Source organism: Bacillus sp. JCM 19034 (assembly GCF_001310635.1).
In the GTDB taxonomy this organism is placed as follows: domain Bacteria; phylum Bacillota; class Bacilli; order Bacillales; family Bacillaceae_D; genus Halalkalibacter.
In genome coordinates, this window is record NZ_BAXR01000008.1 from 57,672 (window position 1) to 114,651 (window position 56,980).

Below are 56,980 nucleotides of genomic sequence, written 5' to 3' on the forward strand. Positions count from 1 at the left end.
CTGAATAACACGGTAAATAATAAAATCGTAGCTAGTGTAAAAGGGACAAAAATCAGGATTGCTAATTCTCTTGTCACAATAACACTAATTTCTTTCATAGATAGTCCGATTTTGCGAATGCCCCAATATTTTTCTTTTTCTCCCGCTAAAGAGGTCTGCAAGTAAAAATAAAGAATACTCATGGCTGCACTTATAAAAAGCAGACTAAGCATAAAACCAATAAAGAACAAGATCCTCTTTACAAATAACTCGTCAGCATATAATGAAATTTTCGATGCGACATAACGCTCACCTGGTTCTGTCATGATTTGTGATTCTATTTTTTCTGCTACTTCCACCTTCTCTGTCCAGTCCTCCAATTCATAGGCAAACACATGATATTCCGGATAATTGATTGCTTCATAAATCGCATCTGGTATAACATAATATACTGCCCGAAAGCCTGTTATAAGAATCATTCGTTCTTCTAATCCTACGTACTGAAGAGGGTCATCCACATAATCCTGAATGGCATCCGTATTTGGAATTATTCCCTCATTTCCTGCCACAACATAATATTCATTATCGTTAAGTGTTATCGCTTGGTGTGTACCAAGTGCATTGAAATTAGCATTCGACATGAAGCCAATCCTGCGGTCTTCGTCTGTTTTGAACGCAGATTGATACGCATCGAACTCTCCCACTGCTTGCTCAAGGGTTGTCTCTATAAATTCAATATCTTGCTGTACTTTTTCTATAGGATTATCTGGAAGTGAAATATATTGAAAGCTATACGGATATACAGCTTCCGTATTTTCTTCGACACTATAATACGAACTGTACAAAACACTCGTAGTAACAAATACTGCAAGCAGTAAAATACTGAGCAAATAAATGACATGAGCATGTGAATTGCCTTTGGCTTGTAAATTCGATACAAATAACATATTGGTTTTTCTGTAATATGAGGAGCTTTTTTGCAATCTCCGAATCGTAAACCAGGTTCCTTGGGTTAATAGCAAATAAAACGTCATTAACAGACTGATAAACAAAATAATAAAATAAACAATTCCTAAGCTTTCAATGATATCTGGGCTAAATTTGAAAGGTAGTAATAAAACTGCACTCACTAAGATGGATAAAAGGAATCTCCATGGAGTTGGAAGTATTAATTTTTCCTGTGTTATATCTGCTTTTAACAGTTGTAAAGCTTCTTCTTTCTTAATAAATCGTGTCGTTATTTTTGAAACAATGAAAAATAAAACACTAAATAAAATGAATGTCGTTGCAATAGCTTGTACGGGTACATACATTCCAAAGCTATCTGCCTCCAAGATATTTTTAACGACCATTAAAAACAGAGGAGAAACAACTAATCCAACAACAATGGCTGTAATAATTGCAGCAAAAGCAATCAGCATATTTTCTCGGAATACCATTTTCTGCACTTGCTTCGTCGATGCTCCCGAAATGATAAAGACGCCAAGGCTTTTCGTTTTCTTCTTTAAAAAAGCCAGCATCGAATAAATAATAAAAATAAAAAGAAAAAATATAGACAATCATACTACATAAAATCATGGCTATTCCAAGTGAGCTATTCGAATCGATTGCATCCATCATTGGATGAAATGCAGTAATCAAAAAAAAGAAAAAGATTAAAATAGAAAAGACACTGCTCAGAAAATAGGAAATATAGGTCCATTTATCCCGTAATATATTTTGAACGACAATATGATTAAAGCTCATGATATCCACCACCCAGAAATGTCAGTGTATCTACAATTTCTTGATAGAATTGCTTCTTGTGGTCACCTCTCTGTATTTCATTGTAGAGCATCCCGTCTTGCATAAAAATCACTCGCTCAGCAAAACTGGCAACATACGGATCATGTGTGACCATTAATAAAGAGGTTTGAAACGTTTCATGAATGGATTGAAATAGCGTCATCACACTATTTGCTGCTTTAGAGTCCAGATTCCCAGTCGGCTCATCTGCTAATAATAGACTAGCTGATGAATAACTGCTCGTGCTATGGCTACACGTTGCTTCTGTCCCCCTGAAATTTCAAAGGTTCTCTTCTTCATTATTTCTTCAATTCCTAAAAACTCAACGACTTCCGCTAAACGGGATGTCATTTCCTTTGCATTCACTGCATCGAGTGTCAATGGTAATAAAATGTTTTCTTCTACGGTTAATGTGTGAACCAAGTTAAAATCTTGAAAAACAAAACCCAATTCACTACGTCGAAACTTTGCAAGATCTTCATCATTCATTTCATATGGATTTTTTTGGTTAATCGTAATTGAACCATTTGTCGGACGGTCTATCGTTGATATACAATTTAAAAATGTCGTCTTCCCACTTCCAGATGGGCCCATTACAGAGACAAATTCATTACGTTTCAGTTGAAAATCAAATCCTTTTAGTGCTTTATAGTTCACCTCTCCCACATACTCCTTATGGAGTTGTTGAACATTTAAAAGAGTATCTGACATATATACCACTCCTGTCTTTTTCATTATTAACTTTAATATACCGAAGTAGTCCATTCCTTAACATTTAAAAACATGACGGCAAAGTGACAATATTGACACAATCAAAACGCTGCCTCAATCGGCAGCCGTACTAATACTTTTCGAAAGTTCAATGGTGAAAATGGTTTCTTGATGATGAGACGTTAACTCAAACGGATGATCTAGCGTATTCAAAATCCTTTTGACTAAGTATAAACCTATTCCTGTTGCTTCACTTCTTTTCCTTCCTTTTGAACCTGTATAGAACAAATTGAATAAGCGATTGATCTCACTTTTTGGAATGGTTTCCCCTCTGTTATGAATCGATAACTGACCATTCCTGTAATAAATATGAACAGTAGAGTACTTCTCACCATATTTAATTGCATTACTAAGCAGTTGGTAGACAACTACTTTCATCCACTTTCGGTCTGAATAAAGAATAACTTCTTCCGCTATTGTCACCTTGGGAAATAGTTCTTCCTCAATAAAGTAATCTTTTAAATCATTAATAACCTCTTTTATTATTTTCTGTAGTGGCATCGCTTCAATTTTCAAATCAGATAAAATTTGAGTAGAGCGGCTATAAGACAATAGCTGATTTAATGAAAAGCTTATTTTATCGCATTCGGCTTTTACTTTCTGCCATTCCAACGATTTGACATCGTTTATTTGATTCGATTGAACAAGCAATTGCATGACAGAAATCGGCGTCTTCATCTGATGCACCGCATGTGAAATAAGTAGCTGCTGTTCCCGTAAAAAATCTTGATACGTGTCCTGTTCTTTTAAGAGTAAAGAAGAAAACCCCTTTAATTGATTGGCATATGCCTTTTCTATTGGAGAGTGAGGACGATAAACAAGAAAACCAGCTTGGTCCAAATTTTCTTTCTTTAAATGTGTATACATTTTTTACGACGAAGATAGCGAATAACAAGGAGAATAATTAATAATGTGATGGCTAAAAAATTAAAATAGTAATAATGATTTTCAAAACCATCTAATTGTTCAATGATAATAGGCAAGCAGATAAAAGTTATCAGATACAAAAGAATAAAGCTGAGATGATCCTTTATAAATAACTTCATTTGTCTTTCTCCATTAATTGGTAGCCAATTCCCCGAATCGTTTTTAGCTCTAAGGAGGATTGGACATTTTCTAATTTTTTTCGCAATCTTTTGATATTCACTGTGAGTGTATTTTCTTCTACAAATCCTTCTTCATCCCATATAACAGAAAGCAACTGCTGTCTTGTGACTACATTTGGAAAAGCCTCAAAAAACATATTACAAAGCTGGAGCTCTTTAACCGTCAATACTTCCTCCTGTCTCGGGGTAGATAAACGTACTGTGTCCAAATTTAAGATAGTATTACCAATTTGTAATATGCGTCGTTCTGCGTTTTTTGCATACTCTCCATAGGTACGTCGAATTTGCCCATTGATTTTAGCTAATACTACATCCATTACAAAAGGCTTAGTGATAAAATCATCTGCACCATTTTCAATACCATATATCTGGTCTAGTTCGCTCATTCGAGCAGACAGAATCATAATTGGACATGTGGATATCTGCCTTATTTTTCTTGACCAGTAATATCCATCAAAGTAAGGAAGATTTATATCCATAATAACTAAATGCGGTTCTGTTTCTTGAAAAACATCCAGAACTCTTTTAAAATCTTCTATTGTGTGACACTCATATCCGTATTTTGTAAGACGATTTTTTAATGTATCAGTAATACTTATTTCATCCTCCACAATTAATATTCTATACATAAAATCCCCCGCCTCATTATTCTCAAATATAAACATCGTATTTTCTTAGAAAAAAAGCGAATACCTTCTAGCTTATTACCAAGAAAGTTGATAATCAATAGTTGTTGGTCTTTGTGTGTCTCCAGGCCTTGTTCGTTCGAATAGCATTCATCATTGGTTGAATGGTTTGCATATCTTCTTGAGTAGTCTTTTTTAATACTTGTGGAGTAATGATCTCATTCGGGTTATCCTCGATATAGCCTAGAGATTATATCTAACTAAACAAAAAACAATCCTCCTGAAAGGAAGGTTATATTTGTATAGACATTCTTTGGTCGCTAATTTCTATTCCCAGATTGAAATTGCACACTTCACTTATAGTTTTCTTGCTTTGATTACAAAAGTTACAGGTAGCATTTTTGCCTTTTCAGCGAAATCGCTGGCACGTGTTTGTATTATCTCCTCATCAGATTGCTCAATCAATTCTTCAATAACAAAACCTGATTTTGCTAGCGCATTCACATAGGTTGATAATTTACGATCCGATAAAGTTAGAGCACCTTGATCAAGAGATACCGAGTACCAAGATTCATCGAAATAAGACTTTTTAAAAGCAAGGATATCATTTTCTAAAGAGACACATTTGTGTATAGGGTGAGACCAACTGAAAATAAATACGCCGTCTTTTTTAAGATAAGAAGCAATCCGAGAAAAAGTACCCTCAAGATCGGTGGTCCAGCCAATGGCGTAAATCGAATAAACATAGTCAAAATAATCCATCGGTATGCCACATTCTTCTTCCATGGGAGAACAAATCAATTTTGCTGAAAGACCGCACGACGTCAAATGTTGCGTTGCCTTTTCGATTTGTTTTTCTGATATATCCATACCCCATAGTTCAGATGCTTTGCGATCCCCATGATACTGCAAGGATTGACCGTTTCCACAGCCTATCTCCAGCATCCTTTTTCCTGAGACGTCACCAAAAAGCTGGCATTTTTCTTCTGAGACAAATGAGCCATATAAAGGAAGCACGATCGTTCCTAAAAAGTCATTACCTTTTGTATCCCAATAGAAACTGTTTGTTTTATAAACCGTATTCTTGTCCATGCCGATTGAGGTCGCACTGCCAACCTCGCCAGCACCTATAATGTTAGGTCTATATACAGAATTCTTATCCATGTCAGAACCCTCCCAAAATATTAGAACTTTCCTACACCGTTACTTCAATAAGAAAAAGCCATTCTCCTTCTTGAAGAATAGCCACCCTTTAGTTGAGATGCTTTTTTTGTGTGATAGTATCGTTTTATTTAAACTTCTTTGAATATATAAATTCTGTAATTGGAACTGTAACAAAAGTAAGACCTACCACTATAACCAGTGGATAATTGTCAATTTCATTGAAATCGCCTGTTCCTTCAGAAATAAATAGTATTAAACCAGATAAGATCATAAGAACATAATAACCTATTCTTGCACTTTGGGTTTTTATATGTCTATATAATTCATCCTTCTCGCCACCACCTTCAGGATCACCCCAATTCAACCAATTAAAAAAATAACTTAAAAGCTAAAAAACTAAAGAAAATACCAGCTGAATCTACAGTTCCAGAACTAACCCACCTGTATAAGGTCGATCCTCCAATTGTTAGAAAAACAACAAATACTAAAATAGCGATAATACCTTTGGTTTTATTCATGACTTCCCCCCCATTCTTAGAGATAAATAAATCTTCCATTGCAACACCTAAAGTCCTTGCAATGTCAAATGCTAACTGCAAACTTGGGTCATATTTGTCATTCTCGATTGCGTTAATCGTTTGCCTACTTACATTACATAATTCCGCTAATTTACCCTGTGAAAGACTTTTTTTTTCTCTGTACTCCTTAATTCTATTTTCCATTTCATCTGCCTCCACATTTACAAGGTGTAAAAGACCTTTTACACCTATATAATAAAATAAGGCAATGGATGTGTCAAACATATTTGACACATCCATTGCATGAACATCTATATTCCATTTCTATCTTTCTTGTACTATTCTGCTCGTTAGCTTAAGTGAATAACTTCACAACATCGTAAATCTCTATACTATATCATACCAGAAGATAACGAATTATTGATTATTTCAAAGCCCTTTTCGTCAAACGTTTATAGCTTCAGTTTTACAAATTTTCGTTTTCCTACTTGAACAATGACGTCATCGGTAATGGTTAGTTGTAATGCTTTATCTTCCACCGTGTTTCCATTGATTTTCACACCTTTATTTTCAATCATGCGACGGGCTTCGCTTTTCGAGCTTAAGAGCTTTAACTCAACAAGAAGGTCAATAACAGGCAGTTTATTATTTCCTTTCCATTCAACTACCGGAATGTCATCAGGTAATGATCTTTGTTGGAAAACGGAAATAAAGTGTTGTTCTGCTTTTTCAGCCTCCTCTTCTCCGTGGTACATTCTAACGATGGTTTTGCCTAGTAACATTTTTGCATCTCTTGGATGTAATTTCCCTGTTTCGAGTTGATTTTTGATCTCTTTAATTTGCTCTGGAGTGAAATCTGTAATCAGTTCATAGTATTTACTAGTTAACTCATCTGGAATAGACATGGCTTTCCCGTACATTTCTTGTGGGCTTTCATCAATTCCAATGTAGTTTCTCTTTGATTTTGACATTTTTTCAACACCATCAAGCCCCTCTAACAATGGCATTAGCATTGCTACTTGCTTTTCTTTGCCGGACTTTTCTTGAAAGTGTCTTCCCATCAAAATGTTGAAATGCTGATCCGTTCCACCGAGTTCGATGTCACATTCTAGTACAACCGAATCATATCCTTGCATTAACGGGTAGAAAAATTCATGCAAGGAGATAGGTTTTCCAAGTGCCAATCTTTCTTCAAAATCGTCTCTCTCCATTAGTCTTGCTACCGTAATTTTTCCGGCTAGTTGAATAACATTCTCGAAATTTAATTTAGAAAGCCACTTCGAGTTATAGTGGAGTTCCACTTTATCCATATCCATCACTTTCCCGAATTGCTCGAAGTACGTTTTGGCATTGTACTTCACTTCTTCGTCCGTTAACGGCTTCCTTGCTACTGACTTACCTGTTGGATCTCCAATTTTCCCAGTGAAATCGCCAATTAGTAATTGAATAATGTGGCCGTTATCCTGAAAATGTCTCATCTTCTTTAAAACAACCGTATGACCAAGGTGAACATCAGGTGCAGAAGGATCTAATCCTAATTTAATTTTTAACGGTCGATCCTCAAGTACCGATTTAGCAACCTTCACTTCTAATTCTTCAACTGGAATAATCTCTTGTACACCTAGTGTGTATAATTCCATCTGTCTTTTCACTTCGATTACTTGCTCATCTGTTAATTGGTTCATAATCTCATTCAATTCTATTCCTCCTAAAATTAGATATAAAAAACCACATCCCTAATAAATAGGGACGTGGTTTTGCACGCGGTACCACCCTTGTTGGAGTATACAACTCCCACTTACTTGAATAACGGTCAACCCGTCTTTGTTATCTTAACAAAGAAAGCTCAGGGAATGTAATTCGCACTATCTATGTGTCGATTCACACCACCCATCGACTCTCTGATACAGGGAGATAGTTACTACTTGATTTCCCATCCACGCTCTTTCTATATTCAAATGTCTATTCAAAAGCCACAGTCTTTAATGACCTTTCTTAACAACTTTGACATATTCTTTTGCTCATCTACCGTTAGACTAGAAACAATCTCCGCTTCACCTTTGTGGAAACGAGGATAAAGTTCTTCCATTACTAGCTTTCCCTTATCTGTTATCGTAACATACGTAATTCTTCGATCTCTCTTGTCCACTAGGCGATAACAGAATCCTTTTCGCTCTAACGTATTCGTAACATTACTAACAGTTGCTTTCGTTACCCCAACTGACTCTGCTATTTTTTTTGTTTCCATCGACTGCTCTATCCATAAATCATAGAGTATAGAAAATGATGTCCAAGAAAGCCCATACTCGGATAAAACTTCTCGTTCCATTTTATTTCTTAACCCTTGTGCCAAGCGATAGATATTTGTTACAACGGAAATAGCATCTAAATTTAAAGAATTGATTGGAAGTTTGGTTAAATGATTAATTGTATCTATTTCTTTAGGGAGTAGCTCCCCATCCTTATTAAATGAATATATACCATCTCCCCCTCTCAAATTCGTTAGCTATGAAACGATACTAGCAAAAAAAACACTTTGCTGCAAGAAGGAAGTTTACGAAAAATATAATTTTTTTGGAATAAGAGTTCATCAAGTTTTCCAAACCTCTTTAAATCTACATTATGTCCCAACTTACTCCGAAATTAGAAATACTCTAACTTTATTATTCCTTTATTCGTTCTAGTACTCGATTATAACCTTCACTCCCATAATCTAATAACTTTTTCACACGAGAAATCGTTGCTGTTGATGCACCCGATTCTGACTGAACATCCTGATACGTCATTCCTTCTTTCAACATCCTAGCAACTTCCAAACGTTGTACAAAGGTATTTATTTCTTTCGGTGTACACAAATCGCTAAATAAAGCCAAGCATTCTTCTTCTGTTTCTAAAGATAGCATAACTTTGAATAACTGATTTATGTTTTTTTGAGGCAATTTTTTTAAAAACAACAAATTTTCCTCCTTTCCTTTCTGTCGACATACCTTCCTTTAAAGTTGAGTAAGAAATCCTGTCTTATCATTGTTAGCTATGAAACGATAATAGCAAAGAAAAATCTCAATTTGCAACAATAAGTATACTAACTTGTACTTTTACCATACGTTTTTCTTATTAAATAGGCAAGCTTCCGAACATGATTAAATACAAATTGAAAAAAACAAAAGCAGCGAAATACACACAATGTTGTAATCGCACTGCTTTTTCTAAGATATTCAAACAGCTTATTTGTCTTCTCTAAATAATTATTATTTTCTAAGGGATAAGTCATATTCACGAATACTTTCTTTCGTATTGTGAGTTGTCTGTTGTGATTGATAGTGAATAAATGCCCCAACCACCTTTATTTAAAATAATTTATTCCAATGGCTTCTCTTACTTCCGATAACGTTTCTGCCGCAACTGAGCGTGCATTTTGACTTCCTCTTTTCAACATTTCATACACATAATCGATATCTTTTTTATATTTATTTCTTCTGTTTCTAATCGGTTCTAATTCTGCTTGAAGAAGATCATTCAAGTATCTTTTTATTTTGACGTCTCCTAAACCGCCTCTTCTATAATTTTCTTTCATTTCTTCTAGTGTCAATTTATCTGAACAAAATGCATCTAGGTATGTAAACACGGTATTATTCTCCACGTTTCCAGGGTCTTCTACTCGAATATGATTCGGATCGGTGTACATGGACATCACCTTCTCTTTAATGATATCTGGGGAATCGGAAAGGTAAATGGCATTCCCTAACGATTTACTCATTTTGGCTTTACCATCAATTCCAGGTAACCTCCCCGAACCCTTTTCTGGAAGTAATACATCTGGTTCTACAAGTACTTCTCTTTTATAAATGGAATTAAAACTTCTCACAATTTCTCTCGTTTGCTCAATCATAGGTATTTGATCTTCTCCAGCAGGAACTGTTGTTGCTTTAAAAGCAGTAATATCTGCCGCTTGGCTAACGGGATAAATGAGGAATCCAGCGGGTAAACTCTCGCTAAAGTTCTTTTCTTTTATCTCATTTTTAACTGTGGGATTCCTTTTTAACCTAGTAAGTGTAACGATATTCAGGTAATGCATGGTTAGCTCATTAAGCTCTGGAATTTGTGATTGTACAAAAATATTGACCTTAGAAGGATCGATACCTACTGCTAAATAATCTAATGCAACTTCAGTTAAGCTGCTCCTTATTTTCTCTGGATTTCTTGCATTGTCAGTTAAGGCTTGTTGGTCTGCAATCATGATAAAACTATTGTATTGATCTTGTAATTTAATACGATTTTTCAAAGACCCTATATAGTGTCCAATATGAAGTTTGCCTGTCGGTCGATCCCCGGTTAACAAAATTTCCTTTTTCATGTGCCCTCTCCTTAAAATTTTATACTAAAATACAAAAACTCCGCCCTAAATCAATAGGACGGAGTTTATATCCGTGTTGCCACCTAAATTGCGTAATTTATTTGTTTTAACATCCATTACACCACTTATTTTCAAGTACGTTCATACTCTATCCGCTATAAGGTGCAGCCCACCACTTAGCTACTCTCTTACGATTTCACCTTGTTCCTTCGAGGTCCATTCATTAAATTTCTTCTTGCTAGGTTCTCAACTCCCCTAACTCTCTGTAATGAAGCTAAATTTAATTACTACTCCCCATCATAGGACATTGTCATTATTTTATTACATACATAGTATCATACTATTCAAAATTATTCAAATTCCTTAGTAGACCGCTTTCCTCACGTCTTAAACTCCTGTAATCGTTTGTATAAAAGCTATTTCACCATTTGTAATGTTAACTTATCTTTTAACATTGACCTATATGAGTCAATTTCGTATTTTGTATTGTTGATTTTTTCTTTTTTCATTTTTAACATGTCGAATATTTCTAACTCTATGTTTCTTCTAGCTTCAAGAACTCTTATTGCTCCTTCTACACCTGAAATTTTATGTTCTTTTCCATAGCCTTGATTAGTGTAATAGTCAATAAATCCAGTGGACCAATCTGGTGTTCTTTCTTTTTGTACCTTCTTAAATGAAAATTCAAGATTATCTTGTACTATGTAAAATAACATTGGATTCAAATTCTCTATAATTTTTGCCAGTCTCCTTACATAATTTATGACATTTTCTTTTCGCCCGCCGCATTTTATCATGCCAATAGTTAGTGGATTTTGTATGAAACAACATTCAAAGATATAAACTTTATTGTCTTTTAAAGCAATTTCAGCAAAGTCATTCCATTTGTCAGCAATTAATTCAACATTTTTATCAAATGGTAATTCATATATGTCATTTTTTAAAACTAGGTTTAACAATTCATCTGAGAACCCTAAACCATATTCATTTTTTATTTTTCGATATGGTAGTAAATAATTTTCTCCCTTTTTCGTTACTTTATCTCTAAAAACATTTTCTAAATTTCCACTTTTCAATAATATTTCATCGAGTTCATTCTTAGTAAAACAGGACACGCCATCATAATCAGCAGGATGGTCTAAGTTCCCTTCAAGGAACAACTCAACTTCTATATTCTTTTCAGTTAAAATATCGTAAAGTAAATTTGCAGTAGTTGATTTCCCAAATCCAGGAAGCCCTTCTACAATTAATAACTTTGTCTTCATGAAAATTCCCCCTTCCTAAGACTGAGATTAATAGGTTTTATATTTCCACTGCACTCACCTCTAATACTTAATATAATGTAATTCTACATTTTAATTACGATTTACCTTCTTAAACTCTTGGCCCGTTAGTTCCATAAAGTTTATAGTATAATTTTTGAAACATAAAGTGCCATTAGTGCAAGAGGTGCTTGGGCAATAAACCCTAATATTAAATAGCTTAGAAGTCTTATTTTAGTAATTAATCTTTTAGAAATAAGAAACTTAGCCGTAAAAAACGAATAAGGAATTAAAATCAATACTGATGTAATAATGCCTGGAACATAATCTTTGAAGAAAAAGAATTGCAATATATGACCGAAACCATTGGCTAAAAGAATTCCAGGTACTAAGAATGCAAGAAAAGTAGTTGGTTTCATGCCAATAAACCTGTTGCCCAAGAATGCTTTATAACAGCCTATTGAAGCAAAAATCCATAGTAAAGTAAAAGCAAATGAAAATTCCAAAGTTGTTACGCTAAAAGGTATTATATTTGAATTTCCCTCAAGAAACTTCTCAACTGTTAGGATTTCTTCAATATCATGAATTAAATACAATGGAGGGAAAAGTAATAAGAGCCTTCTAAACTTTGCTACATCATATTCTTTATATGTTTCCATGCTTTCTCCCCCTTCTCTTTATTTATTCAATACCATTGAACAAACCCCTTTGAATTTACTTTTTATTCCACTAAACTGCTTCTATTGTTGAAGAGCGTGAGCCCTGTTGTGCTAACGCCACCCGTTAGTGCAATAACGTTAATTCCACAATCTATTTACAAGCTGAAGTTTTTCACCTGAAAATTTCAACTCATATATATCAGGTTTAGATGTGCTTTTCCAAAAATCATATCCGTACTCGGCATTGAAATAGTTCATAATTCCTCTAATTCTTCCCCTAACTCCAGAGTACCACCTGGAACTTGAAGTCCATAAGATTCCATACCTTCTTCTAACATTGTAAGTAATTGAATTTTTCCATCCTTTATACGCGTTATATAAGCAGTAACTTTAGTTAAGTTTTTATATAAATTCATAGAAACCTCCCTTTCAATAATGTTATTGAAGAAACCTGCTTCGTTAGCACAATAAGCGATAGCAGTTGTTACGCTATCACTCCCCGTTAGCTCAATAAGCTCATATTTACAAATGTATCTTTTAAAGATTTGTATTCTCTGTCTAAGATACTCATAAATACATCTGTTTCATACTTACCTTCAATTAAAGCTCCTTCTCTTTCAACACCTTCTTGTATAAAACCACACTTCTCGTAGCACTTTATAGCCCGCTTGTTATATTGAAGCACACGTAAATCTACTCTATGTAATTTAAGTTCTTCAAAAGCATACTGTAATACTAACTGTGTAATCTCTGTTCCTAATCCTAAACCCCAAACGGAAGGGTCAAATAAACCCACAGCATAACGTGCACGATTATCAACCTCATTAACTGATAGTCTTGCTTGACCAACTAATCGTTCTTCAAACTCTACACACCATTCCAGCTTATTTGATTTGATAGCTTCTATAAACTTTTTCGCTTGCTCCGTAGTCTTTGGTGAAATATTCATAGTATCTCCACCATACATTCTGACAAGTTCTTTACTTTTCTCAACATTTAAATAATCCTCAATATCTTTTTCTATTGGTTGTCGTAAAAACACTTAATTCCCTTTAATAAGTGGAGACTTATTCATTTTTCCCCCTCCAAAGATTAGATTTTTTATTCTATTCGCTCTTTCTAATCAATAAACCTTCTTAAACCAAACTGTCCCGTTAGCACAATAAGCGATAGTTGAACTAGAAAAGCCACCTTATTGGGCAGCTTAATCTTAAATCCTTTAAAAAAGTTCATCTTTCCAGTTCGAAAAGGAACATTTGAACCTCTCTTATATTTTGCTTGAGGTTATTGCTCAGACTTCTCATCAGCAGGTCTTCGTTTATGTTTTTCATTAATTATTTTTTTGTTAAGTATTCTAACTTCACCAACCATAAGCAACCTCATATCCTCTACGATATACTTAGCTAACTCTTCGTCAGTAATGTCCTCTCCCTCAATATCAAGACGAAATTCCTGCCCTTGTATTCCGCCTCCATTCGTAAACTCGATTTCAAAGTCGAATTGAACTCTTTTATCCATTTTGAATCCACCTTATGTTAGTTTTGGGTTGATCATTATATACATATTCTAGTTGAATGAAACAATAACCTTCCTGAACTAAACTGCTCCGTTACTTCAACAAGAGAAAAGCGATAACCTTTATTAAGCTATCGCACCCTTTAATTTAACAAAATATATCCTTTAACCTTTTAAAATCACTTTTCCTTTGGTGTTATTTAAGGATTCAACAACATGAACTGCCTCTTTTACATTCGATAAGTCATATTGAGAATATACGCTCCTTAAATGTAACCTTTTATCATTTATTAGTGTTATCACATGATTAAAAGTATCTTGCCATATTTCAGTTGAAACATTTTTATTCCAATGCCGTAAATGAAAAATATTCGCTTTTACTTTCGCCTTATTTGCAATTGCTCCCCAATCAACCTGTATTCCTGATAAAAGACCTATTGATAAAAAACACCATTAGGATGAACAGAAAAAGCTAAATTAGTACCATGTGAACCCCCAATGGAATCAATAGCAGCATTAGCACCTAGTCCATTTGTTAATTCCATAACCGTTTCATATAATGAGTTTTTTGAAGTATCAATCACATAAGAAGCACCTAAGTGTAATAAATCCTCTGTATGCTTATTATTTCTAGTTACCGCAATTAACCGAAAACCAAGCACCTTTGATAATTGAGCAAAAATACGCCCAATGGAAGAACCACAAGCATTTACCAATATAACATCATCTGGTCTTAACTTTAATACTTCGGTACATACAACCCACGCTGTAATTGGATTTATATACATCTGCGAAGCAATAAAATCCTCAATAGAATTCGGAACAACAACTGCTAGATCTGATGTTGTCTTAACATATTCTTGCCATGTTCCATCCCCTCGTAAAGGTAAGACACGTTTACCAATAAGATTTTGAGATACGGAAGTCCCCACACCTTCTACAATTCCGACACCTTCATAACCAGGGATATTCGGTAATGATATACGATGAGAATAAGACCCTCTAATCGGTATTAAATCAGAAGGATTTATAGGACGTGCTACCATACGTACAAGGACTTCATTATCTTTTGGTGGTTCAATGCTAATATTTTCAACTTTTAATACATCTTGAGGACTTCCAAATTCGTAAAATTTAATACAATTGGCAAACAAAACAATAAGTCCTCCTTTAAAAAATAAGTTAGTTGTCTTTTTAGTTATACCATCTTTCACTAAACTGCTCCGTTAGTTAAATAAGAAATGTTAATACTAGATACTAAATGATAAACCTTTAGAAAGTAAGTATTCTTCAGCTTCATTTATTCTAGTACCGTTATCCTTACAAACAATTCGTAACGTTGCTTTAACCACTCATAAGACCTATCACGAATATGTGAGTCTTCGGCACCTTGTATTAAAGGAACCACTTTAGAAAATGAGTCAAAAACTTGATAAAGCTTCGAAGCACTCCAAATGTTCAATTTTCCTGTTTGTGATGTACTGATAGGCATCTAACATAGGTTCTTTAAAGCAAGTTCCGAACCACGAGTAACCTAATGTAAGGGTATTCGCTATATCATAACGAGGGTCTCCTATAAACGCTTTTTCCCAATCTGAAATATATAATTTATTTTCATTAGTATTGTATTCCAAAAATGATAATCTCCGTGATTTAAAACTTCAGTAAATGAAACATATGGGTTTCTACCAAACGTAAATTGAACTGGGTGTTTGTAATATTTGCCCCCAGTGATGTATAGATGTGTAAAGGTTTAAGATTGTTGCTTGCATTTTTGTGCTGAAGTCATAGAACTAACACCTTTGTTTACAAGTTTAAAACATAGACCACCTTCACACGAATATTATTGTAAATGATAGTAGGATCCCCAAATTGCTTAAAAACATTATCACTATTACTTATAAACTGTAACATTTGAGATTCAATTTCTTATTCGTAAAAAGTAACCAATCTTTTCCCTATAAACATTCTTTAAACGTTAAGATTAATTTCTCTCCATTCTTGATGGACTTCATCTTTTTCAAACGTTGAGTATCTGCTCTTTTTGCTATCGTATTTCAAGACAGGAATAGTACCGCTTTTTTCAACAGTACCATCAATATAGAAATGACTCTTTCCATCCCAATAAACCTTCCCTAGATATGTTTGATCATTCGCTATCTCGGCACTTGAAATATGACCTGCAATAATATCTTTATAAAAAATCCCACTTCAGCTGGATATTTATTTGTAAAATATTCTTGAGGTGTTCCGTGTTTCCATAAGTCACCGGCTTCTTCGAGAATCCCAGCATGAACGAATATTTGTCGAGCTGTTTCCAGATAACGAGGTTGGTTATAAATCGTTTGAAACCATTCCAACAAATCATGGTGTTTCTTCTTAATAGCAGCTTTAAATAGATTACTTATTTCATCATAGGAGCCACTTGTAGATTGAATCCTATCAAGAACTTCTCTATACTCCTCAAGAGTAAAGAAGCTTTTAACTGTCCTCATGCTCTTGTCTTGAGATAACCATTGTAGTTCGTCAATTTTCGAATATAACCAATCAAGAAACATTTCATCATGATTCCCTAACAAAACAGTAGTTTGTTCCGGACGGCGTTCAAATAAACCCTTGATATAATACAATACTTTACATGAATCTCTTCCTCCATCAACAAAATCGCCTAAGAAAAGAATAGTGTTTTCTTGATTCTTTAAATCGACGTTTTTCAATGAATCCACCATTTGTTCATAGTAACCATGAATATCACTTATAACGTATATATTTGACACTGTATCACTCCTCGTATATTAAGGAATAATTAATAGTTTAGCATTTTCCCTAGAATTAACCAGCTGCATTAGCCCTCTTGGTTCTTAGAACTTCTATATCAAGAGTTATTTACCTGCATATCTTTCCTATGAATTTCTTATTTTCTCTCCCTCTGCGACTTGTAGTTATAGGTCCTATCATTGGCTAGTTGTTTATTACATTTATTAAAAAGAAGAACACATCTTAGTTCTTTCCATAAGAGGAGGGCTATTTGTGAATAGAATTATTGATAACAGCGGAGAAGAACATGAGTGGCTACTTATAATTGTAACGATTTAATCTCTACTAACTATTAAGTAGATTAAGGATTAGAGGAATATAAAAGTAAGGTAAAAAGGAAAATTTAAACCTTACTAAGAAAAGAGGAGGATTATCATCGATAATGATAATCCCCTTTATGTGTAAGTTACAAATTAAATCTGATATAACCTTCGGACCACTATTCCCATATCTTGAGCAATAGGCATTTACTCTGCTAATTCTGCTCGAGCAAGATTGCGGTAATGCGAAAGATAGACAAATAAAAAGTCAAGAAAAAAATTTAATTGAACTTGACATCAATGAGATGGTGTTATATATATATGTGACAGTCACCACTGACTTACATTAATATCGAAGAATGGGTGTATAAGGTTAATCTTAATTTCAAAGGAGATGAATTCATGACAACGGAAAAGAGGAATGATAAGTCGGTCGTTTGGATGAACGTATTTACCATAAAGCCAGGTAAGCTCGATGAATTTATTGCTATCCAATCTGAAGAGTTACAAGCATTTGCACGAAATGGAAAAGTTTTGGGATGGCTCGGGAGTCGACTGTATCGTTCCGTTGATGACAATAAAGCGACTATGATGTCAGTATTCGAAAGTGTAGAAGCACACAAAAGTTGGAATGAGAAAGCTGACTTTTCGGAGCATATCAAAAAGATTGGCCATCTGATCGAGAATACAGAGGGTGGATATTACACTGTGGGGGAAAGTGTTGGGATATTTAAGTAAACTGATATCAATTTTGGTCACACGAATATTCCTTGAAGCGCGTAACACGGTTTGCACCTCTTCATTCTACTGTTTGTCAACAAATTATACCTCTCTTCCATTTTTGAATCATTTTTAAAATTTATTTACCTTTACTTGCGACCTTGTACTTTTACCATACGTTTTTCTTATAAAATAGGCCAGTTCCCAATCTTTGTTGTTTTCTTGGGGATTGCTTTTTATAAGCTATGAGTAATTAATACTTGTAAAAAAGCAGAGCGAATTAAACAATTTGTTGAAATCGCTCTGCTTTTACTATAATCAAACAGCTTATTTGTTTTCTCTTCCCCTTTAACAACAAGGTATTCACCCTAAGGCAATTGGATTACTCTTGCTCCTTCTAGTGACGATGTTGAATTTGTCATGACCCCAGCATAATGCATCAACTTGTTATTCACCGCTTCGTTCACAGCAAAAAATGTTATAGGTTTAAAATAGAGTTTAATCAAAAACACCTTCCAAACTCATATATTTACGCTAAATTGAAGAACCCGTTTTGAAAAAAGATTGATCAAATATGGATTCTTCAATTGTTAAACATTGCACATTGTATGAAAGAAAGTTTAATCATTTTCTCTGATCGTTCTTCAACTAAAGCTCCCGTTAGTTGAACAAGAAAAGCTGTCATAGCCGCAACCTTCTTTTATTGGACTCTTACTACTAAAGGGCGTTGGCCCATGTTGAAATATTTATCTGATGTCAAACTATATTTGTTTACCAAACCTTGTTCTTTCCATTCAATTTGTCCATCGTATTGCAAGCCGATTTTTTGTAAAATTCTTTCGGATGCAATGTTCTTAGGATTTACCGCAGAAACAAGTGTTTTAAGTTTCAGTTTCTCAAAGGCATATGGTAAAGTAGCCCTTGCTGCTTCTTGCCCATAACCTTTTCCCCACGCACTTTGGTTATATCCGTAACAAATTTCAGTGCCATTGAGTATTTCACAATACTTAAATCCACAATACCCAATATACTTCCCTGTTGACTTCTCAATGACAGAAAAAACTTTATTATCACTCGATTCAAACTTGCCGCACGCTTGTTTATGAATAACTAATGTTTCTTCGTAACTTAATGTAATAACACCTCCTGTATATTTCTTTGCCTCTGGATTGTTATTCATCTCCCAATACTCGTCAAAATCCTCTATACTTGGAGGTCTTATTATTAATCTTGCTGTTTCTATTTCCAAGGTCATTTCACCCCTAAATTATTAATAATCTTCACAATCACCATTATAAACTTTCTACTTCCTACTTTTTATTGAACTAACCTGCTCCGTTAGTTGAATAACATCGACTACTCCACCTAATTCTAACATTAATTTCCTTAGTTCTAAGAAGGAAAAGGAAAAACGATTTAATTCCTTTAAATAACATCGCGAATTTTTTAAACCATCGTATCTTTTTTATAAACAGTACATCTTTATTTTAAATCTACAAATATAGTCATTTGTGGCTATCGCTTTTAATGCGTGAAGTCTTCCATCTTGGCTGACATGCTGCCAAAAGTCTGACTTTTCTTTGCTTAAGCCAGCAAAGTCAGTGTAGTGGCTCTTAAGCTCAGTTCCCAAACCTAGTACGATAAGTCGTCTTTTTCTTCAATGATATAATCGGCCATTTCAAACCCTCCTGTTTTTAATCATTAATCAAATGATTTGTTCACTTCACTTGATATGAATATAATAGCAATAAATGGTATCAAAAAATGATACCATTTAGGAGGTCACAATAAAAAAACAGAACGGATTAATGTCATCATGCGATTTATCAATGTTTTAAAAATGTTGAGATAGAGTTATGAATTCATTCATCACTAGGTAGGGTTACATAGACAAGGAGGAGAAAATGACTAACTTAGGAAAGTATAAGCAAATGCCACCAACCTTGGAGAAATTAATAAAGCTAGAAAGAGAACTTGAAAAGGAAGGCTATTCGTTAGATAGAGATTTATGTTTCATCTTACAGACAGAATATTTTGCTTATGACGTTACTCCATATGACGTAATCACTTTTGCAAGTATAGGAAGTGATGGTATACATTTTGGATTACTTACTGACTTTGGGAAAGTTACTCATTTAGAAAATGCATTTGTTGTCTGCATAAGCCCAATGGATTTTGGCTCACACATAAATATTGTTGCTAGAAACATCAAAGAATTTTTCAGTCTTGTTTGTACTATGAAAAGTCCTGTTGCAATATCTAATTTTGGATTTATTAATAGTGAAGAACAGTACACCACTCTAATCAATGAAATTAAAGAAGAAGAAAAGGAACATCCAGAGTACACAGAAAAAGCAGACTATATAATAGACAGGCTACAAACAGTATTGGAATGCGATGTCATCGAAAATGTTTATGATTATGTGGAAAAGAAAGTGATCTCTGATAGAAAAGAACAAACAATTTTATCTACACTTGATGGTTTAGGAATAGTCCCTGTAAATGAATCAAATGTCCATCATAGTATATATAGACTTGAAGCAGATTCTAAAATTAATATGGATGATATTCAATCGTTTTTTAATAATGCTACAATTGAAAGTAAACTATCTTTCATTAGAGACGCTCAATTCACATATTTAATATCAAATGAGACAGATTTAAAGAAGTTTGTCATTAAAGAAATGCTAGAACTGGGGCTTTATGATGAAGTAGCTAGATTAAAGAGGATTGATACATAAAACATTCTTTTGATGTAAACCTTTCCCCGTGTTGTACGATTCTTCACATCATCTAATAAATATCAATAAAGAGGTGTAATCTTAGTGGAACATATGAACATGAAGCTAATCCATATTGATTGGGATGGCCCATTTAAACTTTCAGAAATAACAAACATAACTGATATAGAAATTGACTACGGAGTTTATCAGATTTATGGGAGTCACATTGTATATGGTGGAGATACTTTACTCTATATTGGAAAAGCTGATAGACAGACCATAGGAAAGCGCATTTCACAGGAACATTGGTGGTGGGATACAAACGATCCCAACAATCTACAAATCTACATTGGTAGGTTAGCAGGAGAAACTACCCCTTCTGATAATCAGTGGTCAGAAGAAATTGACTTAGTGGAAAAGCTACTAATTAACGTACATAAGCCTTCGTATAATACCCAAAATCTAATTACTATCCCCGATCAAAGACTTCAAAACATCCACATTTTGAATTGGGGCTATTATCGAGATTTACTTGCAGAAGTATCAGGCTTAAGATGGTCAACCACCTTAGACAATATGGATTATGATATCTATAGATATAAATAATCAGAGATTAAAGGAGTGCAGCCCTTGGCATCAGACTTTGCTGCAATTTATTAGGTGTGAATTGAAGCATACTTCTATTTCTGTTCATGGATGCTAGACTAAATTGAGGAGTTTTTTTTCTTGATAAGACTGAACACTTTCTGCTCCAAAGAACCTCCAATCACGATTAACACATCCTGAATTCACCGAAGTTATTTATTTATGTTTTCAGTCCCAGATTTAAATATAATCTCTGGAACCGAAAACATATTTCCATCTCCTCCTCCCTCAATTTGTGGATTATTTTTTTGAAGGAGGTTTTGGTAAAAGCAAATTTCAAATAAGTACTGGTGCCATTATGATTGTTTGTCATTGGAAATTTATACTAGTTACAGAGCTTGATCAATTGATATTTTCTCCCCAGACCATACCTTTTTAGTTGTCCAGTCAGCACTACCTTGCCAAAAATCGTCTTCTTCGGTTAATCCAAGTGGTAGAAACACGGTCGCACATAAATACAAACTACCTGTTGAAATATACGGTTCTCCCAATTCTGGTTGGTGACCACAAAGACCAATTTGAAGCCAACCATTCTCGTCAAACGTTCCTTGCATCTCTATTAATCTTTGAATGACCGCAGTTAAAGCACAACGAACCTGATTAGGCTTAAGTGAGCTGTCTAACCTATGCTGTAATGCCATTTGTGCCAAATGTTGGAATGCCCCAAAACGATACGTGATTGAACGACCTACTATTGGGAATGTTCCTTCAGGTGAAATACTCCTTTCTTGTATAACAGCAAAGCGTTTTGCTCGTTCAACAATAGGCTGTTTCATTTTCATCCAATCACTTGATTGGGCAGATATTTGATCAATGATGTCAACTAGCATAGGTTGTATGACAAAGCTATTGTAATAATCTGCATGGAAAACAGGTCCATCTCCATACATACCGTCCCCTAAATACCACTGTTCATGTTGCTTTAAGGCGTAATCAACCCTCATTGGATCCCACTCTTCCCCTACTAGCATCAATGTTGTTTCAATCATTGCAGAAAATAGCAACCAATTGTTGAACAGAGGTTTTCGGTCACGTGTCGATTTTAAAGCCTTTATGACATTAGACTTTACTTCTGGGTTAAGTTTTTCAAAAAATTCAACAGGTGCCCGAAGAATGGCATGTGCAAAAAAAGCCGTATCGACGATAGGCTGTATACCAGATGAATAATTCATGTAATCTGGAGATTGTGGATCTGTAGCAGCATCTATCCCTTTTCTAATAAGATCAGCATATCTCTTTCTTAATAAACCTTCTTCTCCTTCATCGGGACCTTGTTCAATCCATGGAGCCATACCACACAACAACCTTGAGAACGCTTCCAGATGACTGTAGTTTTCTCTGTCTGGGATAGTAGCTTCAACTGGCATAAGGATTTTCAATTGTTTGTTTGCTAATGAAGTAAGGACAGGTTCGGCAATTTTTTGTAATGTGGTGATCCAATATTCCCGTTCACTAGACGCTTTCATTTTGTACACATCCTTTTTCTACGTTTAGAAAATTCTCTTTTTCCAACCATTCAGCTTCGCAATAGCTTCAACATAATAGTAATCACCATAGATGAGTGATACATCAACATTACTATCTATAGGCTTATGACTAGTCCCATGAAGAAGAATCCCCTGATGATCGGGCTGCTCCCAAGTTCCATAATTGTGAGTCAAAGAGTTTAGTATATTAAGTGCTGCCACTTTATACATCTCTTTCTCATTTGTTGGTACAGCATCAGCGATCTCCAATAACCCTGAAGCAGCAATAGCAGCAGCAGAACTATCTCTTGGCTCATTTTCAAATTTATCTAATCGAAAATCCCAATAAGGAACAAAGTCATTTGGAAGTGCTGCAATAAAGTGATGAGCGACACGTTTGGCTGCATCTAAATATCGCATATCCCCAGTATGTCGGTACGTATTTGCGAATCCGTATAGTGCCCAAGCATTTCCTCTACTCCAAGCTGAATCTCCTGCATTCCCTTGACCACCAATAGACTCAATAAACTCGCCTGTATCAGGATTAAAGGATAAGATATGACTAGTTGAACCATCATCTCTTATTCCATAGGTTAATGTAGTATCTGCATGAATTTGTGCGATATGCTTATAGCGTGGATCTCCAGTAACTCGACTTGCCCAAAATAATAATGATATGTTCATCATGCAATCAATAATTGCCCAACCTGTTTTGTCATGATTCCATGCACGGATATATCCACCTGCAGGGTTCAAACGACCAGCTAAATAATTTGCTGCCTCTAAACCAATTCTGAGGCTTTCTTCATTATTTAAGATTTCGTGTTTTATAACAGCCGTTAGCAAAAACTGAAAGCCTACGTCGTGGTCTACTTTTATTGGATGTTGATGAAAACATTTTTCTAACTTTTCATCCCAATCCATCGCAGCATCTTTAAATCTTTTATTGCCTTTTACATCGTAGAGAACCCACAAAATACCAGGCCAAAAACCTGAAGTCCACCACTCATAAGGCATATCGTCATATATCCCGTCACTCCCTGTAGCATGTGGGGATTTGTCGCCTAACTGTTCAATCATTCTTTCAACTTTCTTTTCTAATTTATTTAGGACAACATCTTCTTTCAGTGTAGACATAGTTCATTCCTCCATTTCGTTTTAATTTCATAATAAACCGTTTTCACGTTGAATAATTGTTGTATAATAACAAAAAATATCGTTCTATTGCTCTAAAAAGGAGGAACCTTATGAATACGTTATTTGAACACATTCCCTTCGATTTCAAGCCATTTCATCTTGTTTATCGTAGAATCTCTAGCGATAACTTTAAAGGTTATTATCACTGGCACCAAGGTTGCGAATTACTTTTCGTATACCGCGGGCAGGGAAGGGTGATTGTTAATCAACAAACATACGATATCAAAAAAGGAATGCTGTTCTTTTTTCAGCCGTTCCAGTTACATAAGGTACATGTGGAAGTCTCACAACAAATACCTTATGAACGTAGTATTCTTCATTTCGATCCGGTTAGCCATAGCAAAAATCTTCACTTATTTCCGACCTTAAACACTCTCTTTCATCGTTTGCAAAAAGGGGTTTTAACCCAGCAAGCCTTTGATTTAGAAAATGACTATCAGTATATCTTAGAAATCTATCATGCTTTGAAAACTTCCATGGTAAATAATTATTGGCAGGAAGATAGTCAGCTTTTTCTCATGCAAATGCTTTCTTGTATTCGAAGAAATAATGACTATGTAGAAAAAGACTCTTCATTATATAATTTACGTCCTTTACATTATTCTGAAACCATTATGCAATGGATTGAAGAACATTACATGGAACCTTTTGATTTAGAACGCTTGTCAGATGAACTTCATTTATCAAAATCATATGTTTCGAGAATATTTAAACGTGAAACTGGCAGTAGTTTAACTGAGTATCTTATTGTTCGAAGAATGAAACAAGCATGTCATTTACTTCAGACTACCAATACTCCAGTTGAAGTCATTACTGAAGATATTGGTCTGTCGAACGTATCTTACTTTATTCAGCTCTTTAAAAAAGTAATTGGAACAACACCGCATCAGTATAGGCTTTCTTACAAGATAAAAAAACACATTAACAGCCTTTGGATGAGACTCTCGCTCATTGGCCTGGCGACACCCCTTTTTCATATAAATTAACGTATTCCAAGGAACAAACAGGTTCCGTTAATATTGGACAAATGACGATGAGTCTTCACTCTGGTACTCATGTCGATGCACCGTTACATTTTCTTAATGATGGAGAGAAAATTTCCGATCTAGAACTAGATGTTCATATCGGTAAAGCTCGAATCGTAGATTTCTCTTCATTTGCAAAATTGGATGAGGTATCACTTAGCCAGATCGATTTAGATGGGGTTACCCGTTTGCTGCGGGCCTATTGAGGTAATTTTCTTCAATATTCTTGGCCAGATGTTCGATAAGGGGTAATGCAATTGTAACCTCGTGTAAATAATGAAAATAGAGGCTAAGGTATCCTATATTTTTATTTTTTATTCGAATGGGCGTACAAACACTTGACAGCTCGGCAAACATCTTGTTGCTATGCCGATCGCCAATTACGACAGAAGCTGATTGACGCTCCATGGCTAAGGAGATGGCATTGATTCCTGCGTGTTTCATTGCGAATGATGTACCGTTTCTTATATTACTTCTTTCAAAATAAGCTTTGAACAAATCCGCACCGAAATAATTGATCATGATTCCATCAGGATCCACAATCACTAATAAATATGGGATAGACAGTAAATTATCCAAATTACTGGTTTCCTCTTGCAGTAAACACATAATTTCTTTTCGTTCAATCAATCTTTCTTTCAGTGCAGACTTACAGATAATATTAGGAAAACGATCATTTCCTTCTAGCAATGTTCTTTGGCACATTAATTTCCCTTCTTTCTATTAAGAATAAGTAATTAATAATGAAATCGGTCTCCTATTCATCGCCGTTTTTTAGCTCAGTATCCCCTAGCGAAAAATAAAAAACCCCCATCCATTAAAATAAACATCGCAAAATAGGACGGCGGTTTCCGTCGTATTCGGCAACTGGCTGGCATTGCGGTCTTTATGTAAAACCACATTAGCCCCTATAGCTTTGCGTCGCCACTTTTCAGTGGGTTTGCTATTATCGTACGATTTATGAAATTGTCATATACATTACAATCATGTCGCTTGTTTATGTTTTATAAGAAAGTCAAATTAAGCGACAGTAGGAATAAAATCCTTAAAAATTTTAAAAGTAGATAGGAAAAGTACACCCTATTTTAGAGTTTCTTCTAATCAAATTTTATAAATTGCTGTTTTTACGATAGTACAATGAATGACTGTGTGTAGATTTCTCACCTCCTTTAAAGGCGTCAACCAAAAGACACAAAAATCCCGTCCATGGTTAAATAGACGGGTTATCCGTCGTATTCGGCAACTGGCTGGCATAGTGATTTCTTTATAATCCACCTTAGCCCCTGTAGCTTTGCGTCACCACTTTTCAGTGGGTTTGCTATTATCGTACGATAATCGATATATATTTTAGATAAATTTAATATAGCAAGTCTAGATTTCAGCAACAATGGTCCGAATGTAACTTTTTTAATTTTTTTAACAATTTTTACAATAGTTTAAACTATTATGATTAAAAAGAAAAGTAATTTGGATAGCTATTGGTATTCTATTAATTGATTTCTTCTCCAGAAACTCACTCTATTATAACAGTAAACTACCACTATATCTTGAATATAGAAATAAATAACCTCATTTTCATTATCTGGAATCCCCCATCTAAAAAGAATGAATTCATCATAAGCATAGAAAAAAGTAGAGGAAAAACAACAGTATTCCATTCCTCATAGTGGTGAGATTATCGAATAAAAGTATGACCAATATTCTTACCTATTCTTCTATGGACATGAATTTCTCATCATCCTGCCAATACACATCTAAGCCTTCGATAATCGTTTCGAAATCTCCAGAAACAATAGTATACACATCTCTTCCAACAATTAACGTGTCATGATTAAAATCAAACATGACGGAATCGTATCCGGTTTGCAGGGTCATACCATTCGCTAATGAGTACGTATCTTTAAATAGATCTATTTATAATTCTATTGTTTTTAGTTGTTCCAATAACGTATCGATCTCTCCTTCAACAATCTCAACTATATATTAACCCATAGGCAACTATACGATAGTAATGACTCTTCTCAGAAAACTTTCTGCATATTCTTTGTTTTATAAGTGCAAGTTTCTACTTCTTCAAAATTTATTTCCAGGTCCTATTTTGTTTATTTTCTCCTTAAAAATAAAAATGACCCACCTTGGTCCGCATTGCTAAGAGGCGTGGTGGGTTCAATTATTCTCAATGAGAATTCTAATTTTTATAATGGTCAACAACAGTATCACTATTTCCTTTGCTAATTAAATAGAGTGTATCACTTAGTTAGTAATGCACTGAGTTGTACAGTTCTGTTACGCTATCGCACCCTATAGTTGAAGAAGGAATAATTCTATTTACATTCTAAACTACATAGAAAACGTTCTACACCTGGATACTTTTCACCCAAACTCGTAATTTTGAAACCAATATTTTTATAAAAATTTACAGCATCATTATCGGTTTCAGCAGTTAATAAAGATATTGAATATTTCTCACAAATAAAACTAATCATTTTCCTTCCAATACCTTCTTCTCTATGGCTTGGAGATACTGCTATATGTTTTATTTCACAATGTTTTGAACTTGAAAATTCTAATCCAATACAACCAACAACCTTACCTCCAATGTCATAACCATATAACTCTCGAACTGGTGAATAGATATATAGTTCATACTCGCGTTCAATATTCTTTTCTGATGTTGCAAAGGATAAAAGATGTCTTACATTAGATTGAATAGATGTCGTTTTAATTACCTTCATTAAATACGTCACTTCTTTCAATAACCTTTATTCAGCTCACGCTCCTTTTACTTTAAATACATCTTTTCACAATCTTAATCTTTTTCACTTTTTGTTATTACAGGTATGAAGAAACTTAATCTTTGTTACTAAGGGTTACTCAACATCTCACTTCTTATTCTTCTCTTGTGCCTAGTATGATGAGTGCGACATAGACAATAATGGCAATCAAATCTATAAGGGTATCCGAAAGCCCCGCTCTGTCAAACAACACCGTTATACCTAGAATAACCATTAGTCTGACCAACAGGATCGTCACAATCATCCATGCGGTAAACCGTGTTTTTGATCCTTCAGTATAGAATGACATGAAAATGAAAACAAAGCCGAATACTAGATTTTCCGCCGTGATGATGTGCCATACATAAGTGAATATTGTCAGGGTATCTACGGCTACCCCCTCGATGTGGAGCTTCGGCAGCACAACAGATTGCCCGTTCCATGCGTGTGTGACTGCAAACAGTATCGCAAGGATACCTGCAGTCAAATAATAATAATTCTTAATTTTGATGTTCTCCACAACCTTCCTTAGGAATTTCCACATCCCCTTTTTGGATATCCTTGTAAATTTCTCGGACAATCTTTGTCAGAGTTTGATCCCTTTCATTATTAAAATCCCTTAGCGTTGCTGCTGCGACGTCTAGTAACCGACTGGCCTTTTTCAGATGAGCAACCTTTCTGCGAATTTCTGCGTTCTTAGCATCGAGGAACTCGGCAACCTCTTTGTAGTATGCGGGGTCACTATTATCCATTTTGTGAAAAATAAGTTTATCCTTGATTTCGTCAAGAGAAAAATCCGCATACTGCATGATTTGAATATTCATCAAGTCGATGAGGTCTTCCTTAGAATACCTACGGTACCTATTCTCTTCCCGGGAGGGCGAGACAATCCCTATCCGATCATAATACCGAAGCGTATCCTTCGAAATTCCTAGTATTCTCGAAACCTCTTGTATAGAATATAGTTTTTCCATAACTTTAAAATACCATTGGAGTTGACTCCAAGGTCAATGTGTTTTTCGTATTTTGTTCAAATAAGATTTTTGATAAGAATTCGTACCCAATATAACTATAATTCGCAGTTGTTTCGGTATCATCCTCTTCAAATGTAAACAGATTATTATCCCTATTAAACTGTTCTAAATTGTCCTTACTCTTGATGATGAATTTCTCATCAAGAGTAAGGATTAATGTTGCCCGTTCCGAGAGCTTCTTATAGTTAAATATTTCATTACTCCAACTAGAAGAAATTTTCTTAGCATCTAAAAACTCCATACAGCTCCTCCCACTCCTCAATATATACTTTTATATTCTGATAATGAATATTAGAATCACCTAATATTTAGAATTACTTAATTTAGCAAAACTACTTCTATAGCGAAAGAAGCGACTATTCCTATTAGGCAATCTCATCCTTTAGTTCAATACCTTTATCAATTCAATTTCATCTCTGATAGGGATTCCCTCATTACCAATTAAGGGGATCTCTGGTTTTATCTTTCTTGCTTTCTCAACTGCATTATTTATAATTTTTGACAAGATAAAACCCCGTTTTTGATAAAACTTTAATGCTAATAAATTATCGTTTGTTGTTATAAGTTTAACGAGTTTACATTTCCTCCTAATAGCGAGGTTTTCTACTGCTTGAACTAGGTTTGTACCTATTCCTATACCTTCTTCAATACTATCTAATGAAATTATTTCGCATTCGTTATCTTTAATTATGTAAGTAATTAAGCCAATAATTTCACCATCGTTATTTATACTAGTAAAACCATCTAATGTACTGCAATTATAGACACCACTTGAAATAACCATTTCTGGACTACCCCAATGCAACTTAAAAAATTCTATTATTTTATTTTTCTCTAACTCCTCAATAGCGTAGATTTTCAAGTTAAGATACCTCACTTTTAATATTACTTGTTACACTCTTCTACACCTTTACTTCAACAAGGGAAAAAGGCAATAACCTTTATTCAGCTAACGCTCCCGTTAACTTATAACTCCATATAATGACTTGAATTTGGATAGAGGTCTCCCTTTAAAAATCCTAAAGAAGTATAAAATTTATCTGCCTGTTCAGTATCTGTATGAAGCACCAAAATTTTATAATATCCTTTTGCTTCATCGATCATCTTTTTTGCCAAAAGACTCCCTACACCGTTTCTTCTATACTCCTTACTAACATAAAATCTTCTCAACCTACCAATAGAATTTTCATTTGAATATGGGTCTTTATTTAATCCACCAATAGCAACAAGGACATCTTCTTCGTTAAACACGCCAAATAAGCCTTCTCCAATATTATTAAAAGTATTACTACCATTTTCATAATCATTTATTAATCTTTCTACAAAACGAAAACCATCTTGTTTACTTTGTATTACTAAACGATCCAAATCAAAATCTAACAGATTATATATTTTCTTTACCTCAAGTTCCCCCATATATAGCCCCCTGAAAGTTACGTAATTTTGATTAAGCCATACTGCCATAATTGTTAAAGAAGCGACAGCTCTTTTGCTATCGCCCCCGTTTGTTTACGTGTAATTCTTCACAGTGTTCACTTATATTCTTTAGCTTTAAAAATACTAATACCAGATACGACACATAGCAAGAACAGTAATAATAACCTTAACCAATCCATTGTTAGCCAAAAGCCTCCACCATTAACAACATCAGGGCTTAAACCATACTCATCAACAAAAATACCTAAATTCCAAAATAATTTAAGCGAGATAAGTAATGACAGAAGACTTAATAAAAATACTGCAATTAATAATTTCCTTTTCCCCATTGAATAATCTCCTTTTTGAACACCTATTCTTTACTGAAAATAGAAAATACTTTTTCGAAGTATTGTCACTGTTACTTTAATAGCTTTTAAAGATCAACATTTTCAAAATGTTCGACCGTTGGGAATGGGTCATAGAAATGATGTAGTTGCTTTTTCCATTCTTGATACTCTTTCGATTGTCTAAATCCAACTGTATGGTCCTCTAATGTTTCCCACTTCACCAACAATAAGTATTTCCCCTTAACTTCCATACATCGTTGTAATTCGTGAGATATGTAGCCTCTCATTGAAGATATAATTTTTGAAGCTTCTCTAAATGCTACCTCATATTCCTCTTCCATTTCTTGCTTAACTTGTAACATAACAGCTTCTAAAATCATTCTATCTCCCCTGTTTAAATGTTTTTATCATTTATAGCTTCTATAACAATCATGCTCCGTTACTTCAAGAGTGAAAAGTGATAACTCTCACATTATATTTGACAGTAGTGATTTATAATATCAATAAGTCGTTCTGATTTCTCCGATGAGACACTTTCAGATAATCTTGCTCCAGCAATGATTGGAGCCCATTGAAATACTTCAGACCTTAAAAGTCCACTCTTTTCACAATAAAGACGCAAGTACATATCTGCTAATTCAGATGAAAGTTGCGAGTATAGGAGATAGGTTCGATATACATCGGCACGAATATCGCCTGCACTCGAATCAACCCAATCTATAACTACCACTTGGTTATCTGTCTTTATCAAATTAAATAAATGAAAGTCACCATGGCATAGCCTATTCTCATATGTAAACGAATCCAATTTCTTTAACAAATAATTCTTTTTCGTTTTATCTAACTCATTCACACTCTCAATTTGGCGGAATAATTTATCAAACATTGGTTCGATTACACCTGGAATAACACTATGAATTTCAAGTTGGATATTCACTGAAATATCCAAGTAATATTCTGCTTGTTCTTTATCTTTGAACATTAGATCTCCTAATGTTTCTCCCTTAACATATTCCATTATGATTGCTTGTACTCCGTTTATCTTGGTTACATCTAATACCTTAGGTACGGGAAGTCCACATGAATAGGCATATTGTTGTTTATTTGCTTCGTTCACAGATTCCGTCTCCGGCAAATAGTCGTTAAAAACTTTTACAATTTTGTTATCAGAAAGATAAATTTTCGCAGTATTTCCTCTCGCTATTGGGTTACCCAAAATCATTGGATTATCTCCCTACGTTTTTAATTATCTGGCTCCAATAGTCTAATAAAACAAAAGGGAGCAACCACACATTAGTTTTTCTCTTCCACTTTAAATTATATATATACTTTACACCTAAATAGATTTATACACATAAGCAAAAAGATGGATATATGACCAACTATTAGTGCAATTTGAACGTTTAACAACTATACTAGAAGATACAAGATAAGCGGTGGTGATTTAATGGAAATAACAGAATTAAAAAATACAGTAACAAAGATTAAAAGAGTGACAAAGTGGAAAATCCATGGTTTTATGATCCCTATTTGGTTTGTGTTCAGCTTATGGATGTTTCCTGAGTTCCCATTAAGCACGGTAGATCTCTATATTGATTTTCTATTTACCCGTCTTTTTCCAATTATCGGGACCTACGTTGTCTTCTTTCTCACGTTATATAACATTCCTTTTGATCCGTCAAAAAAATAGATGCTCTCATTGAAGCATATTTAAAAGAAAAAAAGGATAGCTATATTCCTCAAGAAAAATCATTCATATTTATATGGATTCTGTAGCTGCTTATTATGTTCCAAACTCAAAAGAAAATAACATTAACGTTTCTTTCTATAATGAGGATGGTGAATATGACGATTTTGAGGAAGTTAAAATCAAGAAAATAATCGGGGATAAAATTGCTATAAGGTACAAGCATGTGCCAGAAGAAATATACAAGTTACATTCAAATGCCTGGGACCTCAGGCAAATTGGTACACTTGAAATCAACGAAAATAATTATCAATATTTATTGAAAAACGGAGAAATCAGACTTCAAGATGAAACGAATGACACCATTCACAGCGTTGAAGATACTAACATTAACATTTCTTTATTTTGGAAAATATACATGGTCCTTTTATTGATACTGTTTGGCACTTTTTTTTACCAAGCTACTTTTATGGAGGAACACACGGAACTTTCTTTTCGTTTAATGTTCTGGCTCCTAATCTTTGCTGGTCCACTTTTGGTCATCGGTATTCATCAACTCTTAGTAAAAAAGGTGCTTAAGCGATTTATGAATCACTGGTTTCCAGCGATTTTGATACATGCAACGATTATCACTTTATTAGGCTCCTATTTATATATTGAATACAAAAAACTTATTACAGATTACCAATTATTAAGTAATGGAGAAGCAATTACAATTGAAGGAATCGTAACCGATATTCCATTAAAAGACACATTAGATGGTGAACAAGAACAAGTAAAAAATAGGATCGTTATCGAAGGTATTGAATACTCTTTTACAAAAGCACCAATAATGGAGATAGGAAAGAGCTATCGAATTACATACCTACCAAATACATTAGAAATTATCGAATTTCAGATTTTAAAAGAATAATGAGAGAATTATGTTCAAGTGAAGGAATCACAGTTGCATAATATGCTGTGATTCCTTCACTTTTGTTTGTATAATTTAGATATCACCAGTGAATTTTCTAGAATAAAAGTGAACTCGTGACTCCTTTTTTTATTTTCTTGGTATTCACTGGAGTGCATTTGGACAATTTACGGCTTAAATATCATCAACATAATGATAACCAAAACAAATACTTTCCCGATTCGTTCATAGGAATTAACATTTTTCACTAATCTTTTATATTCCTCTGAAATCATTACATCATTGTTAATATTAACCTTATTTACTAGAGCTTTAGTTTTTGGCTTCACTACTGTACTATAATACATGCCAGTAAATAGAAAAAGCACGAGTGACAGGTTATACCAGAGCATTTGGAACAATGTCGGATTCATTATACCCATTAATAAGCCCGTTACGAACTGTAATCCAAAACCAACATCTATCATTTTGCTAATTTTTCTACTAAAAAGCTGTGCATATTTTATTTCCTTTAAGCTACTTGCGTTTTTATACACTATATTCGTAGTAAATAAAGGTCCTATTGCGATTATTGCTGTTAAAATGTGAACAGCTAATAAAATGTTATAAAGCAAAGACATTCTTCCAATCCTCCCAAACTCACAAGTTATGTTAATTACTATTGCTTTAAAGTAGTTCTTCCGCTATCCATCCTTCTACTAATAATTCTACTTCCTTATATGCTTCTGTTAAAATCTCTTCTTTGCTAAGAGATGCATTTCCTTGAGCTCGTATGATTTGATATGTGTCAATTCCTAATAAGCGAAACATTGCATATAAGTATTTATGGGAGAACTCCAAGTCTGTATTCCAATCAAGATTACTGTAGATCCCATCACTTGCTTGAATGACTAGAACACTCCGATTACCAGTAAGCAACCCCTCAATACTACCATCCCCCGATACTTAAACGTTTCTCGCGGAATAATAATATTATCCATATAATCTTTTAGCTTTGATGGAATATTCCAGTTATAAAGTGGCATCACGATGACATATCTTTTTGCCGATTTGAATTGCGATAAGATTTCCCCCATTCGATTTAATATGTTTTGTTCGTCAATACCTAACTCCAATCCTTTCTCGTATTTTTGCCATGCGTGAAGGAAAGCCTGATTAATTGCTGGTACGTCATCTTGATATACATCAATTTGTTCGACCTCATCAAAAAACGAGAGCTTCTGTAGCAACTTAGGAAATGCTGATAAACTTTTAAACTCAGGGAGTCTTCACTCTTTACTTTAGGGTGTGCATTAATAACTAGTGTTTTACTCATCTTCTCATTCTCCTTTTAAGTTGTTTGTACATACAACATTTTCGTTAAAATAGCTCACCGATACTGAAAAACACATCACCTCCTTCATTGCTTAGCTTAGGTTTATTAAGTTGTATGTACAAACAAGTCATGTATTAAAATCAAGCATTTTACTTGATTTTTTCTAATTTTTTACTTATCTTACTTAGGTGTAAAGTCAATTCATCCCCTTCTTTTTCTCCTATTATCTCGTTATACTTATCCCGTAGACTATCCCATGATTCGTAAATCAATTCTTCTAGTTCTCTTCCCTTATCCTTAGAATAAATCCTTGTTAACCTTCCATCCAATTTTTTCTCAATTAGTCCTTTGTTCACAAGCTTTTCTATAAGTCGTGTAACAGTAGAAGGCTGTAAATGTAAGGTTTCCCCTAATTCCTTCTGAGTGATCCCTTCTTTATCAAAGACAGCCATCATTAAAAAGGCATAGGTTGGTGAGAGACCCGTTTTAGAAAACTCGTCTTCAGCCATTCTCGTAACAACTCTCGTTAGTCGGCTAGCCGTAAAATACAGGCATTCTTCTAAATAACTATTCAGCATCTATATACCTCGTTTCAAATTTTTAACTGTTTGTTTGTACATACAACTATATATTTTATTTTAAAACACGTCAATACATGATATGTAAAGATTTTGTATTTCTTAGCCAAAACTTTTATGTGCGACCACATTCACAATATGAGCCTAAATTTTTTCACAATAAAAAAGACAGAATTTTAATCATCCTGTCCTATCTCTGCCTATAATAATACATCATTATTTACGTGTATAATGTTGATACCGATGGTCGGGGCCTATCTTCGTCTTTTGATATCCCTATTCTCATACGAAATAATTCATTTATTTCCATTGTCCATAACTCCCCTTTAAAGATCAGACAACTAGCAAGTCGTAATTAGTGAAATGTCGCAATCTTATCTAATACAAAACGATGATGCACATAACCCTTTGTATCCGGATGGCCACATGGAACCATAGCTGCAAATCTAACATGATCACCTAGATTTAAAATTTTCTTTACTTTGTGTTCATCAAAGCCAAGCATAGGGTTACTGGCGTATCCAAGTCCTTGTATCGCGATTAAAAGAAACCCCAGTGCAATATTTGCCTGTGTTAATCCCCATTGCGCTCTTTCCTCTACACTCATATTTTCAAAAAGGTCATTTAAAAATTTTAGTTCTTCCTTTCTCCGTTCTCCATTTAATCCCGGATGAATGGTTTCAGATAAGTGGTCCATACGATCTTCCATATCACTAGTTATTAGAAAGACAACTGGTGCTGAAGTTACTTGCTTTTGTCCATAGGCTGCCTTCTGAAGTTGATCTTTTAACTTCAGATCTTTTATCACATGGATGTGCCATGGTTGAATATTCCAAGCACTTGGAGTTAAGCGAACAAGTTCAAGAATTTGTTCAATTTCCTCTGTAGAAATAGACTTTTGCAGGAATCTTCTGATGCTGCGACGAGATTTAATTGCTTCTGTTACAGAATACGTATTATTATTAAATATTTTCATAGGTAAAAATCCCCCTCTAAATGTTAAATATTCAATTATTGTTGAGAATTGCTCTTTACATCTAAAAGCTGTGTTGTTTCTAATTGCATCTCTCTCTTTCCTACTTTTTCTCCAAAATAATTCACTCCAACTACCCCTATTATGATAAGAACAGTTCCAATAACATGGAAATAATAGAAGGTTCATCTAATATTATTACGCCAGCTAAAATCGTAATTACTGTTGTCAAGTTACCAAATACACTGATTTGGAATGCTGGTAAAATGGATAAGGAATAAGTGGAAAGATAAGATGTTACCAGCGTTGATAAAATCCCTAAATAAATGATGGCTAGAACATATGTTAATTCTCCAAAAGGTGCTAAATATTCACGTATACTTCCGTTTATTATATGGCTAGTAAGAGATAAACCATTGAATATGAGAAATCCTATAAATGTAAGAATGTAGATGATTGTTATTAATGAATAATCTTTTGTTTTGCTTCTCGCAACCACTTGATAAAATGACTGTGAAATCGTGGACAGTAAAATAAATAATAGTCCTATAAACATCATCCCATTGCCATCTATACCGTTCATTGACATCATATAAATGACACCTATTACAGAAACACTGATTGCTACCTTCTGAATAGCTGACGACTTTTCTTTTAAAATGGCACTTGAAAGTACTAATGTAAAGATTGGTACTGTAGCTTGAATTATTCCTGCTCCCGAGGAAGATGTATATACTAAACCAAAGACTTGAAAACCAAAGAAAAGTACTGGATAGAAAGTAGCAAGCAACGATATGCTTGATACATCCTTACTGGATAATTTCATGGACTTTTTCTTAAAAGACAAGACAACCACGATTGCAAGAAATGCAATTGTAAAACGATGTGCTAACGCATCTAGTGGTGATGCATACTGTAATGCTACCTTGACAAAAAGAAACGACAGTCCAATAATAATGGCAAATAATGTCGCTGCAATATATGCTCTTCTTATGTTTAACAAATTACCTCCCCCCCATTTCGCTTTATACGGCCGGTATTGTTAGAATAAAAGATATATGAGAGGTAAACGAGGTAAATAAAACCAATCTGTACCGATACAGATTGCATCTCAGGAGGGATTTGCATGTTAAGGTATGAATCTATATATAATGAATTACTTGGTCAAATTCAATCCGGCAAAATCCCAGCTGGTGCAAAAATGCCATCAATTAGACATTTAAAAGACTATTATTCTTGTAGTACTAGCACCGTCCAAACTGCTCTAAAGACTCTAGAGAATCAACACCTTATTTATTCCATACCTAAAAGTGGTTATTATGTAATTGAGCATGAAAAAGTACATACACCAGAAAGTGATGAGTTAGTTGACTTTGCCACTGCATCACCAACTTGGCACTACTTCCCATACAAAGATTTTCAACATTGCATTAACAAAGCCATTGATACCTATCAAGAGGATATGTTTCAATATGGTACGTCCAATGGTCTACCCTCTTTAGTAGTAGAGGCAAGAAAACTTCTAGAAACTTATCAAATCTTCACAAAAATAGAGAATATATTTGTGACTTCTGGTGTTCAACGGGCTTTGTCAATACTGAGTATGATGCCTTTTCCAAATAATAGAATGGATATACTTGTGGAACAACCAAGTTACCACTTATACTTAGAATATTTACAGACACACCACATTAATGCTGTTGGAATTAAAAGAACTATGGAAGGTATTGATTTAGAAGAACTAGAAAACATTTTTCAAAAAGGGAACATCAAATTTTTTTATTGTATGCCAAGATTCCATAATCCTTTAGGTACTTCATACAGTAAAAAGGAACGAGAAGAAATTCTAAAGTTGGCAGAACAATATGATGTGTATATAGTGGAAGATGATTATTTATCGGACTATGAACATAATCCTAAAAACGATCCATTGTTTTCATTAGATGTAAATGAACGAGTTCTTTATTTGAAGAGTTTTTCTAAGATTATGTTCCCCGGATTACGTATAGGCTTACGGTGTTGCCTAGCCAAATTAAAGATACTTTTAAAAAATATAAAAGAGTTAATGATATTGACAGCTCTATGATATCTCAAGCTGCTTTGGAGCTTTATTTGAAGAGTGGAATGTATATGCGATATCGCTCCCAAGTAAAAACGGCGTATACAGATCGTGCGAGATTCTTCAAAAGTCTTTAAAAAAGTTCTTACATAATTATAAAACACCTTCAGAAATGGCCATGCATACACACATTAAACTACCAAAGGAAGTGGACATCGATTCATTAATTAATCATTTAAATAAGCAGCATAATATAATACTAGATAGTAGCCACCGAAACTATTTAAGTGGTTTTTACAATGAAAAGATTTTGAAGATTAATGTATCAAATGTCGAAAATCATAAAATTGAGAATGGTATAAAAAAGATTTCAGATGAGTTAGAAAGTCATAGGCATAATTACTTTTAATACAAATTTCTTAGGCGAATCCTTAGGATTCGCCTTTAGTTGTTTTCTTTACCAACTAGCAGGATGATCAATTTTGCACTGCATAGTCTCTACATTTGAAAAACCAAATTTCCTGTAAAGGTCGGTAAGTATTTGTGTTTTAGTAGAAACTGGGTCTTCTAAATAAATCTCCAGTAAAACTGATGAATATTGGATAAACTCTTCCAAAAAAAGTTACAGTATCAAATGTCCATACGAAGCCCCTTCTTTCGTAATTCCCTCCAAATAAAGCGGTCTAACTCATAAGGAGCTTGCTTTTGTAAAGTAATTAGCTCCTTATCAGATAGCAAGACATGATAGTATTCAAGATTGCACTTAACGACTAGTTCATAGTTATTCATTTTCATTACATATACTTCACAGGATTCGTCCCATTCTCTCAGTTGCCGTTCAATAACATCTGCGACATGCATTAAAAATTCCTCATGCGTCTTATTTTTTGTCATATACTTTCTAGCAAATCCGTTCATATTCATGATATCAACACTCCTCTATGAATAATTTTTGAAAAGAGTTCTGATGCAGACCCCTCATTTATTATTGAGCTTTACTACCGCTGCTAACGACTGGTTGCTTTCTATTAATTTTCCGAATGGTGTTTTTTAATTCGTTGCCTCTTTTTAAAACTCCTTTTAAGAGTGTGGCTGTCTGGTAGCAAGCTGCGACATCAAGCGTCTCTTCATCAGTATGTTCATTCCAATAACCGGCTGATAGGTTTACGCTTTGAATTCCATGACCAGCCCAAATTCTCGTATCACTGCTTCCACCCATTGTTGTCGCCCAACCACTTAGTCCCTCATCAACTGCCACCTTTTTAAAGAAAGTACCATAGTCTTGATGACAAAACGGAAGAAAGCTTCCACAAGACGTGACAATGTCACCATTGCCGCGGCGGTCTACAACAATTGCTCCATCAGTTCCCCAAAGGAAATAATCGTCTACCTTGCTCGCACCAACTAAACCACATTCCTCTTCGACTGTGAAAATCACCTTCACTTTTCCGTTAAAAGATGAATGATAAAGGTGCTCCACCAAGTGAAGGATAACTGCAACCCCCGCACGATCATCGGCTCCCAAAATTCCTTTACTGCTCGACCAGACCGTTCCATTCTTGATAATGTTTCTTCCTTCTTCTAGTTCATACACCGTGTCAAGGTGAGCATTCAGCAGAATCGTTGGACCGAGACCATTTCGATACGTTTTTTCTGCTAGCACATTTCCGGCTTGGTCGACGGTAAGATGGTCCATACAGGGAGAGAGTTTATCCATAACATATTTTCTTATTCTCCCTTCATTTCCACTTGCTCCAGGTATCATTAGCAATTGTTCAAGTTGGCGATAAAAAAGTTGTTCTTTGATAGATTCAACACCTTCTCCTAGCCAGCTTCCCTCTATTTGGCTCCACTTTTCAGCTAAGTCTAGTAGTTCATATTCGCTACAACGTAATTGTAATAGGTAATGATTGCGACGTTCGATGACGTGAATACGCTTCATGTCAACTGCAAGCAAGAGTTCTTTGAGCATTTCGATGTCACAGTCTTTTGTAAGCATCACATGTGCCGCTCTTCTGCCATGCCCTTCACAGGAACCCATCGTATAAAAACCAAGGCGATTTAACTGTCGCACTAATCCACTAATATATAAGTCGAGCTCACGTACCTTTGGTGATTCTTGACCGGGACGAAACCATAACCCTTCTCCTTTTCCCCGACTTGGAAATTGAAGAGCTTCAATCCATCTTGCTTCACTTTCTATTTCCTCTAGAAGAATTAGCTTATCATCTTTGATGGTAAAAGGGATGTGTGCCTTCTCCAGACACTCCCATAAAAATTGCAGGTTTAATTCAGTTTCATTTTTACAATTAAATATGTTTCTTTCCTCTTCCGACAACAACCAGCCATGCCGATTTAATAATTGATTCCACGTTTTCATAGTATCATCTCCCTTTCATTTCCTAAATTCATTATTGCAAATATCATGTGACAGCCTTGTCACACTACCTGTCTTTTGTTTATAAAATTGCTCACTCCCAACAACACCACCTCGTTATCTGATACCTAAAGTTTACAGAATCGGGTGTGACACCCCTGTCACAACAAAAAAAAAGCCCCTGGATTAATCCAGAAGCAGGTCAGTACTAACATCCCTATTATGTTTAAACATGCGAAACTCATATAAAGAATTCCAGCGGTAACCACCTTCAATCGTTTGAATTACATCTTGTAGCGGATACAATGGTTCCAACCGATCTCTTAACCTTGATATACTGCGTCTTAACGTAGCATAAGGATCTCTCGATTGTCGATACCTTCTCTGTATAATTACTTCACTTCTAACGCCTTCAGGATGGCGCATTAAAAACTCAAGTAAAGGCACTTGTGTCGCTGGAATGGATATTTCCCGCCCATCAAAGGACAACGTCACATCATTCATACTTCGTTGATTTAAAATGAAGTAGTCTTTATTTTTAAATGGATCAGAAAGTTCTTCGTATTCTCGTTCACTTATTTCACTGTATTCCGTTCCATTAACAATCATCTGATACGACTTTTCTTCTTGTTGCTCGGCTACTTTCAGCTCTTTTAATAATTGATGCATTTCCCCAAATAACATCAAGTCTTCAGTGGAAAATCGTTCAACCTTTTTAAGGAACTCTTTTGAGATAATTTGAGTCGCTTTTAATATGTAATAATGAGCTTTGACCTGTTGTTCCTTCTCAAGTCGATTACGGCTCTGTCTAGGATAACAACGGAGAGACCGCTGAAAAGAGTCGATTGATTTGGCCCATTCTTCCTGATAAAAGTACAAAAACCCTAATCGGTAATAAGCTCTTGCATTTTCGGGATCAAGTTTCACAACTTCATTAAAACTCTTAATCGCTTCCTTATAAGAACGCTTTCGAAGCTTTAAGTCTTCTCCCTGCATAAGTAATAAATACGACAAGGTTTCTCGATAACGGATTTCTCTCCTGTTGATCCTTAAAAGATTTGTGAAGATTTTCTTTCCTTCCATTATCCAACTGAGGTTCGTTTCATCCTCTCTTTCCCACCAATCATCTTCCTTTTCTAGCAGCTCTTCTTCTGAAAGATCTGACTTTCTGATCATTTGTTCGCTCCCATCTTTAAATTATTTTAGTTACTTTTGTTGTTGCAGCTTTTTATCTATAATTCTACATTTCACTCACAGGAATGAATAGATTTACTATATATTCACTAAGAGAATGCAGTTTTAGGAATACATTAAGTTGGAAAGATCAAGTGCAATTGTTCACAACCTTAACCAACTTTAATCCCAAAAGCAATCCATCTTGCGTCTATATCTTCAACCACGAATTCTTTATTATTGTAATCTGTATCATGTAAGAAACGGACTATCTTAACATCAGAACTGACCAATTCTTCTTGAAGTTCTTCTTGATCTTTTGTAATAAAGTAAGCATCATACCCATAACCATACAAGTCTCTATTTGGAATTACCTTTTGTCCATTAGTTTTTATTAGAATTATCTCTGTTGTATCACGATACAAACAAATATGGGGGTCATTCGCATTCAAATAGTGAACAGCCCTAAATCCCATTTTCTGTTCATAAAAATTTGCAGTTTTTATTATATCCTGTGTTGGAAATATACAGTGTGACTCTATTAAAAGGTTCCTCATTTTCTATCTCCTTAAATATTGTTTTTTTACAATACCTTTGATTCTTTTATTGCACAACCCTGATCGTTGGTTAAAAAGCGTTCCTACTGCTTTGGCGGAAACGCTAATCTTCCTATTAAAATTCAACTTGTTTTATAAAGTGCTCATAGTGCTTCATAAAATTGATATGTATAATAGCTACTTATAAATAGAACATAAGCACTCAATATTTCAAAAACAGTAATTAAGTTTTCACTTTAGATATGCTACGGGATACATTAGTAACCACATAATATCAAGACTAAATTTTCTAACATATATAAATTTAACCAATCTAAGTGTAAGCTGATTAGACTTAGTAGAATAACTAATAGAAATGGACATATACCAAGAATAATGAGCTTAGGGAAATTGACCCTCCAGCTTCCTTCTGTTTTAATTTCTTTAATTAAGTGCTTCCCAAGTATTATTCCAAATAATACTAACACAATAATTGGCGTTACAATTGATAGAACATGTAAATAAGGTGTTGTAGGGAAAAAGGAAGTGTTTCTCCATCCCAGTGATTGTTCCAGTATTACTTCTCTACATGTAAGATCCCTGGCACTATTTTGGTACTTATTGAACATTTCTAATCATATTCTTATAAAAGAAAACAATAAGAAGGGATGTACGTTAATTGAAAAAGGTTAAAGTTCGTTTAATGCCCATTGTAAGTAAGATAAATTTACCCACTGTTCTGAAAACAACTATACTCCCTGGTGACTCCCTTGAAAGATTATTTATTGCAACCCAGGTAGGAGAGATTTATTACATAGGAAACGGAGATATAAGGACTTTTTTAGATATTCGCCCACAAGTCATAAAACTAGGTGTTTCTGGTGGCGGATATGATGAACGGGGATTGCTAGGGCTAGCGTTTCATCCTGAATTTTATTATAACGGTCTGTTTTATCTTCATTATTCAGTAGCTGGAACTCAAGGTCCTGGTGCTCTTCTAAATTCAGAAGCTACAAGAGTTGACCGTGAAGCTTTTCCTGAATCTTTTAAGCCTAACCCGTGTGATCCGAGATCATTAAACCTAAAATGGATAAATAGAGAAATTCAATATGATCATATAGATACAGTTGAAGAATGGATTTTACAATCGAATGGTCAACCTCAAAAAAGGCGGACATTACTTAATTTAAGAAGACCATTTTTTAATCATAATGGTGTCAATAGCTTAAACTTTTCACCTGAAACAGGAAAACTTATTTTAACAACCGGAGATGGTGGATCAGGCTATGACCCGTTTAATTTAAGCCAGGATGATATGGAAATTGCCGGTAAAATAATTGAAATTGATGTAGTTAAGAATTCATTTATCAATAATCCACCAGCAGTTACACGTTTTAATGAACTTCCCGTACCTATCCAGGAAACACTTACAGTAATTGCTAAAGGAGTTCGCAATATACCAGGCATTTCATTTCAAAGGCTTAATAATCAATATATTAAATATACGGGAAATGTCGGTCAGGATTTGGTTGAGTCGATTTTTTCATTTGTTCATTATAAACCCATACCAGTGACACAACTAATACATGCTCCTTTAATGGACTCTATGCCTGACCAAGAAGGATTTATTAACTTTGGCTGGCGAGGGTGGGAAGGCTGCTTTCCTACTCCGATCATAAGAGACTGTGCGAATAATCCGTCTATGGATAAGAAGACAATTGCTTATTACAATGAATCAGTAGTACTTTCAGGGAGTCGTCTTCAGCCTTTAACTAGCTACTTTCATCAAGATCCCCGACCCGATAAGTTTGAAGGAACGGCACTTACAGGAATTCAACTATATAGGGAATCAAATCCCTGGTTTAACAGGAAGTGTTGTGTTTACTGATTTTGCCCGGAAAGATTCTCAACCTCAGGGTAGAGGTGCTTTAGCTTATACCAGAGTGAGACCAGATGGAAGACAAAATGATTTTAGTGTCATTCAAACCGATTATCATTTTGGGTCACAATCAGCCTTTTATGCTAGTTTGGGAACGAATCTGAGTCAATCCAGACTATATTTAGGGGTTTATGGCTCAATGAATGTGACTGATCTTAACCAAGGCACTGTTTTTGAAATCGTTCCATAAAGCTTAACGATAATATTCTACTTACACGAATACATCTTAACAACCAAGGGAGGAATTAGGCTCCCTTGGTTGTTCATTTTTCCAGATATTAAAGTTGAACACCTTGATTTCACCAAAATACTGCTTTTCTGTTACATAAGTTTCCATGATCATTCCTGTAGACCTTTATATAGACTCCTTTAACGATTTTGGGATCTATTTATCACCTGAATCCCCGAAAGTGCGATTTTAAAGGATGACTACATTATAATCATTTTTACCCTTCTAAAAATGATTAAAGCAATTTCAACCCATAGCCAGCTATAAAGGAAAACAAATAAAGAGATCCAAATAGTTGTAACAATTGAAATGGAATTAGAGACGGCTGGACCTAGAATGGGAAAGTGAAAAATAGATAATAGGCTCATTATTCCTACCATTAAAAGAATTGTCCCAGTAGCAATAATGCTCAATCTTTGCCTGAAAAAGGAAAAAGATACACCTATACTAAGTCCTAACAATCCTGTTGTAAAAGGAAATACAATTAGTTCAGTTGGCTGTAGGATTAATAACAACATAATCGTCATAAAATAGGACTTTACTCCATAAGAAATGGATATCATGGTACATAGCAGAATAGGTGCAGTGGCAATCGGACTTATTAAATAACCCATACCTGGTATAAATCCACCGGCAGACTGTAGAATGGCAGCAATACAAGCAAAAATAGACGCTAATATGAGCTTCATCGTTTTTTTATGTTTATTGAATATTAATTGAGTTAAACGAACCTCATCAGAAATAGGTTTAAAAAAATACACTTTTTCACCTCACTAAATGGTTTATATTCCGTACATTATATTTACCATTTATTAGAGGTGGAACTATTATGAATAATTCAAACATCAACATACCTAGAGATTCTGTTAAATCTCACCTCCTTTTACATAGCTGATTCGAAAGTGGCATATAGGAGGCATTTTCCTATTTTTAATGTGCGTTACTCTTGACTTACCTAGCTAAGTAAACTCCCTCTTAACCAGGTGCGTGAATGGTATGATCCGACGGGAACGTGGAAGAAAGGGGCTTTTCAAAAGGGTTCCCAACACGAGGCCCCAGTGCCAAGGCTAGAAAGGGGCAAGCAGTATCAATTATTCTTTAATTTAAGATCAAAAGTTAACCTTTTTTATTACTGATAGGATGAAAAGTAGTACCGTATTCTTAAAAATAAAAAACCCACAAACATTGATTTATCAACGTTTATGAGTTATCTGATTGTTTTAGAATTAACATTAACCTATGGAACCCTCCGTATAACAACGCAAAAAGACTTCTTAACCTCGAGCAGACATATCTAAATCTTCTAATCGTCTTTCCACATATTTCGTATCTTTTCTTGCATTGTAGCGATCTGCTTTTTCTACTATTACCGCTACGTTATAATCTATTGTACATTAGTAAATGTATTTCATTACTTAATGTAAACAAAAAAACCACTCCCCTAAAGAGTAGTCTCATAAAACAATAAATAACTCATATTTGTCCATTACATAAAAGGTTCCAAAAAAAATAATTACAGCTGGGATTACTATTACTTTTTGAATTTGTTTCCTTGGAATTCTAATTAGACGCATCAATTGATCAAGTAGAAGTGTAAGAATTAGTGATACAACAATTAAGATCGCTAAATTGAAAGCCAAATTATTAAAGACAGATGGATCAACCCCAGAAAGATCTAATCCCAATGCTTCCACCACCTTCCAATTTAAAGGTATCACAATTATTTAATTTCTTTCAATGCAATTATTAGATTTATAGCGAATTTTCACTATAATTCTATAAAGTCTCATACAGGGCTAATCTGAAGGTGTTTCTGTTTAACAATACTTTTCAAAAAAAGTAAATTATTATTATGTTGTAGCAGTATCGAGGTTAGAGTACCATTATATTGGTTTTGTGAAAATCAATCCGCTGTAAATATAGGAGTACTATCTTTTTTAAATTCCCCCTAGTGTTATTCTACATATTTCTTTGAATATCATTAACAATAAATTGAATCGAATCTGATAGCTCTTTAAATTCTTCACCAGAATCATATTGTAAATCAGCTAATCTATTAACTTTCTCCTCTAAAATTTCCATTTCTGACACGAAATCATGCTCTTCTTCAATGAAAGATAAAGAAAGATTATTCTTCATTTCAATAGCTAAATATAAACGCATACCAACTGTAAGCTCTTCAGCAGGAATTTCACTATCGTGATGTTCGTTCCATTCTCTAGCATAATAATCTATGAAATGTTTTAAATTATATGTTACAACTTGATTAGATTCACTCATCGCCAAGCGTTGAAAATATTCTTCATTTAACTGCTTGGTTTCTTCTATAATCCAATCTGGCGAATCATTTTCAATGGCTTGTTGTACTAATTTGTCTCTTTTTTCTTCCCAATCTTTTACCTGCGTATGATCTAATGCATCCCGACGCTCTTGAGCTTCTTTACTAATTGTAATTCCTTCCTCAATATCCTCCGTTAATTCCTCTTTTTCTTCTACTGTCGCCTCTTTGCTAACTTCGATATTATTAGGGTAAGATACTGCTCCTCTTGTTTCACAACCGCTGATAACGAGGCCTAAAACAAGAATAAAACCTAAAACAAGTAAATTAATTTTTGTCATTTCTGTTATCTCTCTCCCTATATATTAAATATTAGATACCCGATCTAATTCTTTTTTATTGATTCATATATACTTAATTTTTTCTGTGTTGGAATGTTATTACCATTTGGAAAGTAATTACAATAAAAAACTGTGTTACAATCTGCAATTACATCACCGCACTTACCATAATCCAATCTTTTGTTAATTACCTTTTCTACTTCTTTCTTAACTTTTGAATGGATTATACAAACTACTTTTGGATTATTTACTTTAATTCTATTTAATAATAAAATTACATCTTCCCTCCTAACCCTTACTTTACTACTATCCGTTTCAACCAGATTTGGTAAAAGATCAACCACTCCAAACTCTTTCCCCTTATAGTTATACATGCTGTCTTTACTGAATATTAGTTCGTCTGCTTTAGATTTATCAATATCACTATTTATCAAACCACTTAGGTACAGTTGTTTAAAAAATGACGATTGTTTACCAGAAAAATAGTGACCATTGTTATTCGAATTAACGGGAGGATTAAGAGCTACAAAAAGCAAATCAAGGTTTGGCCTTAAAAATTTCCCATCTAAATTAATTAATTGCATTTTTTGATTCTCCTTATCTCATTGTAATGTTTGGACTGCTGATTTAAATGCGTCAATGTTAGAAGCTTAGTGAAACTCGTTCAAAATTAACTTGTTTTTTCTAAAGAGGTGATATAAGTATTAAAGTATTGATATTAAAGGGTTTTGTGTGGGTGATGTGTAAAAATTGACCTTGAAAGGCATGAGCCAATCAAGGTATATAATCATCACTTTTTCCATTCCGCTTTTTCAAAAGTTATGAATGTGCAATATTGATTACTATTATTTGAAAACTCTTCTAAAATTACAGAATGAGCAAATGAATTGCACATTTTTAACACTTCTTTCCATTCAATATTCTCTACAAGTATGTCACTAGTGTCTATCCCGTTTGGGGGCATAACAGGAATAATTCTATTTTTTTTAATGTAGAAGAACTCTACTCCAATAATAGCAATACTTAATTCGGTACACTCTTTGATAAAATCAAATGCAATATTTTTATCAAAATATAATTCACCTGCTGATACATGAGCAATTTTCGAGTATTTTTCATAAAGACTTTCTTCTATTGTCATCTACTCACCCCTTAATCCCAAGGAGATACCCAATTTGGGTCATTTCTATTACTATCTTAGACTATATCTCCTGTTCTATCGATCCTTACCACATAACTTCCATCTTCTCTAATATAAGCAGTAGCGGGGGCATTTTCTTGTACCATCAGGTTTGTAGTCTATGGGTTAAATAATCCATAGGTGTATTTCGTATTTGATTAATTCCCTTTTCTCTCAAAATAAGCATGTAACCGATACTCACAAATATCTTTTGTTATCTTGTATAATACCGACATATCTTGCTGGTCAATATCAAAACCAAACCCAAACTGACCATCCTCATATATCAATAATCCTTTTGAGCTCTCACTCCATTTAGTTATCGGCATTCGAACAATTAAGCTTGCTACCTTATTCTGATCATATTCCCACAATGCTTTCGTTGTCTTATCTGAGAAGTCTATTTTCCTACGGTATTCTTTTTCCGTAAGATAGTGGTGAAAATAAGGGGCAGCTTCTTCTGCTGTCACCGGATTATGCCATTTATCCTCCCCTCTACTTAGCATATAAGATAGCAACACCATCTTATAGCTTTTGGCCATTCCTGTTTTTTCAACCTCTTCTAACCAATCCTTATAACTGTTATATACGGTTCGCTCATCTTCATTAAGTTCGTCTGCCCAATATAAGAAGCCATAATATGATTTAAATTCCTGCTTATACTGTCGTGCATCCACAGCGCCATGTAAGTGAATATCTAAATAAGATGGACATGTCCCATTTCTTCTTTTAATTCCTTGTAAGCCTTAAGTAGCTTTTCCTTTCTAGGCTGTCTTTTCAATGTTAGTTCATTTAACAGATTAATTACGTGCACATCCAGATTAACTTCACAATTGTCTGGGACAACTGGCATTATTTCTGGCTTCTTCTTACCTTTTTCTTCGGCTCCTTCTGTATTAAATAGACTAAGCTTTATATCAGCGTTACGATAATTTCCGATAAGGTCAATAATGGTGCAGTGATCTTTACCATCGTACAAACGGAGTCCTCGCCCCACCTGTTGGGTAAAGACTGTTAAAGACTCTGTTGGACGTACGAACAATAAGGTATCGACTGGTGGAATATCCACCCCTTCATTAAACAAGTCAACGGTAAAAATAACATCAATTTCTCCACGCTGAAGCTGCTGAATAGCTTCATTTCTGTTGATAGCACTTTGAGAATGTAGTGAGACCGTGTTGTAGGAATGCTGATTAAAGTATTCTTCCAAGAATTGTGCTTGTTTAATGGAAGAGCAAAATGCTATCGTACGGGTTTGCTTATGTTTGGTCCAAGCCTCTAGGATGTTTCGTGCAGTGTCACTTCGAAGTTGTGCTGATAGTAATTCGGTCTGATCGTATCGTGAACCTAACCACGTAATTTGTGAGTAATCGGTATCATCATAAACGGCATAATATTTAAATGGAGCTAACCAGCCATGTTGAATGGCTTCAATAAAGTGCATCTGGAAGGCAACGTTCCCATCACAGAGTGCATAAACATCTTTTCCATCCATTCGGTTAGGTGTAGCAGTGATTCCTAACAAAAACTTAGGCTGGAAATACTGTAAGACACGATTGTAAGATTTTGCTGCCGCATGATGAAACTCATCAACTACGATTAAATCAAAAGAATCTGGCCTGAAAACTTGCAGGTGCTCTTTCATACTTAACGTATAAATAGAAGCAAATACACCATCTACATCAGATTCTTTTACTTTGCCATTGTAGATCCCATATTTCCCCTCAGGCATAACCTGTTGAAATGATTTTTTAGCCTGATGCAAAATTTCTTCGCGGTGAGCAATAAATAATACTCGTTTAAATCTTTGGGCAAAAAAAGCTGCGAGATAAGTTTTGCCTAGCCCTGTGGCCATAACCACCATTGCTTTATCATACTCTTCTTCCATAGTTGCTTGTAAAGCAGTTAGTGCCTTCTGCTGCGGAGGTCGTGGCTCAATCTTTGTTTGATAGTTCGTTCCTGGTTCTACTACTATATCAGGGATAGGATCCGCTGTTTTAGTTGGAAGCATAAGTTCAACTTCTTCCTGCTTCGCCCAGACAGTTGCTAGATTCGGATTGTTCTTGTGATACTCCGTATATTTTTTGTGTATTTATTAATAGTTTCTTCATTGACTGGCACAGTTTGGTCATCATAGAAAATCTTAAGGAATCGATTTTCCGCATCCTCAAAAGTTTCTGGTTGAATGTCTTTGTCCATAATTAAGTTCCATTCAACACCATTAGTTAGTGCAGACCTAGAAAGGTTAGAAGACCCAACAATAAAGGTGCCTTCCTCTTCATGTCTAAATAAATACGCTTTTGGGTGAAAGGAGGTACCATTACTATGCCATAATCGGACTTCAACATGATCAAAGTCAGGAATCAATAATCGGCTTAGCGCCTCTGGCTGTGTAACATAAAGATAATCTCCAGTACATATTTTAATATCGGCCCCACGTTTTGCAGCGTCAATCAGGTATGGTTTCAATAACTCCACACCAGACTTCATTACAAAGGAAGTTAAAATATAGATAGAGGATGCGTTACTGATTCCCTCTAAGATCTGCTTTTTCACATTTTCTGTAACTAGTCGAATACTACTCATCATCAACCTCAATTAAAAAGATTTTATCATTAAATCCGCCTCGCTCTTTTGCCTTATGCTGACGAATTTCTTCCAACTCATCGACCGTTGCTTGATGTGTTTGGTAAGGGTATGGATCAGTTCCATTAGGTCGGCCAATTCTTCCAAACTATCTTTATCATTATCCGCTTCTAAGTATTCTTGCACTTCCTCCTGGAGTTTCTTTCTTAATTCCATTATGTATTCTTCGTCCTCCAAGATTCTTGTTGTGAACTGTTTACCAGACTTTTCTATTACCTGTGGAATTAAGTCTCGGACTAATTTGTTATATAATGGCATCTTGTTACTTCCTCTCTATATACTTATTGAAAATGAACAACATCTTGGTCTAACAGCTTGCAGCCTTGTCCATATTTGACTTTTAAAGCTCCTTTAAATACTCTTTCACTTGTTTCAGGGAATACCTTTTTCCATTATTTAAACACGTTATGATTAGTCTCATTGCTATTCAGTTAATTTAACAATATGGTATCTAAATTCATCGATACACCTTGTCAAAGCTCGATTAGATTTCAAAGTTATTATTCTACCATTTTTGTCATTTCATATAGCCCTTAGTAACTGGAATTTCTCTTTTATCTTCTTCAGCATCTTCTAGAACTGGGTATGGTACAAGATTGGGTATAGCCTTACGAATACCACCACGTGGATCATCAATATCCCCTTTATATCGTGGAATTAGGTGAAAATGGAGATGGTTAATTGTTTGTCCACCGTAAGCTCCTATATTAATACCAATGTTATAGCCATCTGGAGCAAACTGCTCATCTAATAAACTTTTACCTTCCTGAATCAACTCATGAATAGCCATTATTTGTAGAGTAGATGCATCAAAATATGACTCCACATGTTGTTTCGGGACAATTAGCAAATGCCCTTTCTGTACTGGATACTTATCGAAGAAGGCTATAGCAACTTCGTTTTTTAGCTCTATATTTAAATAATCATAATTGCAAAATGGACAAGTCATATGGTTACTCCTTAAAAGATATAAATTGTAGTACTGTTGATCCTTATTTTACCATTATTCCGCTTGATTTTATTAAAGAATTTCATCATATGAAGTTATTCGTTTTCTTGATTCCTGAAAGTCTGCATTCTACATGTGATAATTTATTCCTTCTGACGAGATTAGAAACCTTGAAAGGCTATAGCCAATCAAGGTTTACAAGTCTATTGTTCACATACTTTAATAATTTCTTTAGGTACAGATTCAAAATTCAGCACTTTGGTTATATCAACACCTATTTAAAGTGAAGCCAATCATGTGGAAGGTCTTAACAGTTCTGCTATCTCAAATTTCACTCTACCACCCTCTAAAATGAGGGTGGCAGCTGCAATCAAAAGGCGGTTACTCGTATTTATCTAATACATCATTTATTACTTCAGCCAGAAATTCAACTGCTCTATTTGCTTCTTCAATTGAATTATCAATCCCTCCTACGTCGATTAAAACGGACTGCCCAAATAACTCTTGATTGTAAGTGCTATCGAAATAAGAGTCTTTTTCTTCCACACCTCTAGATACCCCTGGAAATTTTTCCTCTAACTGTTCATGTAACAGCTTTGCAAATCTTAAATTTTCCTCGTAATTATCATGGTTTGTACTTACAGTAAACAGTAATTTAGCTACCTCTTGATTATCTATTGTAGAAGTCGTAACTATTCTAGGCTTTGTATCTCTATGGATATCAAAGAACATTTTTAAACTAATGTGTGTTTCAAGAGCTTGTTGGACGTTTTCACCTGTTATTTCATATGCTTGCTGAAACTCTAATTTCTGTTTTTCGATAATCCCCATAACATCGGTGTCATCATGTATATTTTTTATATGGTATCCTTCTAATTGATTACTAAAGTGCTTTCCAACTTTTGTAATGTTTAATTCATCATCGAATGCCATTCTAACGTCATCGACTTGTAAGTCAGGTAGAAATGATTCCGTATTGTGAGTATGGTAAATATAAACCTGTGGGTTATCACTATTTAAAGTAGAAGTTCCTTCATTCAAACTACCCAAGTTAAATACCAACATACTGAAAATCAATGTGGAAAAAAGTAAAGCAAAAGCAGGTAATAATAATTTATTTTTGTTTCTTTTAGCAAAACGCTTTACAAGTGTTTCTTCTAATTCTCGAACGAACTCATCACGAGGAGTAATTTTCGAGTGTTCTCGCTTTAGCTGCTCTATAATATTAGATTCCTCTTTTTTATTCATTTTCTATTAACCACCTTCCGTTACTCTCTGTTTCATCCGTTTCAAGATGTGTTTTAAGTTGTTTTAAAGCGCGATGATAAGATACCTTTACCTTTGATTCCGACCACCCCATAATGTCTGCTGTTTCTTTTATTGAAAAGTCGTTCATAGCACGTAAGAGAATGACCATTCTGTATTCATTTTTTAAACTCTTAACTTTGTTAAAGACATCTCCAACTTGTTCTTTAATCTCTATTACATCCTCAGTAGACTTTTGTTTGGAAGGTATCATTTTTAACAGAACTTCATTAAAAATAAGTTTTGTTTTAGCTTTACGCGAATAATCTATAGCAACATTTCTTGCAATCGAAAATAACCATGTTTTCACATGAGACTTTCGTTTAAAACTTGAAAATGATTTAAAAGAACGAATAAAAACTTCTTGTGTCAAATCTTCTGCCTCATCTTGAGTCTTTGTAAAAGAAACGAAAAACCGATATACATCTTTATAATGTAATTGATAAATATTACGAATTTCTTCTTCTACATTTGTATCGTCTCTCAAAACTTCGCCTCCTTTTTATGTATCTAATCATTAGTCGTATTTAGATAAAAAAGTTACAGAATTTGAATAGTTATAATAATTTCTGTTATATTTCTAACATCCCTCTCAAATCCTCTCTGTAATTACCTATAATTGTAAAACGTAAGTCTCTACTTTGGAAAACGTGTGTCATTTTATCGAGTAAAAACTGTTTAGGTTAGTCTACCAGTTACAATGTACGTACAGCAGTATTTTCGACTTGATTGTATTGGTATTACTAGGGTTATAGTTGATATGGATATGCTTGTTCGTTTATCCAGCACTGGGTAACCCCACCAAAAAAGAAACCTTGGAGCGTACGCATCAAGGTTTCCTTCTAACATAGTGTTATTTTTTAGTTATCTATTTTCTCTAATTTTTTGTACTCTTGGTTCGTAAGCAGCTATTACATCTAATGTTGAGTCACTTGCAATAAAGCAAAAATGCAATAACTGTTGCGAGTCTGATATACCATACGACTGTTCAGAAAGCCATTGAACATATTCAGAATTTATTACTTTGAAAAATGTCCAGTATGAATAAAATTTTGTTCCATAACTCTCGTCTATACTATTCATTATCTTTAGATTAAAGCTCTCATCAGTACTTCTATATGCATGTACTGAGTCTTTAAACAACACTTCAACCTTATTATTCTCATCATTATCATCAGAAAGAATAATTTGAAAACCATTCATACTATCGGTGATAGAGTCAATATAATATTTTATAGATAAACCCTTAGTAGGTTCATATCTCTCCCATCTCTCACTCAATTTATTCACTCTCCGCAACGTATTTTAATTGAATTTTCACCATCGACTCTATAGTGTTGGTCTACCATCAGAACTACTATTTCTCACATTAACTGTTCTTCCATCTGGTAATGTACCAACCCTAACAAAAAAGAGACCTTGAAAGGTATGAGCCAATCAAGGTATATAATCATAACCTTTTCCATTCATCTTTTTCAAAAGTTATAAATGTGCAATATTGATTACTATTATTTGAATACTCTTGCGAAATTACAGAGTGAGCAAATGAATTGCATGTTTTTAAAACTTCTTTCCATTCAATATTCTCTTCAAGTATGTCACTAATGTCTATCCCGTTTGGGGGCATAACAGGAATAATTCTATTTTTTTAATGTAGAAAAACTCTACTCCAATAATAGCAATACCTAATTCGGTACACTGTTCGATAAAATCAAATGCAATATTTTTATCAAAATATAATTCATCTGCTGATACATGAGCAATTTTTGAGTATTTTTCATACAGACTTTCTTCTATTGTCATCTATTATTCACCACCTTAATCCCAAGGAGATACCCAATTTGGGTCATTTCTATTACTAACTTGGACTATATCTCCTGTTCTATCATTCCTTACCACATAACTTCCATCTTCTCTAATATAAGCAGTAGCAGGGTCATTGTTTCTTGTACCATCAGGTCTGTTTCTTGTATCTCTTGTCACTTGAGTTCTTTGAGGGTTTTGTAAAGTATTTTGAACTAGATTATCGTTCCACCCTCTATTATTCATTTGTTTAGCAATTTTACTATCATAGGTAAATGATACATTTACCTTACCCTTAGGAATTCGACTAAATGCATTTCTTCCTAGCTTTTTAACCCCATTTTTAATAGCACTGCCAGGACTCATGTATTCTACAAACCATAATGGTGTACCTTCAAAATAACCGTCTAATTCTCTGGCTCCGCCAATCCGTTCCTCAGGTATATGGCCGACCTCTTCGAATTGATACATTCCCTTTTCGTAAAACTCACGGATTTAACCTGAATGATCATGTTATGATGCATTTGCTCTGAACACACGGCAAAAGTATCCATGTCATCACGATACTTAGAATCTGCAGTCCACCCCCTTCAAGGATTAAGTAAGTAATTGAATACTTGAAACAAGGTATAGACTGCTGTAGTACCTGGTGTTTGACCTGGCACACTACCTTGCCAGACATGAGCTTCATCTAAACATCCCTTGAGCATTTTGAGATAAGGAGATTATTCAGCACTGGGTAGTCCCCAAAAATCCTCATGAACATAATATTCATGAGGATTTAGTTTTTACAGCCTAGTAATTTGAATATTTTCGAGACCTACATCTGAAAACCTATCTTCTATTATACTCTCTTTTAACGGCAAACTATGCAACACTAGATGAAATGGTGTTGGTGGGATTGGGAAGGAGTCATATTCTCTTCCGTTAACCCACTCTTGAATAGTAGAAAGTAATATATCCTTAAATACTTTTAAATCTTGACTACTACTAGTTAATAATTCATCAAAATTACCAATTACTAATATATACCATCTCCATCCAACCACTCTAAATCATTAATACACTCATCAAAAGCTGCCCAATTTTTTCCGAAATAATTTGGAAACTGTAATTTAATAGCAAACTCATCGAATAGCCCTTCAACATCAGAACATTTTTTTCCATCTATTTCTTTAATTACTATATTATTTTTTTTGTATTCCTCAATCTGCTGAACGAATGAGCTTTTATTAGTCTCATCAGCTATTAATAAGTGTATATATGGTTCTTTTAAGAGTATTAAATTTTCACCTAATTTCATAATACTGTCCCCCCTCTATTCAATCCTTATAAATGTTTTATAATGGTCATCGGTATACCAAACCGAACCATCATCACCTATAACTATTCGTTCTACACCCCTGTTTTGTCCTTTTACATGAGGATGAATATCATATTCCTTGTAGGTAGTGTTTTGTGGAAGAACTTGCCCACCATCTCGAGCATCATTTTTAAACTCCCTTCCACCTTTATATCCTTGTGGTGGTGTACCATTATTTTGCTTGATTTGTTTTGCTAGATCTTTAGCGTTTTGTGGTACAGTAACATTTACATTACCCTTAGGAATTCGACTAAATGCATTTCTTCCTAACTTTTCAACCCCACTTTTAATCGCACTGCCAGGACTTATGTATTCTACAAACCATATTGGTGTACCTTCAAAATAACCGTCTAATTCTCTGGCTCCGCCAATCCGATCCTCAGGGATATGGCCGACCTCTTCGAATTTATACATTCCCTTTTCGTAAAACTCACGGATGATTCTTCCGTTCTGTGCCACATGATAAATACCACCATATTCCGCATACTCATCTATGACTTCCACAGAATCTATTGCATGATCAGCCCATTTAGAATAATATCTATTTCGCTCATCTGGTGGCAAACAGGCAATATAATCGTAAATCTTTTCCAACTCTTTTTTGAGCTTATTATGAGAGGGGGGATGATTCAATGCGGAGCTTGAGAAGTTCGTTATGATGAGCTTCCCCTCGACAAACGCTGTTTCTATACCTTTGATGTATAAGTCATTCGCAAAATCATATCGTAAGTCCGTATTCGTTTCACCGGTTTCTCCTGCATCGACTGTTGTATTTATTGTTGAGTCTGGAATCCTTGTAAAAGCAAGTGACACGATTCTAAATAGACTAAGATCAATTTGATGGGTAATTGTTTCATTCCACCATGATTTTAGGGAATCGACAGACAAGCGACCTTCTAACATGTCCTTTTGTTGTTTGTGTTCAAAAGTCATCGTCGAACGCATGGCAGCCAACGGAACCTTCGTCGCAAATGAATAAAGAAATTGAAACCTTGGGCCTGTACGATAATGAAGTAAACTCCTCCCTAACGGGGAGTGGACAAACAAACCATGTCCCGTTCTAACCTGCTCATTAAACGACTTATTTTTCACATATTTTGCCAATCCTAATGTCGTCCGACCGATTTGAGTATGCGTGACACCGGATTGCTTGACGACTCGTTGGAGGAA

The 56,980-nt window shown here is 34.5% G+C and carries 56 protein-coding genes, 11 pseudogenes, 2 riboswitches and 1 other annotated feature (1 of these 70 running past the window's edge); of the genes and pseudogenes, 9 read left to right on the plus strand and 58 right to left on the minus strand.

Annotated features, from left to right (window positions below; all coding sequences use genetic code 11):
* The 17 genes and pseudogenes from JCM19034_RS13130 to JCM19034_RS13215 form a co-directional block, all read right to left on the minus strand.
* Nucleotides 1-1,499: the 5' portion of an FtsX-like permease family protein gene (locus JCM19034_RS13130; protein ID WP_062050493.1), read on the minus strand. Its footprint begins 127 nt before the window's first position; 1,499 of the gene's 1,626 nt are visible here — the first part of the coding sequence; its start codon is at nucleotides 1,497-1,499; the stop codon falls past the left edge of the window.
* A 215-nt stretch (nucleotides 1,500-1,714) separates the two neighbouring features.
* Nucleotides 1,715-2,475: pseudogene (locus JCM19034_RS13135) on the minus strand (ABC transporter ATP-binding protein).
* A gap of 114 nt (nucleotides 2,476-2,589) precedes the next feature.
* Nucleotides 2,590-3,581, minus strand: a pseudogene (locus tag JCM19034_RS13140) (sensor histidine kinase).
* Complete coding sequence (locus tag JCM19034_RS13145) at nucleotides 3,578-4,270, minus strand: response regulator transcription factor (protein WP_062050494.1); 693 nt, start codon at nucleotides 4,268-4,270, stop codon at nucleotides 3,578-3,580. Before JCM19034_RS13145 ends, JCM19034_RS13140 begins: the two are co-directional and overlap by 4 nt.
* 354 nt (nucleotides 4,271-4,624) lie before the next feature.
* Nucleotides 4,625-5,431, minus strand: coding sequence for a class I SAM-dependent methyltransferase (locus tag JCM19034_RS13150; protein WP_062050397.1), 807 nt, complete (start codon nucleotides 5,429-5,431; stop codon nucleotides 4,625-4,627).
* A gap of 536 nt (nucleotides 5,432-5,967) precedes the next feature.
* Nucleotides 5,968-6,153: pseudogene (locus tag JCM19034_RS13160) on the minus strand (helix-turn-helix transcriptional regulator); the annotation flags it as partial.
* Between the two features lie 248 nt (nucleotides 6,154-6,401).
* A complete protein-coding gene (tyrS, locus tag JCM19034_RS13165; RefSeq protein ID WP_062050496.1) occupies nucleotides 6,402-7,634 on the minus strand; it encodes a tyrosine--tRNA ligase in 1,233 nt (410 codons plus the stop codon).
* Between the two features lie 57 nt (nucleotides 7,635-7,691).
* Nucleotides 7,692-7,898: a binding site (T-box leader), on the minus strand.
* A gap of 17 nt (nucleotides 7,899-7,915) precedes the next feature.
* Nucleotides 7,916-8,446, minus strand: coding sequence for a MarR family winged helix-turn-helix transcriptional regulator (locus tag JCM19034_RS13170; protein WP_269431706.1), 531 nt, complete (start codon nucleotides 8,444-8,446; stop codon nucleotides 7,916-7,918).
* Nucleotides 8,447-8,612: 166 nt separating this feature from the next.
* Complete coding sequence (locus JCM19034_RS13175; protein ID WP_062050401.1) at nucleotides 8,613-8,903, minus strand: YerC/YecD family TrpR-related protein; 291 nt, start codon at nucleotides 8,901-8,903, stop codon at nucleotides 8,613-8,615.
* A gap of 389 nt (nucleotides 8,904-9,292) precedes the next feature.
* Complete coding sequence (trpS, locus tag JCM19034_RS13180) at nucleotides 9,293-10,303, minus strand: tryptophan--tRNA ligase (RefSeq protein WP_062050403.1); 1,011 nt, start codon at nucleotides 10,301-10,303, stop codon at nucleotides 9,293-9,295.
* 416 nt (nucleotides 10,304-10,719) lie between these two features.
* Nucleotides 10,720-11,568 (minus strand): hypothetical protein, encoded by an 849-nt coding sequence (locus JCM19034_RS13185; protein WP_062050405.1) that lies wholly within the window; start codon nucleotides 11,566-11,568, stop codon nucleotides 10,720-10,722.
* 140 nt (nucleotides 11,569-11,708) lie between these two features.
* The gene (locus tag JCM19034_RS13190; protein WP_062050407.1) at nucleotides 11,709-12,224 is read right to left on the minus strand and encodes an HXXEE domain-containing protein; all 516 of its coding nucleotides are present in this window, start codon (nucleotides 12,222-12,224) and stop codon (nucleotides 11,709-11,711) included.
* A 254-nt stretch (nucleotides 12,225-12,478) separates the two neighbouring features.
* The gene (locus JCM19034_RS21840) at nucleotides 12,479-12,640 is read right to left on the minus strand and encodes a hypothetical protein (protein WP_156323981.1); all 162 of its coding nucleotides are present in this window, start codon (nucleotides 12,638-12,640) and stop codon (nucleotides 12,479-12,481) included.
* A gap of 86 nt (nucleotides 12,641-12,726) precedes the next feature.
* Entirely contained in the window at nucleotides 12,727-13,266 is a 540-nt protein-coding gene (locus JCM19034_RS13195; protein WP_231686954.1) for a GNAT family N-acetyltransferase, read from the minus strand.
* Nucleotides 13,267-13,508: 242 nt separating this feature from the next.
* On the minus strand, nucleotides 13,509-13,742 hold the full coding sequence (locus JCM19034_RS13200) for a hypothetical protein (RefSeq protein WP_062050409.1): 234 nt from the start codon (nucleotides 13,740-13,742) through the stop codon (nucleotides 13,509-13,511).
* Between the two features lie 162 nt (nucleotides 13,743-13,904).
* Nucleotides 13,905-14,893: pseudogene (locus tag JCM19034_RS13205) on the minus strand (zinc-dependent alcohol dehydrogenase family protein).
* A 1,002-nt stretch (nucleotides 14,894-15,895) separates the two neighbouring features.
* Nucleotides 15,896-16,516, minus strand: a complete 621-nt coding sequence (locus JCM19034_RS13215; RefSeq protein WP_231686955.1) for a metallophosphoesterase — start codon at nucleotides 16,514-16,516, stop codon at nucleotides 15,896-15,898.
* Nucleotides 16,517-17,218: 702 nt separating this feature from the next.
* On the opposite strand from JCM19034_RS13215, the gene JCM19034_RS13220 reads away from it, so the two are divergent.
* A complete protein-coding gene (locus tag JCM19034_RS13220) occupies nucleotides 17,219-17,554 on the plus strand; it encodes a putative quinol monooxygenase (protein WP_062050413.1) in 336 nt (111 codons plus the stop codon).
* 353 nt (nucleotides 17,555-17,907) lie between these two features.
* Here the strand turns inward: JCM19034_RS13220 and JCM19034_RS23320 are convergent.
* The 3 genes and pseudogenes from JCM19034_RS23320 to JCM19034_RS23325 all read right to left on the minus strand — a co-directional run.
* Nucleotides 17,908-18,009: pseudogene (locus tag JCM19034_RS23320) on the minus strand (transcriptional regulator); the annotation flags it as partial.
* Nucleotides 18,010-18,236: 227 nt separating this feature from the next.
* Nucleotides 18,237-18,785, minus strand: a complete 549-nt coding sequence (locus tag JCM19034_RS13225; RefSeq protein ID WP_062050415.1) for a GNAT family N-acetyltransferase — start codon at nucleotides 18,783-18,785, stop codon at nucleotides 18,237-18,239.
* Between the two features lie 249 nt (nucleotides 18,786-19,034).
* A pseudogene (locus JCM19034_RS23325) lies at nucleotides 19,035-19,213 on the minus strand (effector binding domain-containing protein); the annotation flags it as partial.
* A gap of 227 nt (nucleotides 19,214-19,440) precedes the next feature.
* Here JCM19034_RS23325 and JCM19034_RS13230 point away from each other — a divergent pair.
* Both JCM19034_RS13230 and JCM19034_RS13235 read left to right on the plus strand, forming a co-directional pair.
* Entirely contained in the window at nucleotides 19,441-20,277 is an 837-nt protein-coding gene (locus JCM19034_RS13230; RefSeq protein WP_062050417.1) for a hypothetical protein, read from the plus strand.
* Nucleotides 20,278-20,370: 93 nt separating this feature from the next.
* Entirely contained in the window at nucleotides 20,371-20,865 is a 495-nt protein-coding gene (locus tag JCM19034_RS13235) for a hypothetical protein (RefSeq protein WP_062050500.1), read from the plus strand.
* 368 nt (nucleotides 20,866-21,233) lie between these two features.
* On the opposite strand, the gene JCM19034_RS13240 is transcribed toward JCM19034_RS13235, so the two are convergent.
* Together JCM19034_RS13240 and JCM19034_RS13245 are read right to left on the minus strand one after the other, a co-directional pair.
* On the minus strand, nucleotides 21,234-22,370 hold the full coding sequence (locus JCM19034_RS13240; protein WP_062050419.1) for a DUF2264 domain-containing protein: 1,137 nt from the start codon (nucleotides 22,368-22,370) through the stop codon (nucleotides 21,234-21,236).
* 24 nt (nucleotides 22,371-22,394) lie between these two features.
* On the minus strand, nucleotides 22,395-23,507 hold the full coding sequence (locus JCM19034_RS13245; RefSeq protein ID WP_062050421.1) for a glycoside hydrolase family 88 protein: 1,113 nt from the start codon (nucleotides 23,505-23,507) through the stop codon (nucleotides 22,395-22,397).
* Nucleotides 23,508-23,617: 110 nt separating this feature from the next.
* Here JCM19034_RS13245 and JCM19034_RS13250 point away from each other — a divergent pair, with 110 nt between their 5' ends.
* On the plus strand, nucleotides 23,618-24,553 hold the full coding sequence (locus JCM19034_RS13250) for an AraC family transcriptional regulator (RefSeq protein WP_062050423.1): 936 nt from the start codon (nucleotides 23,618-23,620) through the stop codon (nucleotides 24,551-24,553).
* Nucleotides 24,499-24,798: a cyclase family protein gene (locus JCM19034_RS21115; protein ID WP_082394058.1), complete on the plus strand. Its 300-nt coding sequence runs from the start codon at nucleotides 24,499-24,501 to the stop codon at nucleotides 24,796-24,798. Before JCM19034_RS13250 ends, JCM19034_RS21115 begins: the two co-directional genes overlap by 55 nt.
* Here the strand turns inward: JCM19034_RS21115 and JCM19034_RS13255 are convergent.
* The 11 genes from JCM19034_RS13255 to JCM19034_RS13300 all read right to left on the minus strand — a co-directional run bounded on the left by JCM19034_RS13255 (nucleotide 24,773) and on the right by JCM19034_RS13300 (nucleotide 31,388).
* Nucleotides 24,773-25,297 (minus strand): hypothetical protein, encoded by a 525-nt coding sequence (locus JCM19034_RS13255; RefSeq protein ID WP_062050425.1) that lies wholly within the window; start codon nucleotides 25,295-25,297, stop codon nucleotides 24,773-24,775. The two genes, JCM19034_RS21115 and JCM19034_RS13255, sit on opposite strands and share 26 nt — an antisense overlap.
* A 154-nt stretch (nucleotides 25,298-25,451) precedes the next feature.
* A riboswitch (cyclic di-GMP riboswitch) is annotated at nucleotides 25,452-25,547 on the minus strand.
* 280 nt (nucleotides 25,548-25,827) lie between these two features.
* A riboswitch (cyclic di-GMP riboswitch) is annotated at nucleotides 25,828-25,922 on the minus strand.
* A gap of 377 nt (nucleotides 25,923-26,299) precedes the next feature.
* Complete coding sequence (locus JCM19034_RS21845) at nucleotides 26,300-26,437, minus strand: hypothetical protein (RefSeq protein ID WP_156323982.1); 138 nt, start codon at nucleotides 26,435-26,437, stop codon at nucleotides 26,300-26,302.
* Nucleotides 26,438-26,916: 479 nt separating this feature from the next.
* Nucleotides 26,917-27,327, minus strand: a complete 411-nt coding sequence (locus JCM19034_RS13260; RefSeq protein ID WP_062050510.1) for a GNAT family N-acetyltransferase — start codon at nucleotides 27,325-27,327, stop codon at nucleotides 26,917-26,919.
* A 154-nt stretch (nucleotides 27,328-27,481) separates the two neighbouring features.
* Complete coding sequence (locus JCM19034_RS13265) at nucleotides 27,482-27,886, minus strand: hypothetical protein (protein WP_197276407.1); 405 nt, start codon at nucleotides 27,884-27,886, stop codon at nucleotides 27,482-27,484.
* Nucleotides 27,867-28,340, minus strand: a complete 474-nt coding sequence (locus JCM19034_RS13270; RefSeq protein WP_062050427.1) for a MerR family transcriptional regulator — start codon at nucleotides 28,338-28,340, stop codon at nucleotides 27,867-27,869. The genes JCM19034_RS13265 and JCM19034_RS13270 overlap by 20 nt, the downstream gene beginning before the upstream one ends.
* Nucleotides 28,341-28,344: 4 nt before the next feature.
* Nucleotides 28,345-28,641: a hypothetical protein gene (locus tag JCM19034_RS13275; protein WP_062050435.1), complete on the minus strand. Its 297-nt coding sequence runs from the start codon at nucleotides 28,639-28,641 to the stop codon at nucleotides 28,345-28,347.
* Between the two features lie 141 nt (nucleotides 28,642-28,782).
* On the minus strand, nucleotides 28,783-29,262 hold the full coding sequence (locus tag JCM19034_RS13280) for a GNAT family N-acetyltransferase (RefSeq protein ID WP_062050437.1): 480 nt from the start codon (nucleotides 29,260-29,262) through the stop codon (nucleotides 28,783-28,785).
* A 104-nt stretch (nucleotides 29,263-29,366) separates the two neighbouring features.
* The gene (locus JCM19034_RS13285) at nucleotides 29,367-29,816 is read right to left on the minus strand and encodes a GNAT family N-acetyltransferase (RefSeq protein ID WP_062050439.1); all 450 of its coding nucleotides are present in this window, start codon (nucleotides 29,814-29,816) and stop codon (nucleotides 29,367-29,369) included.
* A gap of 116 nt (nucleotides 29,817-29,932) precedes the next feature.
* Nucleotides 29,933-30,166, minus strand: a complete 234-nt coding sequence (locus JCM19034_RS13290; protein ID WP_062050441.1) for a hypothetical protein — start codon at nucleotides 30,164-30,166, stop codon at nucleotides 29,933-29,935.
* A gap of 86 nt (nucleotides 30,167-30,252) precedes the next feature.
* Nucleotides 30,253-30,546 carry an antibiotic biosynthesis monooxygenase gene (locus JCM19034_RS13295; RefSeq protein WP_062050442.1) on the minus strand — a complete coding sequence of 98 codons (294 nt, stop codon included), beginning with the start codon at nucleotides 30,544-30,546 and terminating at the stop codon, nucleotides 30,253-30,255.
* Between the two features lie 92 nt (nucleotides 30,547-30,638).
* Nucleotides 30,639-31,388, minus strand: a complete 750-nt coding sequence (locus JCM19034_RS13300; protein ID WP_062050444.1) for an aminoglycoside phosphotransferase family protein — start codon at nucleotides 31,386-31,388, stop codon at nucleotides 30,639-30,641.
* A 225-nt stretch (nucleotides 31,389-31,613) separates the two neighbouring features.
* Between JCM19034_RS13300 and JCM19034_RS13305 the strand changes: the two genes are divergently transcribed.
* Nucleotides 31,614-31,856: a hypothetical protein gene (locus JCM19034_RS13305; RefSeq protein ID WP_062050446.1), complete on the plus strand. Its 243-nt coding sequence runs from the start codon at nucleotides 31,614-31,616 to the stop codon at nucleotides 31,854-31,856.
* 73 nt (nucleotides 31,857-31,929) lie between these two features.
* Nucleotides 31,930-32,766, plus strand: a complete 837-nt coding sequence (locus JCM19034_RS13310) for a hypothetical protein (RefSeq protein WP_062050448.1) — start codon at nucleotides 31,930-31,932, stop codon at nucleotides 32,764-32,766.
* 167 nt (nucleotides 32,767-32,933) lie between these two features.
* Here JCM19034_RS13310 and JCM19034_RS13315 read toward each other — a convergent pair whose 3' ends face one another.
* The 5 genes and pseudogenes from JCM19034_RS13315 to JCM19034_RS13335 form a co-directional block, all read right to left on the minus strand.
* Nucleotides 32,934-33,386 carry a DUF2269 family protein gene (locus tag JCM19034_RS13315; RefSeq protein WP_062050450.1) on the minus strand — a complete coding sequence of 151 codons (453 nt, stop codon included), beginning with the start codon at nucleotides 33,384-33,386 and terminating at the stop codon, nucleotides 32,934-32,936.
* A gap of 46 nt (nucleotides 33,387-33,432) precedes the next feature.
* Nucleotides 33,433-34,081: pseudogene (locus JCM19034_RS13320) on the minus strand (FMN-dependent NADH-azoreductase).
* A 149-nt stretch (nucleotides 34,082-34,230) separates the two neighbouring features.
* Nucleotides 34,231-34,659, minus strand: a complete 429-nt coding sequence (locus tag JCM19034_RS13325; RefSeq protein WP_062050453.1) for a MarR family winged helix-turn-helix transcriptional regulator — start codon at nucleotides 34,657-34,659, stop codon at nucleotides 34,231-34,233.
* Nucleotides 34,660-35,014: 355 nt separating this feature from the next.
* A complete protein-coding gene (locus JCM19034_RS13330) occupies nucleotides 35,015-35,635 on the minus strand; it encodes a nitroreductase family protein (RefSeq protein WP_062050454.1) in 621 nt (206 codons plus the stop codon).
* A 139-nt stretch (nucleotides 35,636-35,774) separates the two neighbouring features.
* The gene (locus JCM19034_RS13335; protein WP_370621985.1) at nucleotides 35,775-36,635 is read right to left on the minus strand and encodes a DMT family transporter; all 861 of its coding nucleotides are present in this window, start codon (nucleotides 36,633-36,635) and stop codon (nucleotides 35,775-35,777) included.
* A gap of 123 nt (nucleotides 36,636-36,758) precedes the next feature.
* Between JCM19034_RS13335 and JCM19034_RS13340 the strand changes: the two are divergent.
* Nucleotides 36,759-38,100 (plus strand): annotated as a pseudogene (locus JCM19034_RS13340) (PLP-dependent aminotransferase family protein).
* A gap of 221 nt (nucleotides 38,101-38,321) precedes the next feature.
* Here JCM19034_RS13340 and JCM19034_RS13345 read toward each other — a convergent pair.
* The 4 genes from JCM19034_RS13345 to JCM19034_RS13360 form a co-directional block, all read right to left on the minus strand.
* Nucleotides 38,322-38,615, minus strand: coding sequence for a hypothetical protein (locus JCM19034_RS13345; RefSeq protein WP_062050456.1), 294 nt, complete (start codon nucleotides 38,613-38,615; stop codon nucleotides 38,322-38,324).
* 61 nt (nucleotides 38,616-38,676) lie between these two features.
* Nucleotides 38,677-40,071: a M20/M25/M40 family metallo-hydrolase gene (locus JCM19034_RS13350; protein ID WP_062050458.1), complete on the minus strand. Its 1,395-nt coding sequence runs from the start codon at nucleotides 40,069-40,071 to the stop codon at nucleotides 38,677-38,679.
* A gap of 183 nt (nucleotides 40,072-40,254) precedes the next feature.
* Nucleotides 40,255-41,244 (minus strand): tetratricopeptide repeat protein, encoded by a 990-nt coding sequence (locus JCM19034_RS13355; protein ID WP_062050459.1) that lies wholly within the window; start codon nucleotides 41,242-41,244, stop codon nucleotides 40,255-40,257.
* A gap of 170 nt (nucleotides 41,245-41,414) precedes the next feature.
* The gene (locus JCM19034_RS13360) at nucleotides 41,415-41,798 is read right to left on the minus strand and encodes a VOC family protein (RefSeq protein ID WP_062050461.1); all 384 of its coding nucleotides are present in this window, start codon (nucleotides 41,796-41,798) and stop codon (nucleotides 41,415-41,417) included.
* Nucleotides 41,799-42,456: 658 nt separating this feature from the next.
* On the opposite strand from JCM19034_RS13360, the pseudogene JCM19034_RS13365 reads away from it, so the two are divergent.
* Nucleotides 42,457-43,906 (plus strand): annotated as a pseudogene (locus JCM19034_RS13365) (sorbosone dehydrogenase family protein).
* 239 nt (nucleotides 43,907-44,145) lie between these two features.
* Here the strand turns inward: JCM19034_RS13365 and JCM19034_RS13370 are convergent.
* From JCM19034_RS13370 to JCM19034_RS22315, 16 genes and pseudogenes are all read right to left on the minus strand, one after another.
* Entirely contained in the window at nucleotides 44,146-44,706 is a 561-nt protein-coding gene (locus JCM19034_RS13370) for a hypothetical protein (protein WP_062050463.1), read from the minus strand.
* Between the two features lie 693 nt (nucleotides 44,707-45,399).
* Complete coding sequence (locus tag JCM19034_RS13375) at nucleotides 45,400-45,630, minus strand: hypothetical protein (RefSeq protein WP_062050465.1); 231 nt, start codon at nucleotides 45,628-45,630, stop codon at nucleotides 45,400-45,402.
* Nucleotides 45,631-45,904: 274 nt separating this feature from the next.
* Entirely contained in the window at nucleotides 45,905-46,564 is a 660-nt protein-coding gene (locus tag JCM19034_RS13380) for a hypothetical protein (protein WP_062050467.1), read from the minus strand.
* Nucleotides 46,565-46,608: 44 nt separating this feature from the next.
* Nucleotides 46,609-47,148: a hypothetical protein gene (locus JCM19034_RS13385; protein WP_062050469.1), complete on the minus strand. Its 540-nt coding sequence runs from the start codon at nucleotides 47,146-47,148 to the stop codon at nucleotides 46,609-46,611.
* 206 nt (nucleotides 47,149-47,354) lie between these two features.
* Nucleotides 47,355-47,705 (minus strand): hypothetical protein, encoded by a 351-nt coding sequence (locus JCM19034_RS13390; RefSeq protein ID WP_062050471.1) that lies wholly within the window; start codon nucleotides 47,703-47,705, stop codon nucleotides 47,355-47,357.
* Between the two features lie 56 nt (nucleotides 47,706-47,761).
* Nucleotides 47,762-47,851 carry a colicin E5-related ribonuclease gene (locus tag JCM19034_RS25115; protein WP_156323983.1) on the minus strand — a complete coding sequence of 30 codons (90 nt, stop codon included), beginning with the start codon at nucleotides 47,849-47,851 and terminating at the stop codon, nucleotides 47,762-47,764.
* Nucleotides 47,852-47,902: 51 nt separating this feature from the next.
* Nucleotides 47,903-50,330: pseudogene (locus tag JCM19034_RS13395) on the minus strand (DEAD/DEAH box helicase family protein).
* Nucleotides 50,323-50,648 (minus strand): annotated as a pseudogene (locus JCM19034_RS13400) (phosphoribosyl-ATP pyrophosphohydrolase). Before JCM19034_RS13400 ends, JCM19034_RS13395 begins: the two co-directional pseudogenes overlap by 8 nt.
* A 259-nt stretch (nucleotides 50,649-50,907) precedes the next feature.
* The gene (locus JCM19034_RS13405) at nucleotides 50,908-51,339 is read right to left on the minus strand and encodes an HIT family protein (protein ID WP_062050474.1); all 432 of its coding nucleotides are present in this window, start codon (nucleotides 51,337-51,339) and stop codon (nucleotides 50,908-50,910) included.
* A 381-nt stretch (nucleotides 51,340-51,720) separates the two neighbouring features.
* The gene (spoIIP, locus tag JCM19034_RS13410) at nucleotides 51,721-52,587 is read right to left on the minus strand and encodes a stage II sporulation protein P (RefSeq protein WP_062050476.1); all 867 of its coding nucleotides are present in this window, start codon (nucleotides 52,585-52,587) and stop codon (nucleotides 51,721-51,723) included.
* Nucleotides 52,580-53,131 (minus strand): RNA polymerase sigma factor, encoded by a 552-nt coding sequence (locus JCM19034_RS13415; RefSeq protein ID WP_062050478.1) that lies wholly within the window; start codon nucleotides 53,129-53,131, stop codon nucleotides 52,580-52,582. Before JCM19034_RS13415 ends, spoIIP begins: the two co-directional genes overlap by 8 nt.
* A gap of 377 nt (nucleotides 53,132-53,508) precedes the next feature.
* On the minus strand, nucleotides 53,509-53,925 hold the full coding sequence (locus tag JCM19034_RS13420; RefSeq protein WP_062050481.1) for a hypothetical protein: 417 nt from the start codon (nucleotides 53,923-53,925) through the stop codon (nucleotides 53,509-53,511).
* A gap of 327 nt (nucleotides 53,926-54,252) precedes the next feature.
* The gene (locus tag JCM19034_RS13425) at nucleotides 54,253-54,447 is read right to left on the minus strand and encodes a hypothetical protein (RefSeq protein WP_062050483.1); all 195 of its coding nucleotides are present in this window, start codon (nucleotides 54,445-54,447) and stop codon (nucleotides 54,253-54,255) included.
* A 15-nt stretch (nucleotides 54,448-54,462) separates the two neighbouring features.
* Nucleotides 54,463-54,918 carry a colicin E5-related ribonuclease gene (locus JCM19034_RS13430; RefSeq protein WP_062050485.1) on the minus strand — a complete coding sequence of 152 codons (456 nt, stop codon included), beginning with the start codon at nucleotides 54,916-54,918 and terminating at the stop codon, nucleotides 54,463-54,465.
* Nucleotides 54,919-55,468: 550 nt separating this feature from the next.
* Nucleotides 55,469-55,750 carry a barstar family protein gene (locus tag JCM19034_RS13435; RefSeq protein ID WP_062050487.1) on the minus strand — a complete coding sequence of 94 codons (282 nt, stop codon included), beginning with the start codon at nucleotides 55,748-55,750 and terminating at the stop codon, nucleotides 55,469-55,471.
* A 15-nt stretch (nucleotides 55,751-55,765) separates the two neighbouring features.
* Nucleotides 55,766-56,980: ribonuclease domain-containing protein (locus tag JCM19034_RS22315; RefSeq protein ID WP_304523999.1), on the minus strand; the 1,215-nt coding region annotated here is incomplete at its 5' end.

What these genes read in the sequence shown, in the direction of transcription:
- JCM19034_RS13145 (WP_062050494.1), bottom strand. Translation starts at nt 4,270, where the DNA reads ATGTATAGAATATTAATTGTGGAGGATGAAATAAGTATTACTGATACA.
- JCM19034_RS13150 (WP_062050397.1), bottom strand. Translation starts at nt 5,431, where the DNA reads ATGGATAAGAATTCTGTATATAGACCTAACATTATAGGTGCTGGCGAG.
- tyrS (WP_062050496.1), bottom strand. Translation starts at nt 7,634, where the DNA reads ATGAACCAATTAACAGATGAGCAAGTAATCGAAGTGAAAAGACAGATG.
- trpS (WP_062050403.1), bottom strand. Translation starts at nt 10,303, where the DNA reads ATGAAAAAGGAAATTTTGTTAACCGGGGATCGACCGACAGGCAAACTT.
- JCM19034_RS13185 (WP_062050405.1), bottom strand. Translation starts at nt 11,568, where the DNA reads ATGAAGACAAAGTTATTAATTGTAGAAGGGCTTCCTGGATTTGGGAAA.
- JCM19034_RS13190 (WP_062050407.1), bottom strand. Translation starts at nt 12,224, where the DNA reads ATGGAAACATATAAAGAATATGATGTAGCAAAGTTTAGAAGGCTCTTA.
- JCM19034_RS21840 (WP_156323981.1), bottom strand. Translation starts at nt 12,640, where the DNA reads ATGAATTTATATAAAAACTTAACTAAAGTTACTGCTTATATAACGCGT.
- JCM19034_RS13200 (WP_062050409.1), bottom strand. Translation starts at nt 13,742, where the DNA reads ATGGATAAAAGAGTTCAATTCGACTTTGAAATCGAGTTTACGAATGGA.
- JCM19034_RS13220 (WP_062050413.1), top strand. Translation starts at nt 17,219, where the DNA reads ATGACAACGGAAAAGAGGAATGATAAGTCGGTCGTTTGGATGAACGTA.
- JCM19034_RS13230 (WP_062050417.1), top strand. Translation starts at nt 19,441, where the DNA reads ATGACTAACTTAGGAAAGTATAAGCAAATGCCACCAACCTTGGAGAAA.
- JCM19034_RS13235 (WP_062050500.1), top strand. Translation starts at nt 20,371, where the DNA reads ATGAACATGAAGCTAATCCATATTGATTGGGATGGCCCATTTAAACTT.
- JCM19034_RS13240 (WP_062050419.1), bottom strand. Translation starts at nt 22,370, where the DNA reads ATGAAAGCGTCTAGTGAACGGGAATATTGGATCACCACATTACAAAAA.
- JCM19034_RS13245 (WP_062050421.1), bottom strand. Translation starts at nt 23,507, where the DNA reads ATGTCTACACTGAAAGAAGATGTTGTCCTAAATAAATTAGAAAAGAAA.
- JCM19034_RS13250 (WP_062050423.1), top strand. Translation starts at nt 23,618, where the DNA reads ATGAATACGTTATTTGAACACATTCCCTTCGATTTCAAGCCATTTCAT.
- JCM19034_RS13255 (WP_062050425.1), bottom strand. Translation starts at nt 25,297, where the DNA reads ATGTGCCAAAGAACATTGCTAGAAGGAAATGATCGTTTTCCTAATATT.
- JCM19034_RS21845 (WP_156323982.1), bottom strand. Translation starts at nt 26,437, where the DNA reads ATGTTTGATTTTAATCATGACACGTTAATTGTTGGAAGAGATGTGTAT.
- JCM19034_RS13260 (WP_062050510.1), bottom strand. Translation starts at nt 27,327, where the DNA reads ATGAAGGTAATTAAAACGACATCTATTCAATCTAATGTAAGACATCTT.
- JCM19034_RS13270 (WP_062050427.1), bottom strand. Translation starts at nt 28,340, where the DNA reads ATGGAAAAACTATATTCTATACAAGAGGTTTCGAGAATACTAGGAATT.
- JCM19034_RS13275 (WP_062050435.1), bottom strand. Translation starts at nt 28,641, where the DNA reads ATGGAGTTTTTAGATGCTAAGAAAATTTCTTCTAGTTGGAGTAATGAA.
- JCM19034_RS13285 (WP_062050439.1), bottom strand. Translation starts at nt 29,816, where the DNA reads ATGGGGGAACTTGAGGTAAAGAAAATATATAATCTGTTAGATTTTGAT.
- JCM19034_RS13290 (WP_062050441.1), bottom strand. Translation starts at nt 30,166, where the DNA reads ATGGGGAAAAGGAAATTATTAATTGCAGTATTTTTATTAAGTCTTCTG.
- JCM19034_RS13295 (WP_062050442.1), bottom strand. Translation starts at nt 30,546, where the DNA reads ATGATTTTAGAAGCTGTTATGTTACAAGTTAAGCAAGAAATGGAAGAG.
- JCM19034_RS13300 (WP_062050444.1), bottom strand. Translation starts at nt 31,388, where the DNA reads ATGATTTTGGGTAACCCAATAGCGAGAGGAAATACTGCGAAAATTTAT.
- JCM19034_RS13305 (WP_062050446.1), top strand. Translation starts at nt 31,614, where the DNA reads ATGGAAATAACAGAATTAAAAAATACAGTAACAAAGATTAAAAGAGTG.
- JCM19034_RS13310 (WP_062050448.1), top strand. Translation starts at nt 31,930, where the DNA reads ATGGATTCTGTAGCTGCTTATTATGTTCCAAACTCAAAAGAAAATAAC.
- JCM19034_RS13315 (WP_062050450.1), bottom strand. Translation starts at nt 33,386, where the DNA reads ATGTCTTTGCTTTATAACATTTTATTAGCTGTTCACATTTTAACAGCA.
- JCM19034_RS13325 (WP_062050453.1), bottom strand. Translation starts at nt 34,659, where the DNA reads ATGCTGAATAGTTATTTAGAAGAATGCCTGTATTTTACGGCTAGCCGA.
- JCM19034_RS13330 (WP_062050454.1), bottom strand. Translation starts at nt 35,635, where the DNA reads ATGAAAATATTTAATAATAATACGTATTCTGTAACAGAAGCAATTAAA.
- JCM19034_RS13345 (WP_062050456.1), bottom strand. Translation starts at nt 38,615, where the DNA reads ATGAATATGAACGGATTTGCTAGAAAGTATATGACAAAAAATAAGACG.
- JCM19034_RS13350 (WP_062050458.1), bottom strand. Translation starts at nt 40,071, where the DNA reads ATGAAAACGTGGAATCAATTATTAAATCGGCATGGCTGGTTGTTGTCG.
- JCM19034_RS13355 (WP_062050459.1), bottom strand. Translation starts at nt 41,244, where the DNA reads ATGATCAGAAAGTCAGATCTTTCAGAAGAAGAGCTGCTAGAAAAGGAA.
- JCM19034_RS13360 (WP_062050461.1), bottom strand. Translation starts at nt 41,798, where the DNA reads ATGAGGAACCTTTTAATAGAGTCACACTGTATATTTCCAACACAGGAT.
- JCM19034_RS13380 (WP_062050467.1), bottom strand. Translation starts at nt 46,564, where the DNA reads ATGACAAAAATTAATTTACTTGTTTTAGGTTTTATTCTTGTTTTAGGC.
- JCM19034_RS13385 (WP_062050469.1), bottom strand. Translation starts at nt 47,148, where the DNA reads ATGCAATTAATTAATTTAGATGGGAAATTTTTAAGGCCAAACCTTGAT.
- JCM19034_RS13390 (WP_062050471.1), bottom strand. Translation starts at nt 47,705, where the DNA reads ATGACAATAGAAGAAAGTCTTTATGAAAAATACTCGAAAATTGCTCAT.
- JCM19034_RS25115 (WP_156323983.1), bottom strand. Translation starts at nt 47,851, where the DNA reads ATGGTACAAGAAAATGCCCCCGCTACTGCTTATATTAGAGAAGATGGA.
- JCM19034_RS13405 (WP_062050474.1), bottom strand. Translation starts at nt 51,339, where the DNA reads ATGACTTGTCCATTTTGCAATTATGATTATTTAAATATAGAGCTAAAA.
- spoIIP (WP_062050476.1), bottom strand. Translation starts at nt 52,587, where the DNA reads ATGAATAAAAAAGAGGAATCTAATATTATAGAGCAGCTAAAGCGAGAA.
- JCM19034_RS13425 (WP_062050483.1), bottom strand. Translation starts at nt 54,447, where the DNA reads ATGACAATAGAAGAAAGTCTGTATGAAAAATACTCAAAAATTGCTCAT.
- JCM19034_RS13430 (WP_062050485.1), bottom strand. Translation starts at nt 54,918, where the DNA reads ATGTATCAATTCGAAGAGGTCGGCCATATACCTGAGGAACGGATTGGC.
- JCM19034_RS13435 (WP_062050487.1), bottom strand. Translation starts at nt 55,750, where the DNA reads ATGAAATTAGGTGAAAATTTAATACTCTTAAAAGAACCATATATACAC.